Source organism: Pseudohaliea rubra DSM 19751 (assembly GCF_000764025.1).
Lineage (GTDB): Bacteria > Pseudomonadota > Gammaproteobacteria > Pseudomonadales > Halieaceae > Pseudohaliea > Pseudohaliea rubra.
Genome location: NZ_KN234764.1, coordinates 1 through 56542, shown reverse-complemented (window position 1 = coordinate 56542; position 56542 = coordinate 1). Strand labels below are relative to the sequence as shown.

Annotated in this window: 52 protein-coding genes and 2 tRNA genes (1 of these 54 cut by a window edge); 26 read left to right on the top strand and 28 right to left on the bottom strand. The window is 63.8% G+C overall.

The annotated features are described in order from the left end of the window. From HRUBRA_RS08770 to HRUBRA_RS08760, 3 genes are all read right to left on the bottom strand, one after another. Positions 1–644 carry the 5' portion of an SDR family oxidoreductase gene (locus HRUBRA_RS08770; RefSeq protein WP_201771571.1) on the bottom strand. Its footprint begins 64 nt before the window's first position, so the window shows 644 of its 708 coding nt (coding positions 1–644); its start codon is at positions 642–644; its stop codon lies beyond the left edge, outside the window. 103 nt (positions 645–747) lie between these two features. Beyond that, positions 748–1776: a TauD/TfdA dioxygenase family protein gene (locus HRUBRA_RS08765; RefSeq protein WP_035516365.1), complete on the bottom strand. Its 1029-nt coding sequence runs from the start codon at positions 1774–1776 to the stop codon at positions 748–750. 170 nt (positions 1777–1946) lie between these two features. Beyond that, positions 1947–2693 (bottom strand): hypothetical protein, encoded by a 747-nt coding sequence (locus HRUBRA_RS08760; RefSeq protein ID WP_035516363.1) that lies wholly within the window; start codon positions 2691–2693, stop codon positions 1947–1949. A gap of 337 nt (positions 2694–3030) precedes the next feature. Here HRUBRA_RS08760 and HRUBRA_RS08755 point away from each other — a divergent pair, with 337 nt between their 5' ends. Both HRUBRA_RS08755 and HRUBRA_RS08750 read left to right on the top strand, forming a co-directional pair. Beyond that, positions 3031–3975 carry a glutathione S-transferase family protein gene (locus HRUBRA_RS08755; protein WP_035516362.1) on the top strand — a complete coding sequence of 315 codons (945 nt, stop codon included), beginning with the start codon at positions 3031–3033 and terminating at the stop codon, positions 3973–3975. Between the two features lie 32 nt (positions 3976–4007). Beyond that, entirely contained in the window at positions 4008–4790 is a 783-nt protein-coding gene (locus HRUBRA_RS08750; RefSeq protein WP_035516360.1) for a transglutaminase-like domain-containing protein, read from the top strand. Positions 4791–4835: 45 nt separating this feature from the next. Here the strand turns inward: HRUBRA_RS08750 and HRUBRA_RS08745 are convergent, their stop codons facing one another. Both HRUBRA_RS08745 and HRUBRA_RS08740 read right to left on the bottom strand, forming a co-directional pair. Next, positions 4836–5015 (bottom strand): DUF6435 family protein, encoded by a 180-nt coding sequence (locus tag HRUBRA_RS08745; RefSeq protein ID WP_035516358.1) that lies wholly within the window; start codon positions 5013–5015, stop codon positions 4836–4838. Positions 5016–5139: 124 nt separating this feature from the next. Next, the gene (locus tag HRUBRA_RS08740; RefSeq protein ID WP_035516357.1) at positions 5140–5688 is read right to left on the bottom strand and encodes a DUF2058 domain-containing protein; all 549 of its coding nucleotides are present in this window, start codon (positions 5686–5688) and stop codon (positions 5140–5142) included. Between HRUBRA_RS08740 and HRUBRA_RS14975 the strand changes: the two genes are divergently transcribed. The 3 genes from HRUBRA_RS14975 (at position 5687) to HRUBRA_RS08730 (ending at position 9215) form a co-directional block, all read left to right on the top strand. Continuing rightward, on the top strand, positions 5687–6745 hold the full coding sequence (locus HRUBRA_RS14975) for an HAD-IA family hydrolase (RefSeq protein WP_084592559.1): 1059 nt from the start codon (positions 5687–5689) through the stop codon (positions 6743–6745). The two genes, HRUBRA_RS08740 and HRUBRA_RS14975, sit on opposite strands and share 2 nt — an antisense overlap. A 70-nt stretch (positions 6746–6815) precedes the next feature. Then, positions 6816–6962, top strand: a complete 147-nt coding sequence (locus HRUBRA_RS15295; protein WP_154664299.1) for a hypothetical protein — start codon at positions 6816–6818, stop codon at positions 6960–6962. A gap of 171 nt (positions 6963–7133) precedes the next feature. Continuing rightward, on the top strand, positions 7134–9215 hold the full coding sequence (locus tag HRUBRA_RS08730) for a CehA/McbA family metallohydrolase (protein ID WP_035516355.1): 2082 nt from the start codon (positions 7134–7136) through the stop codon (positions 9213–9215). Positions 9216–9299: 84 nt separating this feature from the next. Here HRUBRA_RS08730 and HRUBRA_RS08725 read toward each other — a convergent pair whose 3' ends face one another. Continuing rightward, positions 9300–9782, bottom strand: a complete 483-nt coding sequence (locus HRUBRA_RS08725; RefSeq protein WP_035516353.1) for an FKBP-type peptidyl-prolyl cis-trans isomerase — start codon at positions 9780–9782, stop codon at positions 9300–9302. 356 nt (positions 9783–10138) lie between these two features. On the opposite strand from HRUBRA_RS08725, the gene HRUBRA_RS08720 reads away from it, so the two are divergent. After that, the gene (locus HRUBRA_RS08720) at positions 10139–10471 is read left to right on the top strand and encodes a PGPGW domain-containing protein (protein ID WP_201771570.1); all 333 of its coding nucleotides are present in this window, start codon (positions 10139–10141) and stop codon (positions 10469–10471) included. Between the two features lie 116 nt (positions 10472–10587). On the opposite strand, the gene HRUBRA_RS08715 is transcribed toward HRUBRA_RS08720, so the two are convergent. Beyond that, a complete protein-coding gene (locus tag HRUBRA_RS08715) occupies positions 10588–10935 on the bottom strand; it encodes a DUF3127 domain-containing protein (protein WP_035516351.1) in 348 nt (115 codons plus the stop codon). A 274-nt stretch (positions 10936–11209) separates the two neighbouring features. Between HRUBRA_RS08715 and HRUBRA_RS08710 the strand changes: the two genes are divergently transcribed. After that, positions 11210–11497 (top strand): hypothetical protein, encoded by a 288-nt coding sequence (locus tag HRUBRA_RS08710; protein ID WP_035516350.1) that lies wholly within the window; start codon positions 11210–11212, stop codon positions 11495–11497. 11 nt (positions 11498–11508) lie between these two features. Here the strand turns inward: HRUBRA_RS08710 and HRUBRA_RS08705 are convergent, their stop codons facing one another. Continuing rightward, positions 11509–12051 (bottom strand): hypothetical protein, encoded by a 543-nt coding sequence (locus tag HRUBRA_RS08705; protein WP_035516349.1) that lies wholly within the window; start codon positions 12049–12051, stop codon positions 11509–11511. 424 nt (positions 12052–12475) lie between these two features. Further along, the gene (locus tag HRUBRA_RS08700; protein WP_052094563.1) at positions 12476–13468 is read right to left on the bottom strand and encodes an HD-GYP domain-containing protein; all 993 of its coding nucleotides are present in this window, start codon (positions 13466–13468) and stop codon (positions 12476–12478) included. Between the two features lie 282 nt (positions 13469–13750). Between HRUBRA_RS08700 and HRUBRA_RS08695 the strand changes: the two genes are divergently transcribed. Next, positions 13751–14587, top strand: a complete 837-nt coding sequence (locus HRUBRA_RS08695) for an SMP-30/gluconolactonase/LRE family protein (RefSeq protein ID WP_052094562.1) — start codon at positions 13751–13753, stop codon at positions 14585–14587. 295 nt (positions 14588–14882) lie between these two features. Here the strand turns inward: HRUBRA_RS08695 and HRUBRA_RS08690 are convergent, their stop codons facing one another. Both HRUBRA_RS08690 and HRUBRA_RS08685 read right to left on the bottom strand, forming a co-directional pair. Beyond that, complete coding sequence (locus HRUBRA_RS08690) at positions 14883–16412, bottom strand: AMP-binding protein (protein ID WP_035516346.1); 1530 nt, start codon at positions 16410–16412, stop codon at positions 14883–14885. A gap of 31 nt (positions 16413–16443) precedes the next feature. Beyond that, a complete protein-coding gene (locus tag HRUBRA_RS08685) occupies positions 16444–17223 on the bottom strand; it encodes a crotonase/enoyl-CoA hydratase family protein (protein ID WP_035516344.1) in 780 nt (259 codons plus the stop codon). Positions 17224–17368: 145 nt separating this feature from the next. Between HRUBRA_RS08685 and HRUBRA_RS08680 the strand changes: the two genes are divergently transcribed. Both HRUBRA_RS08680 and HRUBRA_RS15820 read left to right on the top strand, forming a co-directional pair. Next, positions 17369–18004: an NAD-dependent epimerase/dehydratase family protein gene (locus HRUBRA_RS08680; RefSeq protein ID WP_052094561.1), complete on the top strand. Its 636-nt coding sequence runs from the start codon at positions 17369–17371 to the stop codon at positions 18002–18004. A 1-nt stretch (position 18005) separates the two neighbouring features. After that, a complete protein-coding gene (locus HRUBRA_RS15820; RefSeq protein WP_456107047.1) occupies positions 18006–18122 on the top strand; it encodes a sll1863 family stress response protein in 117 nt (38 codons plus the stop codon). A gap of 58 nt (positions 18123–18180) precedes the next feature. On the opposite strand, the gene HRUBRA_RS08675 is transcribed toward HRUBRA_RS15820, so the two are convergent. The 4 genes from HRUBRA_RS08675 to HRUBRA_RS08660 all read right to left on the bottom strand — a co-directional run bounded on the left by HRUBRA_RS08675 (position 18181) and on the right by HRUBRA_RS08660 (position 20053). Then, on the bottom strand, positions 18181–18441 hold the full coding sequence (locus tag HRUBRA_RS08675) for a hypothetical protein (RefSeq protein ID WP_035516341.1): 261 nt from the start codon (positions 18439–18441) through the stop codon (positions 18181–18183). A gap of 43 nt (positions 18442–18484) precedes the next feature. Continuing rightward, on the bottom strand, positions 18485–19045 hold the full coding sequence (locus HRUBRA_RS08670; RefSeq protein WP_035516339.1) for a hypothetical protein: 561 nt from the start codon (positions 19043–19045) through the stop codon (positions 18485–18487). 60 nt (positions 19046–19105) lie between these two features. Beyond that, the gene (locus tag HRUBRA_RS15570) at positions 19106–19882 is read right to left on the bottom strand and encodes a ubiquitin family protein (protein WP_201771569.1); all 777 of its coding nucleotides are present in this window, start codon (positions 19880–19882) and stop codon (positions 19106–19108) included. 95 nt (positions 19883–19977) lie between these two features. Further along, positions 19978–20053 (bottom strand) — tRNA-Asn (locus HRUBRA_RS08660). Positions 20054–20286: 233 nt separating this feature from the next. Here HRUBRA_RS08660 and uvrB point away from each other — a divergent pair. Then, entirely contained in the window at positions 20287–22311 is a 2025-nt protein-coding gene (gene uvrB, locus HRUBRA_RS08655) for an excinuclease ABC subunit UvrB (RefSeq protein ID WP_035516338.1), read from the top strand. Here uvrB and HRUBRA_RS08650 read toward each other — a convergent pair. Together HRUBRA_RS08650 and pdsR are read right to left on the bottom strand one after the other, a co-directional pair. Further along, the gene (locus tag HRUBRA_RS08650) at positions 22286–24334 is read right to left on the bottom strand and encodes an ATP-binding protein (RefSeq protein WP_035516336.1); all 2049 of its coding nucleotides are present in this window, start codon (positions 24332–24334) and stop codon (positions 22286–22288) included. The genes uvrB and HRUBRA_RS08650 overlap by 26 nt on opposite strands. After that, complete coding sequence (pdsR, locus tag HRUBRA_RS08645) at positions 24331–25023, bottom strand: proteobacterial dedicated sortase system response regulator (RefSeq protein ID WP_035516335.1); 693 nt, start codon at positions 25021–25023, stop codon at positions 24331–24333. Before pdsR ends, HRUBRA_RS08650 begins: the two co-directional genes overlap by 4 nt. 253 nt (positions 25024–25276) lie before the next feature. Between pdsR and HRUBRA_RS08640 the strand changes: the two genes are divergently transcribed. Continuing rightward, the gene (locus tag HRUBRA_RS08640) at positions 25277–27343 is read left to right on the top strand and encodes a marine proteobacterial sortase target protein (RefSeq protein ID WP_052094560.1); all 2067 of its coding nucleotides are present in this window, start codon (positions 25277–25279) and stop codon (positions 27341–27343) included. Next, complete coding sequence (locus HRUBRA_RS08635; RefSeq protein WP_201771568.1) at positions 27340–27969, top strand: class GN sortase; 630 nt, start codon at positions 27340–27342, stop codon at positions 27967–27969. Before HRUBRA_RS08640 ends, HRUBRA_RS08635 begins: the two co-directional genes overlap by 4 nt. Here the strand turns inward: HRUBRA_RS08635 and HRUBRA_RS08630 are convergent. After that, a complete protein-coding gene (locus HRUBRA_RS08630) occupies positions 27934–28980 on the bottom strand; it encodes a cytochrome-c peroxidase (protein WP_268870537.1) in 1047 nt (348 codons plus the stop codon). The two genes, HRUBRA_RS08635 and HRUBRA_RS08630, sit on opposite strands and share 36 nt — an antisense overlap. Before the next feature lie 188 nt (positions 28981–29168). Here HRUBRA_RS08630 and HRUBRA_RS08625 point away from each other — a divergent pair, with 188 nt between their 5' ends. From HRUBRA_RS08625 to HRUBRA_RS08580, 10 genes are all read left to right on the top strand, one after another. Continuing rightward, a complete protein-coding gene (locus HRUBRA_RS08625; RefSeq protein WP_084592556.1) occupies positions 29169–29546 on the top strand; it encodes a GGDEF domain-containing protein in 378 nt (125 codons plus the stop codon). Between the two features lie 127 nt (positions 29547–29673). Then, positions 29674–31605 carry a threonine--tRNA ligase gene (gene thrS / locus HRUBRA_RS08620; RefSeq protein WP_035516333.1) on the top strand — a complete coding sequence of 644 codons (1932 nt, stop codon included), beginning with the start codon at positions 29674–29676 and terminating at the stop codon, positions 31603–31605. Then, positions 31583–32137: a translation initiation factor IF-3 gene (infC, locus tag HRUBRA_RS08615; RefSeq protein ID WP_268870536.1), complete on the top strand. Its 555-nt coding sequence runs from the start codon at positions 31583–31585 to the stop codon at positions 32135–32137. The genes thrS and infC overlap by 23 nt, the downstream gene beginning before the upstream one ends. Before the next feature lie 57 nt (positions 32138–32194). Continuing rightward, positions 32195–32389 (top strand): 50S ribosomal protein L35, encoded by a 195-nt coding sequence (gene rpmI, locus HRUBRA_RS08610; RefSeq protein ID WP_035516331.1) that lies wholly within the window; start codon positions 32195–32197, stop codon positions 32387–32389. A gap of 26 nt (positions 32390–32415) precedes the next feature. Continuing rightward, positions 32416–32775 (top strand): 50S ribosomal protein L20, encoded by a 360-nt coding sequence (gene rplT / locus HRUBRA_RS08605; RefSeq protein ID WP_035516328.1) that lies wholly within the window; start codon positions 32416–32418, stop codon positions 32773–32775. A gap of 273 nt (positions 32776–33048) precedes the next feature. Continuing rightward, positions 33049–34062: a phenylalanine--tRNA ligase subunit alpha gene (gene pheS / locus HRUBRA_RS08600; RefSeq protein WP_035516327.1), complete on the top strand. Its 1014-nt coding sequence runs from the start codon at positions 33049–33051 to the stop codon at positions 34060–34062. Between the two features lie 21 nt (positions 34063–34083). Next, entirely contained in the window at positions 34084–36465 is a 2382-nt protein-coding gene (gene pheT, locus HRUBRA_RS08595; RefSeq protein ID WP_035516325.1) for a phenylalanine--tRNA ligase subunit beta, read from the top strand. Positions 36466–36477: 12 nt separating this feature from the next. Next, a complete protein-coding gene (gene ihfA / locus HRUBRA_RS08590; protein ID WP_035516323.1) occupies positions 36478–36783 on the top strand; it encodes an integration host factor subunit alpha in 306 nt (101 codons plus the stop codon). Continuing rightward, positions 36761–37129 carry a MerR family transcriptional regulator gene (locus tag HRUBRA_RS08585; protein WP_035516322.1) on the top strand — a complete coding sequence of 123 codons (369 nt, stop codon included), beginning with the start codon at positions 36761–36763 and terminating at the stop codon, positions 37127–37129. The genes ihfA and HRUBRA_RS08585 overlap by 23 nt, the downstream gene beginning before the upstream one ends. A gap of 74 nt (positions 37130–37203) precedes the next feature. Next, positions 37204–37280: transfer RNA gene (locus HRUBRA_RS08580), tRNA-Pro, on the top strand. Between the two features lie 55 nt (positions 37281–37335). Here the strand turns inward: HRUBRA_RS08580 and HRUBRA_RS08575 are convergent. The 6 genes from HRUBRA_RS08575 to HRUBRA_RS08555 form a co-directional block, all read right to left on the bottom strand. Then, entirely contained in the window at positions 37336–38481 is a 1146-nt protein-coding gene (locus tag HRUBRA_RS08575; protein ID WP_236629824.1) for an IS481 family transposase, read from the bottom strand. 291 nt (positions 38482–38772) lie between these two features. Continuing rightward, positions 38773–40416 (bottom strand): AMP-binding protein, encoded by a 1644-nt coding sequence (locus tag HRUBRA_RS08570; protein ID WP_084592554.1) that lies wholly within the window; start codon positions 40414–40416, stop codon positions 38773–38775. 214 nt (positions 40417–40630) lie between these two features. Continuing rightward, positions 40631–41764 carry an acyl-CoA dehydrogenase family protein gene (locus HRUBRA_RS08565; protein ID WP_035516319.1) on the bottom strand — a complete coding sequence of 378 codons (1134 nt, stop codon included), beginning with the start codon at positions 41762–41764 and terminating at the stop codon, positions 40631–40633. Positions 41765–41961: 197 nt separating this feature from the next. Beyond that, positions 41962–43266 carry a TAXI family TRAP transporter solute-binding subunit gene (locus HRUBRA_RS08560; protein WP_035516318.1) on the bottom strand — a complete coding sequence of 435 codons (1305 nt, stop codon included), beginning with the start codon at positions 43264–43266 and terminating at the stop codon, positions 41962–41964. Next, the gene (locus HRUBRA_RS15290) at positions 43263–43412 is read right to left on the bottom strand and encodes a hypothetical protein (protein ID WP_154664298.1); all 150 of its coding nucleotides are present in this window, start codon (positions 43410–43412) and stop codon (positions 43263–43265) included. The genes HRUBRA_RS08560 and HRUBRA_RS15290 overlap by 4 nt, the downstream gene beginning before the upstream one ends. Positions 43413–43589: 177 nt before the next feature. Then, complete coding sequence (locus HRUBRA_RS08555) at positions 43590–45578, bottom strand: S8 family serine peptidase (protein WP_052094557.1); 1989 nt, start codon at positions 45576–45578, stop codon at positions 43590–43592. 325 nt (positions 45579–45903) lie between these two features. Between HRUBRA_RS08555 and HRUBRA_RS08550 the strand changes: the two genes are divergently transcribed. Continuing rightward, positions 45904–47568 (top strand): BCCT family transporter, encoded by a 1665-nt coding sequence (locus HRUBRA_RS08550; protein WP_084592553.1) that lies wholly within the window; start codon positions 45904–45906, stop codon positions 47566–47568. Positions 47569–47571: 3 nt separating this feature from the next. Beyond that, positions 47572–47985, top strand: coding sequence for a universal stress protein (locus HRUBRA_RS08545; RefSeq protein WP_035516316.1), 414 nt, complete (start codon positions 47572–47574; stop codon positions 47983–47985). A gap of 26 nt (positions 47986–48011) precedes the next feature. On the opposite strand, the gene HRUBRA_RS08540 is transcribed toward HRUBRA_RS08545, so the two are convergent. The 4 genes from HRUBRA_RS08540 to HRUBRA_RS08525 all read right to left on the bottom strand — a co-directional run bounded on the left by HRUBRA_RS08540 (position 48012) and on the right by HRUBRA_RS08525 (position 54511). After that, positions 48012–49709 (bottom strand): putative bifunctional diguanylate cyclase/phosphodiesterase, encoded by a 1698-nt coding sequence (locus HRUBRA_RS08540; RefSeq protein ID WP_035516314.1) that lies wholly within the window; start codon positions 49707–49709, stop codon positions 48012–48014. Positions 49710–49980: 271 nt separating this feature from the next. Continuing rightward, positions 49981–51957: a putative bifunctional diguanylate cyclase/phosphodiesterase gene (locus tag HRUBRA_RS08535; protein WP_035516312.1), complete on the bottom strand. Its 1977-nt coding sequence runs from the start codon at positions 51955–51957 to the stop codon at positions 49981–49983. After that, positions 51954–53981, bottom strand: coding sequence for a putative bifunctional diguanylate cyclase/phosphodiesterase (locus HRUBRA_RS08530; RefSeq protein ID WP_035516311.1), 2028 nt, complete (start codon positions 53979–53981; stop codon positions 51954–51956). Before HRUBRA_RS08530 ends, HRUBRA_RS08535 begins: the two co-directional genes overlap by 4 nt. A 95-nt stretch (positions 53982–54076) precedes the next feature. Then, complete coding sequence (locus tag HRUBRA_RS08525; RefSeq protein ID WP_456107048.1) at positions 54077–54511, bottom strand: Lrp/AsnC ligand binding domain-containing protein; 435 nt, start codon at positions 54509–54511, stop codon at positions 54077–54079. A gap of 198 nt (positions 54512–54709) precedes the next feature. Here HRUBRA_RS08525 and putA point away from each other — a divergent pair. Continuing rightward, a partial coding sequence (gene putA, locus HRUBRA_RS08520) for a bifunctional proline dehydrogenase/L-glutamate gamma-semialdehyde dehydrogenase PutA (RefSeq protein ID WP_035516391.1) occupies positions 54710–56542 on the top strand: 1833 nt, incomplete at its 3' end.

The following is a 56542-nucleotide window of genomic DNA, read 5'->3' as shown; positions in this document are numbered from 1 at the left end:
TCGATCACGCGAAGGATCCCAGCGACTGACGCCTCCGTGCTGAGGGATGCGTCGGGCCCGCCCATGTCGGTCTGCACCCATCCTGGATGCATGGCGATGGCGGTGACGCCCTCGTCGCGCAGGTCGACGCTGAGGCTGCGCATGATCGCGTGCAGGCCCGCCTTGGCGCTGCGATAGCTGTACAGCCCGCCCTCGTTGTTGCTGGCGATGCTGCCAAGATAGCTGCCCATACCGACGATGATCCGGCGCTCGCTCGTCGCCACGTGCCGGCGGAAGGCCTGGGCGCAGATCGCCGGCGCGACCACGTTGACCTCAAGGACGTGCAGGAAAGCCGAGGCGTCGAGCTCGCCGAGGGTGTTGGCCCCAGGGCTCATGACGCCCGCATTCAGGACGAGTACGTCGATACGGCTGCTGTCTAGGGACACCGCCAGGGCCGCTACCGCGGCCGCATCCGTCACGTCCAGCGCGTGCAGAGAGACGCTGTCGTGGGCGTCCGCCAGGGCCTGGGCGGCGCTTGCTGTTTCCGGGTTGCGGCAGGTGCCCAGGACCCGCCAGCCCTGCTGCGCGTACTGCCGCAGCAGTTCGAGGCCGATGCCCCGGTTGGCCCCGGTGATCATTGCCGTTGGCATGACTGAACGCTCCATGATGCTGTGTCTTGTGGTGAAAGATGCAGGGCCGGACAGTGGCCCCGCTACCCGCGCCGAGGTGTCATTGTAACGCAGGCGCTGGCGGGCCTCCTGGCGCGACTCAGTTCTGCATCGGGGCCGAAGCGTCCCAGCGGAAGCCGATGCCGCCCGGCTGCCAGACGCCCGGGCCGAGAGGGCTCGGTCGGTGGATGGGCAGGTGCTGCGGCAGGCCGAAGTGTGGCTCGAAGGCTTCGAAGGGTGCCGCGACAGTGGCGCGATGCATGATGCGCAGGCCCTGTTCTGCAGCGGGCCGGTGAGCCTCGGCGGTCGCGCGGTGAGCGACCGCGTAGTTGTCGATAAAGATGCAGTCGCCCGGTTCGTACTCGTAGGCGAGGGTGTAGCCATTGCTAAAGCCCGCCTCCAGCAGTTCGTTGTAGTCCCTGCAGAGCTGCCGAAGCTCCTCTGCCTCCAGCAGCCTGTGGCGGTCTCCCGCCGGAGAAGTCTCGATCACAGCGCCGGTCATGCCCAGGTGCAGCCAGACGCTGCGACGACCGGAGAGCGGATGATCATGCACCAGCGGATGGGCCACTCCCGTGGTTGAGTTCACGGAGGTCAGCCTGGCCCAGTAGGCCTGCTTTGCGGGCGGCAGCGCCGCAAAGGCCGCGCCAAGGTGGGCAAAGACCGTCCCGCCGCCGTGCTCCGGCACACGCACGATGTGGTAAGCCACGTGGGAGAAAGGCGCGTCGCAGAAGGCGCCGTCATTGTGGAACTGCGGGCCAACACCGGGTATGCCGTGGCTGTGCTCGTTAGACAGCCGGAAGATGTGTCGGTTGCCGTCCGGCGTCGCCGGGTGCACGCCATGCGTCGAGTGCATTGCCCGGCCGCCCCACCAGACGCTGGCGTTTACCAGCTCGTCGGTCGAAAGCGTCTGCTGGTCCTTGAAGACGAGGAAGCCCCGGGCGGCCATGACGGACTCCAGCGCTGCGATCACCGCGGCGTCGGGGCGCGGGGCGCGCAGATCAATTCCCCGCAGTGACGCGCCGATGGGTGACAGCGCCGCGAGGCGGCCTCCGGCCTGCTCGACGATAGCAACGTGTTCCGGTGCCGGTGCGGGCACGGCTGGCGCCAGCTGTTCTGTGTGGCTGTTCATACGGACCTCTCCACAGGCTGTGAGTGGGAGCGGGCCGGCGGTGGCTGGCGAGGACTTAGCCGCAGCGGGTACCGCCGCTGCTCTCGGGAGAGGCTAACAGCTGTGGCGGGTCCGACGCGAGCGGGGCTGCATCGTTGCAGCCCCGCGCCGGAGCGTACGCGCGGTCGGCGCTACGGCGCTGCAGCCTTGACCACGAGGCGGGCGTCGTAGATGCGCGGCGGGTCGCAGTCGACCACGCCGGCCGTTGCTTCCTGCATGATGGCCATGCCGCCGCCGTTGAAGTAGCTGTCATAGCCTCTGCCGAAGTCGGCGTACTTCTCCCAGGCGGCAACGTGGTAGTAATCGAAGTCGGGTTCGCCGCCGCCGAGCGTCGGCACGAAGGCCCAGCTTTGCGTTGCATCGGCGCCCTTCTCGCGCATTCCTGTCGCATAGGCAGCATGCGCCTTCATGGCGTCAGCTATCGTCGCGTCTCCCTCAAGGCTGCAGCTTGAGAACCAGACCGCGCCGTTATCCGGCGGGCCTTTCGGGGCATGGATCTCCATGGAGCTGGCCAGTCCGTGTCCCGAGCAGGTGATGACCTCGTCGAAAGCGGCGGCCAGCTCTCCGCCCTCGGCCTGGTAGGCGTCGAGACCTGACCCCATGGCGGCGCCGGAGGTCCAGCTTCCGAGCCAGCCGACCTGCCACGTGGCTTCCGTGGTGCGGAATTGGGGGGTAAGGATCCAGGCCGAGTAATCGCCACGTTTTTCTGCCCATTTGGCAAAATCGGCGGCTACTCTGGTGAGGTCCTTCATGGCTGCATCGTCACGAAAATCGCAGTAGAACATCTCTACGGGTTGGATGGGCGCCGCGTCCTGCGCTGCTGCGGGGAGGGCAAGGAGTGAGGCCAGCGCTGCAAGCGCATAAGTTTTTTTCTGCATCGTCGTCACCTTGTTCTTATAAGAGTCGGTTTGTCGTGCTGCGGCTGCACACGTCGGCCGGGCAGATCGCTGAAGCCGGGCTGATGGAAGTGGGACCGTACATTGAAGCTAGTAGGAATTACATCTATTGCAAGAAGAGAATCGTTACGCTGCGCATAATGCGTAAGTGCCGATGCCGCTGATGTCTCGACAGGGCTTTCTGCAAGGCCTATCGTGTTCGTCTTATGCAGGGCGGGTAGGATAGAAAGCGCCAGCGCAGGGGTGTAGCGAAGCGCTCGAGGCCCGCGGCCCGCAGCTTGCCCGTGCCATGCCGGCGAGGGCTCAGAGGAGTTGACCAATGAGTAATAGCATGCTGTTCCTGCACCATTATGAGGCTTCCCCCTATGCGGAAAAGCTTCGAGCCATGTTCGGCCTTGCGGGCTGTCGCTGGGGTTCGGTACTGACACCGCCCTACCCGCCACGGCCCGATGTAGATCCGCTGGCCGGTGGTTATCGCCGCATCCCCATCGCGCATGCCGGTGCAGACGTCTTCTGCGATACCGCACTCATTGCGGCGGAGGTTGCCGCGCTGACCGGCCACGCGGAGCTGGCGCCGACCTTTAGCGACCCTCGGGCGCAGGCGCTGGCGGAGCAGGCGGAGGGGCCTGTTTTCTTTACGGCCATTACATCGGCGCCACCCCTCAAGTTGCTCGGAAAGCTTCTGGCGACCAGCGGACCTGTCGGCACCTTCAAGTTCATCCGCGATCGCACCGGCATGATGAAAGGGGCCACCGTCAAGCCGCCGCAGGGAGCGGAAGCGGCGCGGATTCTGGAGGCCTTCCTCGCGGAGCTAGAAGCGCACCTGGCCGGCCGCGACAGCGTTGAGGCCGGCGGCATCGCCTATGCAGACTTCTGCGTCTACCACCCGATCTGGCTGGCCCTGAGCGTGGGCAGCGCGCGCACCCTCGAGCGTCACGAGCACGTCCGCCGCTGGCTCAAGCGCATGGAGGCGCTGGGGCAGGGGGAGCGGCAGGAAATGACCGCCGAAGAGGCCTTCCAGGCGGCCGAAGGTGTTGAGCCGAGAGCGCTTCCGTCGGCCTGCGGCAGCCACGAGGCTCTGGGCGAGCTGGTGACCATCGCCCCGGACGACTACGGCAGGGCCGGCGTCACCGGCACGCTCCTCGCTGCGACGGATGAGCGCTACATTCTCTCGCGCAGCACGGAGCGCTTTGGCAGTCTGCATGTCCATTTTCCACGCGCGGGCTATGAAGTGACCCGGCCCGGCACCGAGGCGGGACACTGATGCCCGCACCACGCTGAAGCGGGCATTTTATTATGTGGCTGCAGACAGGATGCCGGCTTCGCTTTTCCATTGAGCATCCGACGCCCTTCGTATTGATGCTGCGCCCCCGCAGTGGAGCGCAGCAATGGGTCGCCAGCGAGGAGTATCTTCTCGAGCCCGCAGTGCCCGTCATTGAGTTTACCGACGACTACGGCAACCTCTGCCAGCGCCTGGTTGCACCCCCGGGGGAGTTCAGCCTGTCCACCGCGTCGAAGATCATGACCGCGGACCAGGTCGATGAGGAGCCCGGAGGCTACTTTGTGGAGATTCAGTTTCTGCCGGACGCCGTGCTCAAGTTCCTCCTGCCGAGCCGCTACTGTGAGGCCGAGCGTTTCAGTGCCATGGCGCAGGAAATCACCGCCGGCTGCGAGCCCGGTTACGACCAGGTGGCGGCGATCGAGCGCTGGCTCCGCGTGAACTTCCGCTTTGAGCCCGGCAGCAGCTTTTCGTCGCTGTCGGCGGTAGAAGTGAACCAGCAGAGCACGGCCGTCTGTCGCGACTTCTCCCACCTGGGTATCGCACTCTGCCGCGCCCTCGGTATCCCCGCGCGCATGGTTGTGGGCTGCCTGCACGGCCTTGAGCCCATGGAGTTCCACGCCTGGTTCGAGGCCTATGTGGCCCATCGTTGGTATACCTTCGATGCCACCCAGGCGGAAAAGCGGGGCGGCTATGTGGCCATCGGCTACGGGCGGGACGCCGCCGATGTTGCGATCTACAACCAGTTCGGCCCGCCGGTTTACCCGCTGGAGCAGCGGGTCACGGTCACACTCGCCTGAGCCCGGCGTGCGACTGCCCCTCGGCCCCTGGCGGCCGGTCGGGGCTCAGTCTTCGCTCTCGTTTTTCAGCGTTTCGATCTTCGTGCGCAGCGCCTCTGCCTCTGCGGTAAGCGTGGAATAGAGGCGGATATCGCCATTGCGCTGGGCCTGAAAAGCTTTTGTCAGCAGTGCTTCATGCTCCTGCTGCAGCTTCTTGACCGGGTTTTTCCTGAAAAGCCCCAACATTGTCATATGCCTCAAGACGATTTGTGTTGTCTTGTGCTACGTAGCAAGGGTGCGATGGGATTGCCGTGGCGTGGTGTGGTTTTTTCGCCACGCCGTTGAGCTTGGAGAGGCGGCCCGGGCCCGATTACCACATCAGATCGTCGGGAATCTCAAAATCCTTATACCAGTCCTGCTCTTCTGCATCCAGCGGCTCGGCGTCAGCCCGGGTACAGAAAATCACCCGGTCCGCATCGCGCTCGGCGATCTTGCTCGCGACCTGCTCGGGAACCAGTTCGAAACGTTCACCGATGCGGGCCAGGGCGATGCTGCCGGCTGCCAGCAGGCGCTGCTGCAGGGCCGTGACGTAGAGCTTTTTGATTTTTCGCTCGACGGTAAAGTTGAAGCCGACCTCGCCCCCGCGACGGTCGAGCTTGTGCTTGTCTACCAGGTCGGCGATCTGCGCATCAATGGCTTTGCGTCGGGCGGCTTCATTCCGCGCCTCGTTAAGCACCCGGTCGCGGGCTGCTTTTTCCTCCCGCGCTCGCTGCGCAGCCTCCTTGATCTCGTCAACGGGCTCGTTCCGGGCCTTTTTTGCCGCGCGCTGCTGCTTACGCTTCTCTTTCTCAAGCTTCCTGGCTTTTTTCGGGTCGCTGAGCCCGGCGTTAAGAAGTTGATCCTGTAGAGAGCCTGCCATGATTGTCGTGTCCCTGAGCCTGTTTCGCTGGGCGTCGGTGACGGTCGGTCAGTCCACCGAGCCGCCCGTCTTACCGGTGGTGTCGATTGTAGCAGCGACCCGAGTGGTGTTTGCACCGCCAAACGGCCCGGCGCTCCGGCGGCGATTCCCACGACTGCCTGCGGAACGCGTGTTTTTCCGCGCTTGCAGCCTCTATGAGCGGGACAACTTCGCGACAGGGGTGACCGTTGTGCCAAGGCAGGCCGTATTACCTGTGTTCACGGTAAAAAAGCAAAAGCAGCGGCGCTCGCTGTCAACGCTCTGCCGGTTGGCTGCTTTCATCATCCGCCGGAGCAAAGCGTTGACGAAAGCGCTGTGGAAGCAAACAGCTAGCGGGAGTGCTTACATGAAAGCCTGTTTTCTGGGTTCTACAGGCGTGGTGGCCGAAACGGCCAGGCTCCAGCGCCTCGCCTACAACGCCGCCTTCAAGGAGATGGGGCTTCAGCTCTATTGGAACGTCGCAACTTTCTGCAAGTTGCTCGAGGTTCCCGGCGGCCATCGCTGGTTGGAACACGTCCTCGGCGATGAATGGCCCGAGGGTCTTGCCGACGAGGTGCAGGCGCTTCAGCACCGCCATTTTCTCGGACTGGTAGAGGGCGGCTTGTCACTGCGGCCAGGGATCAGCGAAGCCATTGATTTTTGCCGACAGGCCGGGATCGTGCTGGCGTGGGTCACCACGGCGAAGGCGGAGATGGTGGAGGCGCTCCTTGCCCACACCGCGGGGCTCGACGCCAGCGCCTTCGATCTGATCACGACCGAGGACGATGTGGCAGCGCTCAAGCCCTCGCCGGAGATCTATCATTTCGCGCTGCAGCGTTTGGGCCTCGGCCCGCAGGATGTCGTTGCCCTGGAAGACCGCATCGTGAACCAGACATCGGCCCTTCAGGCGGATATTCATTGTTATCTTTTTCCGGGTGAATATGCGGCTTTAGAGCAGAATGTGCTGGTGACCTGGGATGCCCGCGAGACGGTTGTGCGTGCTCACTCCCTATGGGCGGACGACAAGGCGGCTGTTTGAGGCGGTCCGCCGGCGCTGCGGCCCGGCTGCATGGCAACGTGTAACTGCAATCCGCCCCTGGCGTCGGGGCGTGAGCCTGGCCGGCTACGTCAGCATTTCCATTGCCCGCAAAGTCCCCGACGGCGCCGTGCTGGCCGTCGATATCCAGCAGGAGCAGCACTTTATGGTGTCAGTGAAGCCGGGTGATGGCGGCGTACGGTCCCGTGAGAGCAATTGACTGTATCGGCCCGCTTGTTGTCATGTAGGCTGGTCGGCATGCTGGCGATGAGATAGCCCTCAGATGCGAACCCTGGCAATGGTCCGTTCAACCTGCGCTCGTTCTATCCTTGAGTCGCGGAAAAGCAGTATCAGTCCTTGTGCTTTTATCGCGAGGGCTGCCTGTCTGGTGATGGTCGGCATCCTGTCCCTTGGCAAAACTGATGTTGCAGAGGCCCACGCCGGACACCCTCTGGGCGTCAAAGCCATTGCCTGGCATCCGGACCCGGTGATCGGACGAACCCTCGCTCTGAACTACGACGCTCACGCCGGCCGCTTCATCATTGCCCGGCGTAATGTCGGCTCTCTGGTAAAGGTTGAGGGGCGTGACTGCCTGACCGGTCCCTATTTTCTCTTTGACATTCGGGACGAATTTGCCTTCGACGAGGATGCTACCGCTAAGCTTGAATTGCTGTTTCGTAACACCGGAGCGACGGGCGCCTACGTTACCTATGATCACGTTATAGAGCCTGACGGTCGGGAGGTTCGCTTCGATCAGGCAAGCAGGGAACCCTGGCATCGCGTCACCGTCGAGCTGGACAGAGCGAGGTTCGCCAATCGGAAATATGGAGGCACTGATTTCGGGATTGCCGCGGCGGGGGCGGCCGGCGCGGGTACGCCTGGCCGTGACCACCAAGTCACGCTCTGTGATCTGAAGCTGACGCTTGACCGGTCCGCGCGCTCACCTGAATCCGGTGAGCTGGTGCTCTCGCTAGCTGATGACGCCGGAAAAGCCGTGACCGCCCGGGTCGGGATTTACGACGAAGAGGGCAGGGCGCCTTTGCCCGGGAAGTCCGCGATGATCATTGATCGCTACAGTGACCGTGTGCGGCACCTGTCCTTGTTGGGTTCGAAAGGAACGTGGCCCGGCAAAGGCAGCTATGTCTTTTATGTAGATGGCCATCACCGCCAGAAACTGCCGGCGGGACGCTATCAACTCGTTGTTGGAAAGGGCCCGGAGTTTCATTACGTCAACAGAGAAATCACTATTGCTGAGGGCGAAACTCTTGCGGTCACCCTCAGGCCACAGCGATGGTCCGATCTTCCCGCTGCCGGCTGGTACTCCGGGGATGGACATATCCATATTGCGAGAGAGAGTCGGGAAAAAAATCAGGGTATCGCCGCCCTCATGGCGGCCGAAGATATTCATGTGGCAAATCTGTTGCAAATGGGCAACCTGAGGCGGTGGTATTACCCCCAGTACGCCTTTGGCGAGGCAGGAGTTTTCCAGAGCGGCAGCTACCTGCTCGCCTCCGGGCAGGAAGCCCCGCGTTCGGCCCATCTGGGACATACGATAGGTCTCAACGCCAGCTCCTTTCACTGGGATGAGAACAGGCAATTCATTTACTCGGATGTTGCCGAAGCTTTGCGGAGAGAGGGCGGTGTCTTCGGTTATGCGCATGTAGCACTGGCGGATTCCTTTGAGCTGCAACGAGGTCTGCCTTTGGGCGTCGCCCTGGGGTATGTCGACTTCCTCGAGATTTTGCAGATGGGTGTTCTGAACACCCGGCTCTACTATGACTTTCTCAATCTTGGTTTTCGCCTGCTCCCATCAGCCGGCTCTGATTACCCATATATTGACGTGGCTGGCAGCGACCGGCTGTATGTAAAGCTGACAAAGCCCTTTTCCAGAGAGAACTGGTTCTCCGCATGGACCTCGGGGCGGTCCTTTGTAAGTAATGCTCCGGTTATCGAATTTTCGGTGAACGGTGACGAAGCCGGCTCCGAATTGTCGCTGGAGCGAGGTGCTACGATTGCTATCTCCGCCACGGCGCGTGTCAATCCCGCCAGGGACAGCTTGACTGAACTGGAATTAGTGGTGCACGGCGATGTTGTTGCGAGTGAGCGGTCAGCGGAGGGAAAGGAGGCTCTTCATCTGCAGCATAGTTTGAAGCTTGATCGTTCGCTGTGGTTTGCAATCCGCACTGTGGGCAAGCACGGCACGATCGCCCATACATCTGCGTACTATGTAACGGTCGATGGCACTCAGCGCACCTGGAAGCAAGAGAGTGTCGAGGACATTGCAGCCCGCTTTATCCAGGAACTCAAGGCTCTGGGGGAATCTTCTCCTGATGTGCACGCTGACTTTGAATCTTTCGATACGGCCGACGTGATGGCCAGGCAGTGGGATAACGCAAAGCCCATCCTGAAAGAGCAGACTGAGCGGGCGATACAAACCTTCCAGGCGCTCGCGAGGGAGTCGAGGGCCCGATGAACAGGCGTTGTATAGGCAAGGAATAGAGTGTGGAGGCAGGCTAAGGCAGCAGCCGGTGGGCCTGCCCCCTGGAAAAATCATCCCCTAGTGCTGATGCCCGCCCGGCCCGTGGGCGTGGCCATGGGCGATCTCCTCCTCTGTGGCTTCCCGGACGCCCACGATCTCGATATCGAACACAAGGTCCCGGCCTGCCAAAGGATGATTGGTATCGAGGTCGGCACTGAACTTGCCGACCTTGAGCACTGTGGCGGGTCGCTGCCCCTCGGCGGTATTGACCTGCACCAGCATGCCCGGCCGGAGACGCCCCTGGTAAAGCAGGTGTTTGACAGGTACGCGCTGCTGTTTCTGCGGGTCGCGAGGGCCGTAGGCGTCAGCGGCATCAAGGCTTACGGTGAGAACGTCGCCTTCCGTCCTGCCGTTCAAGGCGCGCTCCAGGCCTGGCAGGATGTTGGCCGCGCCGTGCAGATACACGGTGGGGTTGCCGCCCCGCGAGGTTTCGAGTTCCTCATCCTTGCTGTCGCGCAGGGTGTAGTGGAAAGAAACGACAGTACGTCTTTGGATATCCATGGCTTTGCCTCTCCTTGCGGCCCCGGGGCACCCATGCCCCGGAGCGAGCGCTCCTGAAACTGCTGCGTCATCTCGTTTGCTACTGAGATCAAAGTCCCTGCATGCCCCTGGGCGGGCGCCGGGATTGTGCCAGACGCAGGCCATGCCAGCCTAGCTGCTGCTCATCATGCTGCGATCAGCGGGCTCCATGCGATGCGCAGGCGGGGCCGCGCCCGGCAGGTATAATCGGGGGCTTCGCGGATGCCTGCTTTATGGCAGTTGCGTGACATCAGCCGGCCAGGAGGTCGCCCATTGACGCTATAGAAAATTACCTCTGGTGGATTGCCGCCGTCTCCCTGCTCTTTGCCGTGGCCACGGTGCTGACCATTCCGTGGCTGGTGACCCGGCTGCCTGCCGATTATTTCGATCACCGTCGCCGGGAGGGCTGGCGCGAGGCCACGGGCAAACCGTTCGCAAGTTTCCTGCTCGCCATGCTGAAGAATCTTCTCGGTGCTGTGCTGCTGGGGCTGGGTGTCGTGATGCTGTTTACCCCGGGCCAGGGTATCCTGACGGTGCTCGTGGGGCTTCTGTTGATGAACTTCCCGGGGAAATACCGCCTGGAGCGCTGGCTGGTGACACGCCCCGGGGTGCTCAAACAGCTGAATGCGCTGCGAAAACGTCGTGGCAAGCCGCCCTTTCATGTGCCGTGACGATGCGTCCTGCCTAACAGCATCGCGGCGATTCACCACGCCCCAAGCGCAGCAGCATGGTTCACTGCTGCCTCTGCATTTGCCTTTTCCGCGGTCCGCGGAGGCCCCGGGCGACCTCAGAACGGGATATCCCCGTCGTCGAAATCCGAGGGCTCCGGGTAGTGGGTTTCGCCTGAGTTCCCTCCGTCGCCATCCCCGCTGAGTACATCGACCCGCCACCCCTGCAGGTTGTTGAAGTAGCGGCCTTTGTACTCGCGCCCGCGAAGGTCGAAGCTCACTTTGACTTCCTGGCCCGGCTGCAGGGCGTCGAGGAGGGCGATCTTGTCCTGCACAAACTCCAGGGCGATCTCCTGCGGGTACTTGCCGTCCTCGACGGTCACGACCATCTCCCGCTTGGTGAAGCCGCTCTCGAAGGTCTGCGGATCCTGGATCAGCTTGATCTTGCCGCTCAGTTCATAGGCCATGGGTGGCTTCCTCCGGAATGATCAGAATTCAAAAGGGGAGGGTACTGGCGGTTCCGCCCGGGGGCCAGCCCTTAGGCAGCCACGGGCCCATGGCTCAGGAGGAGGCTGCAGGTGCTTCGCTACCCGGTCGGCGCAAGCGGTCATCCTGCGGCTGATCGGTGTAGTCACGCTGCTGGCCGGTGTCGGTCGGCTGCGACTCTTCGCCGTCGCGCCCGGTGACTTCGTGGAAGGCTGGCTGTAGCCTTGGTGGGCATCCAGCAGAGGCCCGTTTCTTATGAGCGATGATCACAGCAACCCTGACCCCGAGCTGATCTCTCCGGAAGAGCAGGAGCAGGACAGCCGCATCGGCGCCAAGATGCACCTGTTTCTTGAGCGGATGATTCGCGCTGCCATGGAAGAAGAGGGCATTGAGGCCGAGCGGGCGCAGGACCTGATGCTCTGCACTGCCGTGCAGCTGTACACGGAGCGCTCCTCGGTGAGTGCCCGGGAGCTTGGTGTATTCTGCAAGGCTATTGCGGAGGAGGTGCTGGAAAATGGCAGCGCAGAGGGTACGGTCCACTAGCTGCCTCGCGTTTACTGCTCCGGTGAGCCCTGCTCCTGCCCTTCAGCGCTCTCGGTGCCGGCGCCTTCCCCCTGCGCCTCCAGCTCTTTGACCCGCCGCTCCAGCGTCGCTTGCTCCTTCCGGCTCTCGGTCAGCGCTTTCTGCAGGCTCTCGTTATCCCGCTGCTTCTCGGCCAGCTTTTTCTTGCTCGCGTCGAGGTTTTTCTTCATCCGCGCCGGATCGAACTGGTTGAGGGTCTTGTTCTCCTCACGGACGGCGTTGAGGTCCTTCTGAAGCGTCTTCATCCGCTGCTTCAGCTCGGCGATCTCGGCCTGGAGGTTGTCGGCGCGGTTGTGGAGCTCGCGATTGCGCTGCTCCACCTTCTGGGTGTCGCTGGCTTTGGCGGTCAGTTCCTGGATGGTCTCCAGCTGCTTGTCGATGGTGGCCTGAAGGTCGACCTTCCCGGCGAGGGCGGCGTCAATGGCCGCTTGCTGATTGTCCAGCTGCTGCTGGTATTCGGCGCGGAGCTCCTGTTCGAGTTCCATGATTTTTTCGAGGCGGTTGGCTGTGAGCATAGTGTCCTTGTTTCTCAGGTGATGTGATGAGCTGGTAGGTTGAAGGGCGCTCTGTGTTGCGTCTGGCGAAACAAGCCCGCCGCACGCCGACAAGCGCGATGAGGTCGGTCAACAGGGCGAGCTCGGAGGCCGGCCGGGAGCTTGCCTAAGACCTGTATCGCCAGAACCGGTGCCACATTGGTGGTCAGTCTAACCCGCCCATACGGCGCACAGGAGGATGCCAATAGCATCAACGCGTTGCAATGAGTATTGCTGTGTTTATTTTCCTGCCTGTCGATGCCGAACAGGCGCCTCCCGCGCCCTTGCAGCATCAAAGTCTCGAAGCGCCCGCGTCATCGCTCCTCCGGTGCTGCGGGTCATGCTGGGGCACTATCGCGCTTTGTTTGCACTTCAGCTACCGGAGCGGTGGCCGGGCGCGCGCTCATCAAAAGGTGAAGTTTTTTTCCCTGAACAAAGTGAGGCAGGCATCAACGGCGTCGCTATCGTAGGTCACCCCTCGGCCAAGTTCCAGTTCAGCCATGACGTTTTCTATACCGATGGCCGGCCGATAGGGACGATGGGAAGTCATGGCCTCAACGACATCGGCAACGCCAATAATTTTCGCCTCGGGAATGATTTCCCCGCCTTTCAGACCCAGGGGATAGCCGCTGCCATCGAGGCGTTCATGGTGCTGGTATGCAACAGTAGCCAGGGGCCAGGGCCAGTTCATGCGGCTGAGAATGTTGTAGCCCTCCACCGGGTGTGTTTTAACCAGCTCGAATTCGCTCGGCGATATCTTCCCCGGCTTCGAGAGAATTTCGATGGGTACCGCAATTTTTCCGATATCATGAAGCAGGCCGGAAAACTTCAGGCTGTCCAGCATGTGCTCGCTCAAGCCAAGCTCCTTTCCGATCGCCACCGCGATCAAAGCAACGTTTTTCTCGTGACCGACGGTGTAGGGGTCACGTAATTCGCCGATCTCCATCGCCAGCTCAACGGCACTGAGCAACGCCGCTTTCATTTCCTTCAGGTGTCTCGCCTTTATTCTCTCAGCTTCCGCGCGATAGCGAATATCCCGAATGTTGCACTGGATTACCTGTACGCCCTCACAGTCATAGGAGTTGCTGATGAACTCGACATCTATGAGGCTCCCGTTGCTGGCCTTCAGGGGTAGGTGTTCGTACCGTACGTAGCCTCGCTCCTGGAGTCTGGAGAACATGTTCTTGGCTTCCGGCAGATCTGCAAAAGCGCCTACTTCCCAAAGCCGCTTGCCCAGGAATTCCTCATGGGAGAACCCCAGCAGGTTGATCAGGAAAGGATTCGCATCCTCGATCTGCCCTGTCTCGAAGTTGAGAATCAGAATCCCATCGAGCGCAGCCTCAAAGAGCCGGCGATAGCGGGCCTCGGAGGTGAGGAGTTTTTCCTCGATAGTTTCCAACCGCTAGGCAGCTTCTGCTTCCGTTCCTCTTTCATTGCTCGCGGTGTCATCGGATGTCATGTGAAAGCCTCCCTTTGAACTGCCGGTACCACTATACACACTCGAGGGCGCAAGCCGCGGTTGGCGCCTGCCGGGTATAAGGAAGCCAGCGATCGACAAGATCTGCGAGAATGGCAAAAATTTACCGGAGGATTACTTATGGTCGCTAAAAAGCTTTCATTGCTGGCCAGCTGCGCGCTGCCCCTTGTGTTCACCCCTTCTGCTAGCGCTCAGGCGTTTCAGGTGGGCCAGCCCCTGGGGAATATCAACGAATCCGGCGAGCGCGTTGTGATGTCTGACAACGTCAAGGTGTTTGGCGGTTTTCATTTTGCCGAAAGCTGTACCTTCGACCCGGAGCGCAATCTCCTTATCGTCATGAACGCCGGTGAGTTTTCCGACGACGCCGAGGCTGATGGGTACGCCTCGCTGGTGCACCCCGACGGTTCCCTGCACACGGCGCAATGGCTTGGCGCCCCCGGTAACGGGCCGGAGTTGATCACCCCGATCGGCAGTGCAATCCGCGATGGTGTTCTGTACACGGTGGATTCGGGCTTTGTGCACGCTTTCAACCTGCAGACCGGTGAGCCCGTCAGCTCAATCAGAGTCCCTGGCGCCGGCTTCCTGAACGGCATCGCCGTCGCCGCGGACGGCACGGCTTACGTTTCTGAGACACAGCCGGGCGAGCTTATTTATAAGGTGACAGCCGAGGGCGACAGCTCCGTGTTTGCCGCGGGTGGTCCCCTGAGCCGGCCGAACGGTGTGGCCATCGATAACGACGGCCGCATTGTTGTCGTTAATCTCGACTCTAAGGCGGTAGTGACCTACGAACGCTCCGGGGAGCTTGTGCGCGTGGAAGAAGCCGCGGAGGCGGGGAGCGACGGCGTCGTCGTCCTGCCTGACGGCACGAAGTATGTCAGCAGCGTCCGCTTTGGCAGCATTTCGAAGCTCGTACCCGGCGAAGAAGCCCGGGTGATTGCCGCGGGAATTCCCGATGCGGCGTCCCTGTGCTACGACTCCGTGCAGCATCAGTTGGTCATTCCCATGAACCCGAACAACGCCCTGGCGTTCATCAAGCTATAACCGGCCTGGACCACCGGGGTTTTTCGTTTCTGGTAAGTCTCATGAATGACTCCGGCCGTCGGTTGCGCGATGTTATTGCGCTGGATGTAGTGCCCGGCGCAGCCATGAGCACGTGCCCCCCTGGGGGGGGGCTGCGCAGGCGTTCCAGTTCTGTCTTTTTGAAAGGCTGAAGCGCCGGCTGATGTCTCGCGGACTGCATCAGGGGGCCCGCTACAGCGACAGCGGCGGACGGGGTGGATTCAACCGGCGGTTCCGGTTTGTATGGCAGCGGCCGCGGCGCGTTTGCCGGAAATTGTCAGGCCGTATCGTTGTAGCGATCCCGCAAGGCCTTACGGTTGATTTTGCCAACAGCTGTTTTGGGAATGGTCTCTGTGAAAAGCACTGCGCGGGGCTTCTTGTAGGACGCCAGCCGCCGGGCAACGAATTCCACCAGAGTGTCCGCGGCTACCGTGTGGCCAGGTTTTAGCGCCACAACCGCAGTGACCGCTTCCACCCACTGCGGGTCTGCCAGCCCGATCACAGCACACTCCGCAACGTCAGGATGGGCGGTGAGCACGTCTTCCACCTCTCGGGGATACACGTTGTAGCCGCCGGTGATGATCATGTCTGAGGTGCGGTCCTTCATGTGCAGAAAGCCGCGCTCATCGAAGCGGGCGATATCACGCGTGCGCAGCCAGCCGCCGTCCATGAAAATCTCATCATTCAGCGCCGGGGCGTTGTGGTAGCCGGCCATCATGGCGGGGGCGCGCACGACGATTTCACCAGGCTCGCCTTGCGGCACCTCATCGCCGTGCTCATCGACCAGGCGGATTTCCACATCAATGCCGGGCCTGCCGCAGGCACCGAGCAGATCCGCTTCGTGATCCTCGGGTCTGAGCACCGTAAGGGCAAGTGGACACTCGGTCTGGCCGTAGTATTGCCAGAACTTCTGTCGACCCCAGAGGGCCATGGCCTCTTCGATCACCGGGCGAGGCATCGGGGACGCCCCATAGATCACCTGCCGTAGCTGGCTCACATCGACCTCGGCGAAGCGGGAGCTGGCCAGCAGCATCTGTAACATGGTGGGAACCATGTTGATGGTGGTAATGCGTTCCTGTTCAAGCAGGGTCAGGAATGCGTCCGGATCAAAGCCGGGCATGATCACAGTGCGCGCGCCGCGTAGCCAGAACGGGAGCACGAAAACACCACTGGCGTGGATCAGAGAGGCGGCGTGCAGCATGGCGTCGTTCTGCTCTACGGCCACCAGGTTGAGCAGTACATTCCTGCAAATGGCGGCGTAGGACGCCTGGGTGTGCTGAGCCGCTTTGAGCGTGCCGGTGGTGCCGGAGGTAAATAGTGTGAGAATCACATCGTCCGGTGCGCTACGCACGTCCGGATTTGCGGTGCTCTGCTTGCTGCTGTCGGCGAGCAGGTCGTCTCCCCCGCCGGCGGTGTTGCCGATGCCGTGGCAGCACAAAGCGGGCAGCAGCTTGCTGAGTTCCAGAGCCCGCTCGCTGAGGTCAGCGCCGTAGAGCAGCACTTCACAGCCGGTCTCTTCGAGCATTTTGCGGTGCTCTGTTAGCGAGAGCCGCGCGTTCAGCGGCACCCGGTTGATGCCGGCTTTTACGCAGGCAAAGTCCACAGGCACGCTGTAAAGACTGTTGTTGAGCAGCAGCGCAACGCGTTGGTGGCGCTTTATACCGCGCTGGATCAGCGTATGGGCCAGCTGATTGCTCAGCTCATGTGTCTCTTCGAAGCTGAGCTTTTCGCTGCCGAATTGAAGGGCGATGCGATCCGGGTAGTAGCGGGCGCCCCGATTGATCAGGTCGAGATAGGTCACACTCATGCACGTGGCTCTCCGGGCTTGTTCATTGCGGTTACTCAAAGGCACCGTGCCGACCGGCACCCTTCGTAAAGCGCTCGGCTCCGGCGATTGCCTCTTCAAAAACGACCGGGTATCCGCCGGCGCCTTCCTTGGCCAGCGCATCGGCCAGCGGTTGATCCCAGTGCTTGTAGGCACTCAGGCGGTCCGCGCGCAGACAGCGCTGGGGGAAGCCGGCGATCTGCTGGGCCAGCATCTGCGCTTGTTCCAGGGCCCTGCCATCAGCCACCATGCGGTTGGCGAGGCCAATGCGCAAGGCCTCATCGGCGTGCACCGGACGCCCGGTCAGTATCATGTCCATAGCATGGCCCTGACCGACGATGCGCGGCAGGCGCACGGTGCCGCCATCGATCAGTGGTACGCCCCAGCGTCGGCAGAACACACCGAACACGGCGGACTCTTCTGCCACACGCAGGTCACAGAACAACGCCAGCTCCAGGCCTCCGGCTACGGCATAGCCCGATACCGCTGCAATAACCGGTTTGCTGAGTAGCATGCGCGATGGCCCCATGGGCCCGGGGCCGGTGCCCTCCGGCTCAAGGGCATTGCGACGCTGCGGATCGCCCAGTGCGGCGAGGTCTGCACCTGCGCAGAAGTGTCCGCCGGCCCCGGCGAGTACCGCCACACTGAGGCTGTCATCATGTTCGAAGTCGTGAAAGGCCTGCCTGAGCGCATCAGCCGTCGGGCGGTCGACTGCATTGCGCTTATCCGGTCGGTTGATGATGATGGTGCGGACCGGGCCATCTGTTTCTACGAGGACTGGGGGAGGGGGCACGGGAATCTCCTGGCTTAAACCTGTGAGCGTTTTTGTAACGCGTTTCAGCACAAAAACAGCAAGTGGCTATAGTTCACTGCAGGGAGCAAAAAATCAAAGAACGTCACAAAAGGCATGATACCTACCCCTTGGAGAAACGCTGACCATGAACGCTTTGCTGGCAGGAGCGACAGGACTTGTGGGGCAGGAGCTGGTGCAGCTTGCGGCAGACGCCGGATACCCCCTCACCACAGTAGGTCGACGTGATGTTGAGGGTGTTGCCGCGACGATTCGCACGGATTTTTCCAGCGCGCTTGCTTTGCCGCCCGCCAGAGTGGCGCTCTGCGCGCTCGGCACTACCATGGCCGCAGCTGGTTCCCGGGCTGACTTCTACGCAGTCGATCATGATGCTGTGCTCTATTTCGCGCGCTCGGCCCATGCCGTGGGCATACAGCACTTTGTCGCGATCACCGCCGTTGGTGCCCACGTCCGGTCGCCCGTTTTCTACTCGAAGGTCAAAGGTGAAATCGAGCGCGATCTGGCGGCTCTGGGGTTTGCTCGCCTGGATATAGTGCGGCCCGGCCTGCTGCTTGGCCGCCGTAGAGAGCGCCGACCCGGTGAGGCACTGCTGCAACGGCTGGACCCGATGCTGCGCCGGCTGACGATAGGGCCTCTGGATCGCTACAGTGGCATTTCAGCCGTCACGGTAGCGTCCGCCATGCTGGCGCTTTGCAACCAGAGTAGCGAGGGGACGCACATCCATCACAACGCCGACCTTCGGCGACTGGCACACACCTGCTGAGATGGCTGAACTGCGCGAAGCCAGCGCGAGTGCATGGGAGGACGTCAAGCACCGGGCCGAAGATGCCTGGGGCGCAATGGAGGACGCCCTTTCATCGGCCCGCGATCGCTTCAAGTAAAAACGGGAAATGCCCTGTGGCTTCGGCTCGGGCAGCTTTGCCGTAACGCCCTCAGCGCTCAAGCAATCGCCCAGCCCATCAAGGTCACGCCGATGGCGCCGCCAATCATTGGCCCCACGATGCGCTTTCTGCGCAGCCCGCGCGCTGCGGATAGCAGCAGCCCCAGGCCAAAGATCATCGCCGCCCAGTCGAGCATGCCGTGCAGGCCGGCGCCGGCAGCGATACCACTGAAGAAATCGATCAGTGCCGGCGGAATGCCGGCGAGGAAGTTGCCTACGCCTTCACCGGCTGCGCGCACAATGCCAGAGGAGTCAGACATGGTCGGTGCCTGTATGAAAGGCCTGACAGCCCGCTGAAACCTGTCAGGCGGCCGATGCCTGGTCCTGTGATGGGGCGTCCGCCGGGGTCTCGCTGTCGTCGCCTGCGTCCGTCTCGGTCTGCTTGGCTTCGAGCTCGGCGACCTTGCGCTCCAGCACCGCCTGCTCCTTCCGGCTCTCGGTCAGCGCTTTCTGCAGACTTTCGTTATCCCGCTGCTTCTCGGCCAGCTTCTTCTTGCTCGCATCGAGGTTCTTCTTCATCCGCGCCGGGTCGTACTGGGTCAGAGTCTTGTTCTCTTCCCGCACCGCTGCCAGGTCTTTCTGCAGCGTCTTCAACCGCTGCTTCAGCTCGGCGATCTCGCCCTGGAGGTTGTCGGCGCGGTTGTGGAGCTCGCGGTTGCGCTGCTCGACCTTCTGGGTGTCGCTGGCCTTGCCGGTCAGCTCCTGGATGGTTTCGAGCTGCTTGTCGATGGTGGCCTGGAGGTCGGCCTTCTCGGCGAGGGCGGCATCGATGGCCGCTTGCTGATTGTCCAGCTGCTGCTGGTATTCGGCGCGGAGTTCCTGTTCGAGCTCCATGATTTTTTCGAGGCGGTTGGCTGTCAGCATAGGGTCTTGGGTTCTCTGATAAAGGGATAGCCCTCGCGGGCGGTCAATGTTCGTTCTGGGTTAGGCGGTCTTTGCGCTCCGCAGGCCCAGCAGGGTCAGCAGGCCGGCCAGCAGGGCGAGCCCGATAGCGGGCAGGGCGGGGACGTTCACGCCGCCGAGGCCAATACCCACCGGGTCCACGATGCTGCCGTTGGCGCTGCCATCGGCATCCAGCGGCCCGCCGTCGGTCACGGTGTAGCGGATCGTGCTGCCGCTCACGGTGACGCCTCCGATGCGGGCCCAGGGGTCGGTTTTCCACGCCGTCGCCCCGGCAGGCAGGGGCTCACCGACGTCGAGGGTGACGGTGATGGCGGCGCCGGCGGTGCAGTTCGCTGCCGTGAAGGCGACCACGCCGTAGGGGAAGGGGATGCCCTCCGGCGGGTCGGCCGCTGCGGAGAACACCGGGGCTTCCTGAAAGGTGCAGCCCGCGTCCTCGGTGGTGAAGCTGATGGTGCCGTCTTTGCCGCCGGGCAGTTGGCCGGTAAAGGTCCGCCGCGTGCGCAGGACGAGGTGCAGCGTGGCTTCCTTCTGGATGTTGTAGTCGCTGAGCGTCTTGCCATCCTCGAGCTGCTTGCCGGCGAAAATCAGGCGCTGCTGATCCGGGGGAATGCCTTCCTTGTCCTGGATCTTCTGCTTGACGTTCTCGATGGTGTCACTGGGCTCGACGTCCAGCGCGATGGTCTTGCCGGTGAGGGTCTTGACAAAAATCTGCATGGCGTGGGCGTTGACAGCGCCGAGGGCCAGCAGCAGGGCGAGCAGAAGGTGGGGCAGGGAAGGGGTCGTGTTCAGGCGCTTCAAGGCTCGGTGTCTGTGCGGTTTCGTTCGCCCTCGCGGGCAGCTGGCGGGTAAAAAAATGGGCTACATCGCTGTAACCCAAGTCTCCACTAGCAATTTGGCTCCGCCTGCTGGGCTCGAACCAGCGACCCACTGATTAACAGTCAGTTGCTCTACCAACTGAGCTAAGGCGGAGTAGTCCCGCCCCGGGGGCGAGAGGCGCGCATATTACTGGGGCGCGCAGCAGGGGTCAATACTGGCGGGCGATTTTGCTGCCGTGGTCAGTGCCGGGCGCTGTCGGTGCAGGGACGCGCCTCCGACAGGGGGGAATTCATCGAGGGCAGTAGATCGGTAAGGGCGTGCCTCTTACACGGAGCGGGGACAGTTGGTCATAATGGTCGGCTCGCGTCGATGAGTGGAGTCCGCCTGTGTCTACCGGCAAGCCCTTCCGGGTTGCATCCAAGTTCCAGCCCGCCGGCGACCAGCCGAAGGCCATCGATGCCCTGGTGAAGGGCATCGAGGCGGGGCTGGCGTCGCAGACACTGCTCGGTGTGACAGGCTCCGGCAAGACCTTCACCATGGCCCACGTGGTGGAGCGGGTGCAGCGGCCGACGATCATCATGGCCCACAACAAGACCCTGGCGGCGCAGCTCTACGGGGAATTCCGGGAGTTTCTGCCGGACAATGCCGTGGAGTACTTCGTCTCCTACTACGATTACTACCAGCCCGAGGCCTACGTGCCGTCGTCGGATACCTTCATCGAGAAGGATGCCTCCATCAACGACCACATCGAGCAGATGCGCCTCTCCGCCACCAAGGCCCTCCTCGAGCGGCGGGACTGCCTGGTGGTGGCGACGGTGTCCGCCATCTATGGTCTTGGTGATCCGCAGTCCTATTTCCGCATGGTCATGCATCTCTCCCGCGGCGAGATGGTCGATCAGCGCGAGGTCCTGCGGCAGCTGGCGGAGCTGCAGTACACGCGCAACGATGTGGATTTCTCCCGCGGCACCTACCGGGTGCGCGGCGATGTGATTGACATCTTTCCGGCGGACGCAGAGTCCGAGGCGGTGCGCCTGGAGCTCTTTGACGAGGAGATCGAGAACATCGTCACCTTCGACCCGCTCACCGGTGCCATCGGCGACCGGCTGCCGCGGGTCACGATTTTCCCCAAGACGCACTACGTGACCTCCCGGGACGTTATGCTGAACGCCATCGAGCACATCGAGCTGGAGCTGGAGGAGCGCGTCGCCCAGCTCAAGGGTGCCGAAAAGCTGGTGGAGGCGCAGCGGCTGCAGCAGCGTACCCGCTACGATATCGAGATGATCCGCGAGCTGGGCTACTGCCAGGGCGTGGAGAACTACTCGCGCTACCTCTCCGGCCGCGCCCCCGGCGAGCCGCCGCCGACGCTCTTCGAGTACCTGCCGGATGATGCGTTGTGCATCATCGATGAGTCCCACGCGACCATTCCGCAGATCGGCGCGATGTACAAGGGCGACCGCTCGCGCAAGGAGACACTGGTGGAGTACGGCTTCCGCCTGCCGTCAGCGCTGGACAACCGGCCCCTGCGCTTTGAGGAGTGGGAGCAGCTGCTGCCCCAGGCCGTGTTTGTGTCGGCAACGCCCGGGCCGTATGAAGAGAAACACGCCGGCCAGGTGGTGGAGCAGGTGGTGCGGCCCACGGGCCTGGTGGACCCGGCGGTAGAGGTGCGGCCGGCAACGACGCAGGTGGATGACCTGCTCAGCGAGATCCACATCGTTCTTGAGACAGGCCAGCGGATACTGGTGACCACGCTCACCAAGCGCATGGCGGAAGATCTTACGGAGTACCTGGCCGAGCACGATATCCGTGTGCGCTACCTGCACTCGGACATCGACACGGTGGAGCGGGTGGAGATCATCCGCGATCTGCGCCTTGGCAAGTTCGACGTGCTTGTGGGCATCAACCTGTTGCGCGAGGGCCTCGATATGCCCGAGGTGGCGCTGGTGGCGATTCTTGATGCGGATAAGGAGGGCTTCCTGCGGTCCGATCGCTCCCTCATCCAGACCATCGGCCGCGCAGCCCGGAACCTGGAGGGCCGGGCGATCCTCTACGCCGACAGGATCACCGGTTCCATGCAGCGGGCCATGGACGAGACGGCGCGCCGGCGCGAGAAGCAGGAGGCCTTCAACGCCGAGCACCACATCACGCCCCGGGGCGTGGAGAAGTCCGTGGCGGACATCATGGAAGGCGCCCGGCGCATGCCCACCAAGGCCCGGGCGAAGGGGCGCAAGGTGGCCGAGGACAGCCTCAGCTACAGCGCAGACCTGCAGAACCTCTCACCGACGGCCCTGGCCCGCAAGCTCGAGACCCTGGAAAAACAGATGCACGAGCACGCTAAAAACCTCGAGTTCGAGGAGGCTGCGGCCTTGCGTGACCAGGTAGCGGAGCTCAAGCAGCTGGCGTTCCTGCACTGACTGCCGCCCGTGGCAGCCACAGGCAGAACACGACGCCATCGTTGCCCGGGCGGTTTTCCGCTGAGGCCCTGCCGCCGAGGCGCCGGGTGATGAGCTGCACCACGTGCAGGCCCAGACCCAGGTGCGGCGAGGCGCCGCGCTCAGCCCTTAGCGACACCATGGGCTCGAAAAGTTGTCCGCGTAGTGTCTCCGGCAGGGTGGGGCCCGGGTTGTCCACGGCGACTTGCCAGCCGCCGGTCGCTGGCGCGAGCTTTACGGTAATGGTATTGCCCGCCGGCGCGAAGGACGCCGCGTTGTCCACCAGCTTGTCCAGGGCCTGCACCAGCAGTTCCGCGCTGCCTTCGATAGTGGCGCCCTCTGTGCCCGTCTCTGGCGTGAAGCGTACGCGGTGCGCCGGGTAGCTGTCGTCGTAGGCGCCCGCGACTTCCTTTAGCAGCGGCACCAGCTCGAGCGGCGCCAGCTCGGCGGCACGGATACTGTCCTCCAGCCGCGACGCCTCACTCATGGCGGCGAGGATACGGGTCAGGCGGCCGAGACCGTCCCGGGCCCGCTGCAGGTAGGTCGCGCGCTCTGCCGGCGCCAGGCGATTGTCCTCGAGGTTGTCGAGCGATGACTGAATGACGGCGATAGGTGTGCGAAGTTCGTGGCCTAGCTGCCGGGCCAGGTGCTTCAGATAATCGTTGTAGCCGCCGATGGCCCCCAGCAGGTCTGCGAAGCGGCGGGAGAGATCGCCGATCTCGTCGCCGGCGCGGCTGCGCGGGAACGCGCCCGCGACGGCGCCGTCCTTGTCCACCACGGCCGCCGTTGCCTGCCCCAGGCGGCGGATGCGCCAGCCGAGGAGGCTCGCGTAACCCAGCAGTACCAGCACCGCAAAGGCCATCACCGCCAGGCTCAGGGCCAGCACCCGGCCCGTGGCCGCATCGGCGAGGGCGAGGTACTGCTCGCTGTCCTGGCTGACACGCACCACGCCTAGCACCGCGTCGTCGGCAAAGACGGGGGCCGCGGCGGCCACCCGGGCGCTGCCGCTGTCGCCGAGGTACCAGGCCGCTGCGGCGCTGCCGGTCAGCGCGCTGTCCACTTCCGTGCTGGCAAGCTGCCCCGCAGCGGGTGCCGGCGCCGGTGGCAGGGGCCGGTCGCGGAGAATGCTGCGGTACAGGGCCCGCAGCGCCCAGAAGGTGTTGCCGGTGCCGTTCCCCCGGGCCGGCCCGCCGGCGGCCGCACCGGCCAGGTAGCCCTGGCCGTCGACGGCCTGGAGCCGGGTGCCCGGGTCAGCGAAGCGCGCGAGGTGCTCGTCGAGCGCGGCAGCGCGGCGCACCAGCACAGGTGCCGGTCCTTCGGGGGCACTGCCCACGGACGTCCGGTCACCCGAAGCATCCGCGTCGATAACGGTAAAGGCCAGGTGCCCTTCGATGAGCGCCAGCGGGAGGTCCAGTTCCAGCCGGTAGCCCGCTTCGCTGTCCTGCCAGCTGCCGCGAAGGCGCCGCGCGTCGAGCAGGGGGAGGCTGCTGTTGCGCGGCCGCGCACGCACCGGTCCGGGCGCCGAGGTGGCGATGAGTGCCTCGCGCATGCCGTCGCGCCCGAAGCGCAGCCGCACGCGATCGCCGTTTTCCCGGGGATGCAGCGGGTCACTGTAGCCTGGCGTGGCGTCATGCACCTCGAGAAGCAGGAACACCCGCTCGCCGTGCTCACGCAGCGCATAGTGCACGGTCAGGCTCTGGTCCCCCGTAAGCTGCTGGCGCGCCTCGTCCACCCAGTCGTCGGCATAGCCATCGATGATGACCGGCGGTCCCGGCCGGGCATAGAGGCTTTGCTCTGCGGCGGCCGGCCGTGCTTCGAGGGGGGTAGGGGCAAAGCGCTGCGGCTGGTCGTGCAGGGAGGCGGCGATGGCCCGGGCACTCGCGGCTACGGCCTGCGCCTGGCCGCTGCGCAGGGCGCCTTCCATTTCGCGCACAAACTGGCAGCCTGCCCAGGGCAGGGCGAGGAGCAGCAGGGAGACAGCCAGCAGCTGCCGGCGGAGGTTCACGCGTCCTGCCAGCGGTAGCCCATGCCGTAGGCAGTCTCGATGGCGGCGAAGGCGTCGTCGATGCCCTGGAACTTGCGGCGGATCCGCTTGATGTGCGAGGTCACCGTGTTGTCGTCGAGCACGACGCTGGCGGCGTCCATGAGTTGCTGCCGGTTTTTCACGTGGCCCGGGTGGCGGGCGAGGGCGTGGACGATCCAGAACTCGGTCACCGTAAGGTCCACCCGCGCCGCGCCCCAGTGTGCCGTCATGCGCTCCACGTTCAGCGACAGGGCGCCGCGCTCGAGCACGTCCTCATGCGCCACCGGCGTGCGCAGGGCCTGCACCCGGCGCAGCAGGGCGTGGATGCGCGCCAGCATATGGCCCTGGCTGATGTCCTTGGTGAGGTAGTCGTCGGCGCCGAGGCGCAGGCCGGAGACGATGTCCAGCTCCGAGTCCCGCGCCGTGAGGAAGACGATGGGCAGTTCCGGGCTGCGCGCGCGCAGCTCCCGGCAAAGCTCGAAGCCGCCTTCCACGTCGTCGCCGAGGCCCACGTCGATGATGGCCAGATCCGGCAGCTGCTCGGCGAGGGCGAGGCTGGCGCTGGGCCGGTCCCGGTAGGTGCTGACTCGGAAGCCCTGGCGAGCGAGGGCCTCGCTGTAGTTCGCCGCGATGGCGGCCTCATCTTCGACGATGGCGATGTGCTGGCGCATAGGCGGATGCCTTGCTTCGGTTGGGCGCAGCATTCCAGAAAGCCCCGCCGCCCTCAAGCGGCTGCCACGATTCGCCACAATTGATCGGCGCCGTGCCATGGCAGCGGCGGCGTGGTGCCACCGCGGGAAGGTGTACTGGTTCCATGCCCCTGTGGGAGCGGTGTCACAGCCGCGGTCGGGTTGGTGGCTACGCCACCGGCCCCGGCGCGAAGACGCGCCTGCCCCAGGGCCATTCGTCCTCAGGAGCATCGCCATGACAACAACCGCATCTGTTACGTTCCCCTTCACCACCCTGGTGCTGCGCTGGCTGGGCCGCGCGATGCTGGCGCTACTGTTTCTCATACTGCTCGACACGGCGCCGGCGCGCGCCGAGGGCCCGGCGCTGGCGCTGGTCGATGACGCCGGCAAGGCGACTCTCTCCCTACGCCAGGCGAGCGACCTCTCGCTGGAGATTCACGGTCTGGTGGCCGTGGCGGTGCTCGAGCAGTCCTTTGAGAATACGGCACCGGGCTGGCGCCACGGTGTGTACAGTTTCCCCCTGCCCGGGCAGGCGGCGGTGCGGCGCCTGGACTTCGTCGTCGGCGAGCGCGTGATCCGCGGCCGGGTCCGCGAGCGCGAGGAGGCGGCAAAGGTCTTTGAAGCGGCAAAGCGCGAGGGCAAGCAGGCTGCGCTCGTCGAGCAGCAGCGGCCGAACCTGTTCACCAGCCGCCTTGCCAACATTCCGCCGGGGGAGACAGTGCGGGTGCGTCTGGAGCTGGTGCTGCCCGTTGCCTACGAGGATGGCGTGTTCTCCCTGCGCTTTCCGAGTACCGTGACACCGCGCTACATCCCCGGCCAGCCGCTGGTGGGTGAGCCGGACACGGCGGGTGATAACTGGAGCCGGCCGACGGACCAGGTGCCGGACGCCCACCGCATCACGCCCCTCCAGCACGCTGCCGCGGGCAGCGATGCGGCGCCGCTCAATCCGATGCAGGTGGCGCTGTCGCTTGATGCCGGCGTGCCCCTGGCGTCGGTGGAGGCGCTCTACCACGACCTCGCCCTTGAGCGCGACGGTGCCCGTTACCGTGCCTCACTGCGTGCCGGCGTCGCCGAGATGGACCGGGACTTCGTCCTGCGCTGGGTTCCGGTGCGCGGCACAGCGCCGGCCGCGGCCCTTTACAGTGAGGTGGTCGACGGGCAGCACTACGCGTACCTGATGCTTCTGCCGCCGCGGCCCGGCGGCCAAGCGCCACCGCCCCGGGAGCTGGTGCTGGTGGTGGACCGCTCCGGCTCCATGGGTGGCACGCCCATCGAGCAGGCCCGGGCCAGTGTGCATGCCGCCCTGGCGGCACTGCGGCCGGAGGATCACTTCAACGTCATTGCCTTCGACGACAAGGTCGAGGCGCTCTACCCGTCGGCGCAGGCAGCGACGCCGGCAGCGCTGCAGGCGGCCCGCCGCTATGTCGATCGCCTCGATGCTCGCGGCGGCACGGAAATGCGGCCGGCTCTGGAGCTGGCGCTGCCGGCGGCAGAGCAGGGTGCCGGGCGACTGCGGCAGGTGGTGTTCATCACCGATGGCGCCGTTGGTAACGAGCGGGCGCTCTTTGCCCGCATCCGGGAGCGCCTTGGCCGGGCGCGGCTGTTTACCGTGGGCATCGGCTCGGCGCCGAACAGCTGGTTCATGCGCCGGGCCTCGGAGGTCGGCCGGGGCACCTTTACCCACATCGGCAAAGCGGAGGAGGCGGGCCCGGCCATGGATGCGCTGCTGGCTCGCCTGGCGAGCCCGGTGCTCACTGGCATCGACGTGCGCTGGCCCGCCGGCGCCGATGCGGTGCCGGCGATCGTCCCGGACCTCTATACCGGGCAGCCGGTGCTGCAGGCTGTGGCTCTACCCGGGGCGCTGGATGGATCGGTCAAGATAACCGGCCAGCGGGCCGGTGAGCTGTGGTCGCAGACGCTGGTGGTGAATGAGAGAAGCGGCGATGCGCCGGGGGTGGGCACACTTTGGGCCCGTGGCCGCGTGCAGGCCCTCCTCGATACGCTGGAAGTGGGTGCGGAGCGCCAGGCAGTGCGTGCCCAGGTGTTGCCGCTGGCGCTCACGCACCAGCTGCTGACGCCTTTCACCAGTTTCATCGCCGTCGAGGAGCGTCGCGCCCGGCCGGCGAAGGTCGATGCCCGCGATAGCGTGGCGCCCAATGCCCGGCCCGCCGGCCAGGCGCCGCAGCCCTTTGCGTTCCCGGCTACGGCGACGACGGCCCGGGCGAAGATCTGGGCAGGGCTGCTGCTGCTCTTTATGGCTACTGTGCTCTTCGCCCTGCGTGAGGAGGGACGGACACCGTGAGGGGGCCACGAGTGCTACTGGCCGTGGCGCTACTCGCCGGCGCTGCCTGGCTCCTGGGCGGGGCCGGCGTGATCCACGGCAAGGCGCTGCTCGCCCAGTGGCTTATCGCCCGCGCCTGGGCCCAGCAACCGGATGCTGCCAGGCCCCGTCCCTGGCCCTGGGCAGACACCTGGCCTGTGGCCCGCCTTTCGATACCGTCGCTGGGTGAGACCCAGTACGTGCTGTACGGCACCAACGGTCAGGCACTCGCCTTCGGCCCGGGCCTGGACCCGACGGGCGCGGCCCCCGGTGAACCGGGCGTCGTGCTTCTGGCCGGTCATCGTGACACCCATTTTGCCTGGCTTGCAGCAGTCACCCCGGGAGACCGGCTGCTGCTTACGGTCCGCGGTGGCAGCACGCGGACCTATGAAGTGGTGCGCCAGCGAGTCCTCGACAGCCGCGCCGGACCGCTTCGCGCAAGCCTCGAGGACGGGCTCGTGCTGGTGACCTGCTTTCCTTTCGACGCAGTGGCCGTGGGCGGGCCCCTGCGTTACGTGGTGGAGGCGGCGGCGCTTACCACGTCCGGGCAGGCGCCGCCGCGGGGGCCGGGCTTATTGGAGCTCGCCGCTGGGCCGGGGCGTCTGTGAGGTTTCGCGCGGCAGCACCGGATAGACCACCTCGGGTACCTTGCCGGTCAACGCCGTGAGGAAGGCCACGATCTGATCAGCTTGCTGATCGTTGATCTCGGTGCCCAGCTGCGAGGTGCCCATGATCTGCACGGCCACCTTCAGGTCCCAGACCTTGCCGGAGTGAAAATACGGCGCGGTCTGGTCGATGTTACGCAGCGGCGAGGCGCGGAAAACGTAGGAATCGTCTGCGGTTTTGGTCACTGCAAAGCGGCCTCGGTCGTCGGGCGGCAGCACGTCGGCACCGGGCTTCTCGATCAGGCCGAAAGGGAAGTAGCCATTGCCGCCCAGATTGACGCCGTTGTGGCACGCCGAACAACCCTTGTTCATGAACAGTTCCAGCCCGGCCAGCTGATCCCCGGTCAATGCGCCGTCGTCACCATTGAGCCACGCATCGAACGGTGCGGGGGTGATGAGCGTAGCCTCATAGGCTTCGATCGCTTTGGCGAAATTATCGAAGCTGACGGGGTTTTTCTCCTCGGGGAAAGCCTCCTCGAACCACGCCACATACTGGGGCATTGAGGTGAGTGTCGCCACCACGTTAGCGGGCGTGTTTGCCATCTCGACTCCCGCCTGCACCGGCCCCTTGGCCTGCTCCGCAAGGTCTGCTGCGCGCCCGTCCCAGAACTGCGCCTCGTTGAACACGGCATTGAGCACCGTGGGCGAGTTGCGCGGTCCTTTCTGCCAGGCGTGGCCGATTGAGGTTTCCATGTTGTCATCACCGCCGGTGGCGAGGTTGTGGCAGGAATTGCAGGAGAAGACGCCCGAGGCAGACATGCGTGGATCGAAGAACAGCGCTTTGCCGAGTTCGATCTTTTCTCCGGTGATGACGTTGTCTTTCAGGGCCGGGAAGGTCGACGGCAGGGGCGAGAACATCCCCAGGGCGCGTTCGCGCAGCTCTGCGGCTGCGGCCACCTGAGTCAGGGCCAGCGCGGCCACCACACCGCAGAGAAGTTTGAAGAGATGGTTCACGGGGCCTCTCCTTTGTTAGGGAATTTTCACATCAGCTGTCAGGCTAATGCTTTTCGACTCCTGCCCCCTTGATCTGCCTCAAAAACCGTCGCTGCCCGTCGCTGGCGCGCGCGGGACGGACAACGGCACACTTGTTCAGTAAGCTGCTGCGCTCCTTCGCACACGCTTACCCGCCAGATCGATATCGAATGTTTCAAGCAGTACAACGACCACACGGACATCCCGCCGGCGACGAATGCCTGCGCCGCGTGGCCGATCTCCTGCGGCAGCAGACCCAGCGCGGTTCGGACTTCCGGGCACGCATTGGCGGAGAGGAGTTTGCCGTGATCGAGACCACCGGTACGGCCCCGGCGGGCTTCCTGGCGGATAAGCTCCGTCGCGCCGTCGAGGAGGCACGCATCCCCCATGCGGCGTCACCCTTCGGGTACGTGACCATCAGCCTGGGGGTCGCGGAGTGCGGGGCAATCGACTGTGCGAGCGCTGCAGAGCTGGTGTCACGCGCGGATCAGGCGCTGTACCGCGCGAAGGAAGAGGGCCGCAACAGGGCGGAAGCGGTAGCCGCATAGGTCCCGCTTGTGGTTTCAATCCGGGGCGTTTTCGGGCATCATTTCGCGCCCTTGCAGCCGGTGCATCCTGCGCTGCACCGTTAGTCACGTGGCCTGGCGTAGGGGCCACCACTGGAGGAGGATCAATATGCCCGCGATTACTTTGCCTGACGGCAGCGTCCGTGAATTCGACCGGCCGGTAACTGTTCACGAGGTCGCTGCCGACATCGGCCCGGGCCTGGCCAAGGCCGCCCTGGCCGGCGTGGTCGACGGCCGTGAGGTCGACACCAGCCATTGCATCGAGGGCGACGCTGCCCTTGCTATTATTACCGGCCGCGACGATGCCGGCCTCGAGGTCATCCGCCACTCCACGGCCCACCTGCTGGCCATGGCGGTGCAGGACCTCTACCCGGGCACCCAGGTCACCATCGGCCCGGTGATCGAGGACGGCTTCTATTATGACTTTGCCGGCGAGCACCACTTCACCCCCGACGACCTGCCGAAGATCGAGCAGCGCATGGCGGAGCTCGCCGCCGAGGACCTCCCGGTCGAGCGCCTGGTCATGGACCGGGATGAAGCCGCCGCCTTGTTTGCGGAGCAGGGCGAACATTACAAGGTGGAGATCATCCGCGAGCTGCCCGAGGGCGAGGAGATTTCCCTTTACCGTCAGGGCGAATGGATGGACCTCTGCCGCGGTCCGCACGTGCCCAGCACGGGCAAGCTCGGCGCTTTCAAGCTCACCAAGCTGGCCGGCGCCTACTGGCGTGGCGATGCGAAGAACGACATGCTGCAGCGCATCTACGGCACGGCCTGGGGCGACAAGAAGCAGCTCAAGCAGTACCTCACGCGCCTCGAGGAGGCTGAGAAGCGTGATCACCGCAAGATCGCCAGAAAGCTCGACCTCTTCCACACCCAGGAAGAGGCCCCGGGCATGGTCTTCTGGCACCCGGCGGGCTGGACGCTCTATCAGGTCATCGAGCAATACATGCGCGCCCAGCAGCACGCCCACGGCTACCAGGAAATTCGCACGCCGCAGGTGGTGGACATGACCCTCTGGGAAAAGTCCGGCCACGCTGACAAGTTCGGCGACGACATGTTCATGCTCAAGGCGGAGGAGCGTGACTACGCGGTCAAGCCCATGAACTGCCCCTGCCACGTGCAGGTCTTCAACCAGGGCCTGCGCTCCTACCGGGACCTGCCCCTGCGCCTGGCGGAATTCGGCAGCTGCCACCGCAACGAGCCCTCGGGTTCCCTGCACGGCATCATGCGAGTGCGCGGCTTCACCCAGGACGACGCGCATATCTTCTGCACGGAAGAGCAGATCCAACCGGAGGTGTCGCGCTTTATCGACTTCCTGCATGAAGTCTATGCGGACTTCGGCTTCGAGGACGTCATCTACCGCCTGTCGACGCGCCCGGCGCAGCGGGTGGGGACCGATGAGGACTGGGACCGGGCCGAGAAAGCCCTTGCCGATGCCCTCGATGCCCAGGGCCTTGACTGGGAGGAACTGCCGGGGGAAGGCGCCTTCTACGGGCCGAAGATCGAGTTCTCCCTGAAGGACTGCATCGGTCGGATCTGGCAGCTGGGCACGATTCAGGTGGATTTCTCCATGCCGGGCCGCCTGGACGCGCAGTACGTGGCCGAGGACGGCTCGCGGAAAGTGCCGGTGATGCTGCACCGGGCCATCCTCGGTTCCTTCGAGCGTTTCATCGGGATTCTCATCGAGCATTTCGAAGGCGCCTTCCCGGCCTGGCTGGCGCCGACCCAGGCTGTGGTGCTCAATATCACCGATAAGCAGCACGATTATGTGAAAAGTGTGGAAGATTCCTTGCAAAACAAGGGCTTTCGTGTCATTTCGGACTTGAGAAACGAGAAGATCGGCTTTAAAATCCGCGAGCACACGATTCAGCGTGTTCCCTACCTCCTGGTAATCGGGGACAAGGAAGTCGAATCGCAGACCGTGGCCGTGCGCGCCCGCAGCGGTGAGGATCTGGGGTCTATGGACCTCGAGGCATTCAGCCGGATCCTTGCGGAGGATGTGGCGCGACGCGGTCGTATTGCATTGGAGAAGCAGCATTAAGAAAGACGCAGGCAAGGGCAAACGCGCCCTAACGAACGACGAAATCACGGCGACCACCTGTCGCCTCATCGGTTCTGACGGCGAGCAGATCGGCATCGTGCCGATGGCCGACGCCCGTGCCAGGGCCGAGGCCGAGAGCCTCGACCTGGTGCTTATTGCCGATCAGTCCGAGCCGGTAGTCTGCAAGATCATGGATTACGGCAAGCACGTCTTCGAGGCCAAGAAGCAGAAGAACCTGCAGAAGAAGAAGGCGAAGCGGACGCAGATCAAGGAAATGAAATTCCGTCCCGGGACGGAACAGGGCGATTACGAGGTGAAGCTGCGCAACCTGACGCGCTTCCTCGAAAACGGAGACAAGGCCAAGGTCACGCTGCGCTTTCGCGGCCGTGAGATGGCCCACCAGGAACTCGGCCTGGAGCTCCTCAAGCGGGTAGAGGCGGATCTTCAGGAACTCGGGTCCGTCGAGCAGTTCCCGAAGATGGAGGGGCGGCAGATGACCATGGTCATCGCCCCGAGAAAGAAGAGCGGTTAGCGGCCCGTGAATGCCCTGATGCGCTCGTAATTGAAACTTCGACAGCGGAGTACTGACATGCCAAAAGCAAAAATTCACAGCGGGGCGGCCAAGCGGTTCAAAAAGACTGCTGGCGGCTATAAGCGCAAGCACGCTTACAAGAGCCACATCCTGACCAAGATGACGACCAAGCGGAAGCGCCAGCTGCGCGGGACGGACATGATCCACCCGAGCGACAAGGTGCTCATCGACCGCATGCTGCGGGCCCGCTAAGCGACTGACGGACACAGGAGACTACTATGCCTCGCGTAAAACGTGGTGTCGTCGCCCATCGGCGGCACAAGAAGATTCTCAAGCAAGCCAAGGGTTACTACGGCGCACGCAGCCGCGTGTTCCGGGTTGCCAAGCAGGCGGTTACCAAGGCCGGGCAGTACGCCTACCGTGACCGTCGCCAGCGCAAGCGCCAGTTCCGGGCCCTCTGGATCACCCGGATCAACGCCCAGTCGCGTGCTAACGGTATGCCCTACAGCCAGTTCATCAACGGCCTGAAGAAGGCCGAGATCGGGCTGGACCGTCGGGTGCTCGCTGACCTGGCCGTACACGACAAGCCGGCCTTTGCCGAGGTGGTGGAGCAGGCGAAAGCGGCGCTGGCCGCTTAAGACCCATCCCACCGCTACGGCGGTTCGCTTGTTGCACTCTGGATGAAGGGAAAGGGCCTGGCTCTTTCCCTTTTTTTTGGTTCATCGTGGCTTTCCTGGGCGCACAGGATGCGCCTGAAGTGCGTAAGGCCGGAGGGGTGAGGGCGGGATACTTCTCTCACAAAGCGAATATCGTGGAGCGACTGAGAGAAGTATCCTGCCCTCGCCCCGCAACAGGCGATAAGCCTTTTCTATTGCCGGCGGCCTTTCCGCCGCGGATCGTAGGGGACTGACATGGACAACCTGGAAGAGCTGGCCGGCGAGGCCCGCGCCGCCATCGAGGCCGCCGGCGACGGCGCGGCCCTGGAACAGCTTCGGGTCGACTACCTCGGCAAGAAGGGGCGTGTGACCGCGCTCCTGAAAGGGCTCGGCAAGCTCTCGGCCGAGGAGCGCCCGGCCGCCGGCGCGCGAATCAACGAAGTGAAGGAGAGCCTCCAGGGTCTCATTGCCGGGCGCAAGGCTGCCCTCGATACCGCCGCCGTCGCCGAGCGGCTGGCCGGCGAAGCCATTGACGTGACGCTGCCGGGCCGGGGCGAGGGCACCGGGAGCCTGCACCCGGTCACCCGGACCATCGAGCGCATGGAGGACTTTTTCAGTGCCGTGGGCTTCGAGATCGCCGAGGGCCCGGAGATCGAGGACGACTACCACAATTTCGAGGCCTTGAACTTCCCGCCGAACCACCCGGCCCGGGCCGAGCACGACACCTTCTTTGTGGACGAGGGCACGGTGCTGCGCACGCACACCTCCCCGGTGCAGGTACGGGTTATGGAGAGTCGCGAGCCGCCCTTCCGCATCATCTGCCCGGGGCGCGTCTACCGCTGCGACTCGGACCTCACCCATACGCCCATGTTCCACCAGGTTGAGGGTCTGCTGGTGGACGAGCACTCCACCCTGGCGGATCTCAAGGGCCTCATCGAAGACTTCCTGCAGTCCTTCTTTGAACAGTCCCTCGCGGTGCGCTTCCGCCCGTCCTATTTCCCCTTCGTGGAGCCCGGCGCCGAGGTCGACATGCAGTGCGTGCACTGCGGGGGCGAGGGCTGCCGCGTGTGCAGCCACACCGGGTGGCTAGAGATCATGGGCTGCGGCATGGTGCACCCGCGGGTCTTCGAGCTGTCGGGCATCGACCCGGATCGCTACGCGGGCTTCGCCTTCGGCATGGGCGTGGAGCGCCTGGCCATGCTGCGCTACGGCGTGGGTGACCTGCGACTCTTCTTCGATAACGACCAGCGCTTCCTCGCGCAGTTCTAGGCCAGCCGGGAGACAGTAACCGTGAAGATCAGTGAACAATGGCTCCGCGAATGGGTTGACCCGGCGCTCGACAGCGCGGGCCTCGCCGAGCAGCTCACCATGGCGGGTCTTGAAGTGGACGCCATAAGCCCTGTGGCCGGCGCCTTCGAGGGCGTGGTGGTCGGCGAGATCGTCAGTGCCGAGCAGCACCCGGACGCCGACAAGCTACGCGTCTGCCAGGTGAAGGCCGGTGGCGAGGAATTACTGCAGATCGTCTGCGGCGCGCCCAATGCCCGCGTGGGCCTCAAGGCGCCGCTTGCCACCGTGGACGCCGAACTGCCCGGCGACTTCCGTATCAAGCGCGCGAAGCTGCGCGGCGTCGAGAGCCAGGGCATGCTCTGCGCCGAGGCCGAGCTCGGCCTCTCTGAAGCCAACGAAGGCCTCATGGAGTTGCCGCCGGAGGCGATCGTCGGCCAGGATCTGCGCGAGACCCTCGGCCTCGACGACGTGGTCATCGAGGTGGATCTCACGCCGAACCGCGCCGACTGCCTTGGCATGCGCGGCGTGGCCCGGGAAGTCGGGGCGCTCAACGGCATCGCTGTCTGCGAGCCGCTCCTTGAGCCGGTGGCCGCCACCATCGAAGACACCTTCCCGGTCTCCCTGGCGGCGCCGGCACGCTGCCCGCGCTATGTCGGCCGGGTCATCCGCGGCGTGGACCTGTCCCGCCCGAGCCCCCTCTGGCTGCAGGAGAGGTTGCGCCGCGGCGGTATCTGCAGCATCGATCCGGTCGTCGATATCACCAACTACCTCCTCCTGGAGCTGGGTCAGCCCATGCATGCCTTTGATCTCGGCGTACTGGCCGGCGGCATCGAGGTGCGCACGGCGAGGGCCGGCGAGACCCTGGAGCTCCTCAACGGCAACACGATCACCCTCGGCGACAGCAATCTGGTCATCGCCGATGAGCGTCGTGCGCTGGCGCTGGCCGGCATCATGGGCGGCGAGGGCAGCGGTGTGGGTCCTGAGACCACCGATATCTTCCTCGAGTCCGCCTTCTTCGCCCCGGAACACCTCGCCGGCCAGGCCCGCAGCTTCGGGCTGCATACGGATTCTTCGCACCGTTTCGAGCGCGGCGTGGACTTCACGCTGCAGCGCCCCGCGATAGAGCGGGCCACGGCGTTGCTCACGGCCATCGTCGGCGGAGCGCCCGGTCCGGTAGTCGAGGCGGTAGAAGAAAACGCTCTGCCGCAGCGTGAGCCCGTGCTGCTGCGCGCTGCCCGCATCGAGCGTGTGCTCGGCGTGGCCATCGACGACGGCGCGGTAGAGAGGATTCTGCGCGGCCTCGGCCTGAACGTCGAGGCCGTCGATAACGGCTGGCGCTGCGGTGTGCCGCCCTGGCGCTTCGATATCGCCATTGAGGCAGACCTCCTTGAAGAGCTCGGCCGGGTTCATGGCTATCATCGGCTACCGGCTACGCGCATCCGTGCGGAACTCGCCATGCCCCGGCGCCCGGAGACGCAGCTGTCGCAACGCCGCGTGCGTCGCCATCTCGCCGCCCGCGGCTACCGCGAGGCGATCACCTACAGCTTCGTGGACCGGACGCAGCAGGCGCTCTTCGACCCGGCGCTGGCGCCGGTGGCCCTGCGCAACCCTATCTCCAGCGACATGGCGGTGATGCGCACGAGTCTCATCCCCGGGCTGGTGGCTACGGCGCAGCGTAACCTGAACCGACAGCAACCGAGGCCGCGGCTCTTCGAGACGGGGCTGCGTTTCCTCCCCGGAGACGACGGCTCCCTGGACCAGCGGCCGACCCTGGCTGTGCTCCTCGGCGGCCGCCGGCAGCCCGAGGGCTGGGCCTGCAGCCGCGACGCGGCGGATTTCTACGACCTGAAAGGAGATCTCGAGAGCCTCTTCGCCGTGACCGGGTGCGAGGGCGAGTTCACCTTTGCTGCGGCCGAACGCGCGGGGCTGCACCCGGGACAGACGGCGGCCATTCACCGTGGCGCTGCGCTGGTCGGCTACCTCGGTGCGCTGCACCCGGAGACCCTCGCCGCCCTGGACCTTGACCGGCCGCTCTACGTGGCCGAGCTCGACCTTGCGGCGCTCCTCGACGCGCGCTTGCCGGCCTTTGCGCCTGTGTCTCGCTTCCCGGAGATCCGTCGCGACCTTGCTGTCATTGTGGATCGCGAGGTAACGGCCGCGGCCATCATGGCCGATGTTCGTGCTACAGCAGGCCCTTACTTCAAGGAGTTAACCCTGTTTGATGTGTATGCCGGGAAAGGCATTGATCCTAAAAGGAAAAGTCTTGCGCTGGGTTTGACTTTCCGGGATCAATCGCGCACTCTTGATGATGAGGAGGTGACCGAAGCTGTGAAGCAAGTCATTGATTCACTGGTAAAAAACCATAACGCGGCGTTGCGGGGCTGAGCGACAGGCATAATGACTGCGCTGACCAAATCGGAAATGGCCGAGCGCTTGTTCGAGGAACTGGGTCTGAACAAGCGCGAAGCAAAGGAAATCGTCGAGCTGTTTTTCGAGGAGATTCGCGCGTGCCTTGAGAACAATGAGCAGGTGAAGCTTTCCGGTTTCGGTAACTTCGACCTGCGCGACAAGAGCCAACGGCCCGGCCGCAACCCGAAGACCGGCGAGGAGATTCCCATCTCCGCCCGCCGGGTCGTAACCTTCAGGCCGGGGCAGAAGCTCAAGGCCAGGGTGGAAGCGTATGCTGGAACCGAGCCACAATAACGAACTGCCGGCGATCCCGGGGAAGCGCTACTTCACGATCGGTGAGGTCAGCGAACTCTGTGCCGTAAAGCCTCACGTGCTGCGCTACTGGGAGCAGGAGTTTCCCCAGCTCAAGCCCGTGAAGCGTCGCGGCAACCGCCGCTACTATCAGCGCGAAGACGTGCTGACGATCCGCCAGATCCGCTCGCTCCTCTACGAGGAAGGCTACACCATCGGTGGCGCCCGCCAGCGCATGGACGACGACGGTGACAAGGGCATCCGACCGGCGGAGCTCAAGGCCGTGGTCCAGGAATCGATCCGCGACCTCGAGGAAGTCCTCGAGCTGTTGAAGCCCGCCGGTCGCTAGCTTCCCGACCCGCGGGCCGTTGTGTCGCGGGCCCGGTCGCGTATAATGCGCGTCTCGCCGCAAAGGCGAGCCGTCGGGGCGTAGCGCAGTCTGGTAGCGCACCACACTGGGGGTGTGGTGGTCGCAGGTTCAAATCCTGCCGTCCCGACCATTTTTCGGCGGTCTGTACCGGAGACATCCTTTACAGATCAACCCGGAGACATCGTTTACAGTTCCGGGTTAAAAGGGTTGGGCCCTGGCTCAACCCGACCTTCCTTCTCGTCGAAGTATCCTAAGTCATAGTCGAGGAAGCTGACGAGCCAAATCTTGTCGTCGACTTCGCGTATGCCAACGGTTTGGCCGGCGAATACGGTACTCAGATTGATCTTGCGTTTGCCTATGCAGATTCTGCCGCACTGCGTGACTCTGACAGCCCTGTCGTGGAATGGGTAGTCGGGCTCCTCCGGCGGTGAGAAGGGCCTGGTCGAGGGTGTATAGAGCTCGCCGGGAAAGCGCATGCCGAGGGCCTGGTGAGGCCGCTGATTGTTGTAAACCTCGGCAAAGGCTTCAAAGCGTTCCTGCTGCTGAATCAGATTGAAGCTGGCGGGCTTCGTGGCCTCCTTCTTGAGCGTCAGGTGCATGCGTTCGTGGCGCCCGTTCTGCTGTGGACAGCCGGGCTTGATGCGCTCGATGCGGATGCCCAGGCGTAGCCAGTAGATGGCCAGTCGGCTGAGGCCAAAAAGCGCATTGGGCGAGGCGAAAGGTACGCCATTGTCGGTGCGTATCGCTGCTGGTAGTCCGAACTCCTTGAAGACGCGTTCGAACACCGGTAGCGCCAGTGGGGCCTTTGTGGAGTCGAGGCCCTCGCAGGCCAGGAGATAGCGAGAGTGGTAGTCCGTGATGGTCAGCGGATAACAGTAACGCTTGTTGCCGAGCATGAACTCGCCCTTGTAGTCGGCACACCACAGGTCATTTGGCTCGGTGACGTGGTTCAGCGGTGTGCCTGCGGCCTTGTGGCGTCGTCGCTTGCGGCGCGTGATGAGGCCGTTTCGATCGAGGACGGCGTGGATCGTGCTTGGAGCGGGCGGCTTGATGACGGGATATTCCCGAACCAGTATCTCGCGGACCTTTGTTGCCCCCCAGGTCGGATGCTTCTTGCGGATACCGACGATCGTACGTTCGACCTGGTAGGGGAGTTTATTGGCGTGCCGATAGGGCCGTCGAGATCGTTCTTCGAGGCCTTCGATGCCGACCTCGCGGTATCGATTGACCAGTTTGTAGCCTGTTGGGCGTGAGATGCCGAACTCTCGGCACAGCTTTGCCATGGGTTCGCCCTCAAGCGCTCGGGCGACGAATCTGATCTTCTCATCCATCGGTTTACACTCCTTCCATGGCATCGGGAGCCCTCCCCAAATGCCAAATGTGTAAACGATGTCTCCGAGTTTTTCTGTAAGCTATGTCTCAGGTACTACACCGGTCCTTTCCGGGCACATAGGTGACACTTTATTCCGAGCGCATTGGTGACACTTCCGGGCTCGGCTCTACCCCATTAGGCTCTACCCCATTAACGGGGGATGACCGGTTCTCACTAAACCCGATTGATAATGCCAGCGGAACGCCGCACCGCCCATCCACAGTGGGTTAAGACTCTCAGTCGGTAGTTCTCAAAGTTCCTGAAGCCCACTTTCCCGCAACACGCGAGGTGCATTCGTGGATACGCCCTCATCAGCCAGCACAGCTTCAGCCATGGCCCTGTAGCGACCTTCCAAAGCCGCGCGTTTTATCTTCAGTGTATGTGTGACCAGACCATTCTCGGGGCACCAATCTTCTTTGGAGATGATCAGTGCCGCAATGCGGGCATGTTTCTCCAGGGTGCGGTTCGTCTCGGTCGTCAACGCGGCGAGCTCAAGGTCCAGGCCCTCAGCTTCGGCCGCCTTCCCCTGCGCAGAGAGCTGAACCAGCAAGACGGTTTGAGACAGCCCTGATCCGATAAGACATAGTTGCTCAAGGTTGGGGTTTGCGGAGAAGCGGCTTTCTATCGGTAGTGGGGCAACATACTTGCCCTTGGTGGTCTTGAAAATCTCTTTGACTCTGCCGGTCAGCTTCAGGAAACCATCCCCATCCAACTCGCCCTTGTCGCCGGTATGCACCCAGCCGTCGACCACTGTCTCGACGGTTTTTTCGGGTTCGTGGAGATACCTCTCCATCGCCGCCCTGGCCTTGATCAGTATCTCGCCATCCTCTGCTATTCTGACTTCAGTATTGACCATCGGCTTCCCCTGCGTCCCCGGCTTGCGGTCCCAGGGCAAATTACAGGTCCCGGAGAGCACTTCTGTTTGCCCGTAGATCTCGCACAAGGGCATAGCCAGCGTCTCAAACCACACGTGCAGAGGAAGCGGTGTTGGCGCTGACCCCGTTAGCAGAACACGCGCCCGGTCCAGGCCAAGGCTTTGACGTATACGCTTCCTGGTTGCCTCTGCAGACTTTGCTTCCAAGAGCAGTGAATTCAGGGATTCCTGTCCTCCGACGCTTTTCAGGACGCTCTCCTGAAATTTGCTCCACAGCCGTGGAACACACTGGAAGAATGTCGGGCGCACTTCCAGCATATCGGCTCCGAAAGTGTCTTGATTCTCGTTAAAGCCTATGGATGAGCCCGTGGCCAGACTCATGAATCCCACGGCGCCGCGCTCAAAGCCATGCGCCAATGGCAGGTAGGAAATGAACTTATCGTCCTCATGCAGCCGGAAGGTCTGCCCAATGTTGCGGACGATGTGTCTTGCGCCGTCAAAACTGTAAACGACTCCTTTGGGCTTCCCCGTGGAACCCGAGGTAAAGATTGTTGTAATTTCATCATCGGGCGCGCGGTCTGGATTGCCTGCCAATGGTTCGTGTTCTTTAAGCAAGCTATCCCAGTTGTGGTGCGCATCCGGCACATCCGCATCCGGCAGGCTTATTATTTTAACCCCCGGCGGAAGGTCTTTTCTCACAAGCTTCCAGTTATCTGCCTGACCGACAAACATAGCTCTGACACCACTGTGATCCAGGCAATAGCGAACATCGTCGGGAGACATGGTGGTAAAAACAGGCGCACTGGAAAACCCACCCATCATGATGCCTATATCTGCGATCAGCCAGTGGGCACAATTCCTGGAGAGGATTGAGACTCTATCGCCGGGGCTCAACTGCATTGCCTGCAGCGCTGCGGCAATACGGCGAGCCTGGTCCCCGACCTGCCTCCAGGAATACTCGCGCCAGACCTGATTTACTGGTTGTCTCAGATAGGTTGCGTCGGGCTTTTTTCTTCCCACTCATAGAACATGCCAAGCAAGGTAGTGGCAGTTGAGGTTTCTGTCATTCGCTCGTCCTTTCAGTATTATTCTGTGACAAAGCAATCAAAAACGTTTTCGATGATACCTCGCAACCCACCGCTTCAATAGGTTTGATTGCTCATTAAAGCAGGAGCAGTGCCAAGCTCATTCCGATCTTGGAGGCTGCAAGTTCACAGGCAGCTATGGCAACGAGCTACGACAACAGGCTGCGGCTTATCAACTCCCGCATAATTTCACTGGTGCCGCCATAGATGCGCTGTACGCGAGCATCTACATAGGCCCTGGAAACACCATATTCACGCATATAGCCGTACCCTCCATGTAGTTGCAGGCAGGTGTCTGCCACGCGGCACTGCATTTCGGTGGTGGAGGCCTTTGCCATGCTGACCGTCGTGACATCCAATTCGCCTGCCATGAACAGGCGTTTGCATTCCTCCACAAAGGATCGATGCACCCGCGCATCGGTGGCGGCCTCTGCAAGCTTGAAGCGTGTGTTCTGCAATTCGGAAAGCGGCGCCCCGAAGGCCTTGCGTTCCTTCACGTAGGCTATTGTCTCGTCCAGTATTCCTTCCGCAGCCGCGACGGCGACTACCGCAAGCGCCAGACGCTCACGCTGAAGTTCGCCCATCAGAACCGCGAAACCCTGGTCCAGTTGTCCAAGAATACAACTGGCTGGCACTCTTACATCGTCGAAGAACAGCTCTGAGGTATCGCTGGCATGCAGTCCGATTTTTTCCAGATTCCGACCGCGCTGGAAGCCAGCCGTGGAACTGTCAACCATGAACAGCGTGGTGCCCCGGGAGCCCGGTACGTCCAGATCGGTCCGGGCTACTACGATTACCAGATCACTGTGCTGACCATTGGTGATGAAGGTCTTTGAACCATTGATCAGAAAGTCATCGCCGTCCCGCCTTGCAGTGGTGCGTATTCCCTGCAGATCGCTGCCACTGCCCGGTTCGGTCATGGCAACGGCACCGACGCATTCTCCAGTGATCATTCTGGGCAGGTATTCGCGTTTCTGCTCCTCGGTGCCGTAGTTTAAAATATAGTGAGCAACAATATCAGAGTGGACACTAACGGGGCCGCCTACGGATACAAAATTCGCACGAGCAAACTCTTCCTGAATTATCATGGAAAAGAGAAAGTCGGCGCCAGCTCCGCCATAAGTTTCCGGCATATCCACACACAGCAATCCCTGTCTGCCCAGGGCAAGCCAGAGCTCTCTTGGAAATATCTCTGCCCGTTCCCAATTCTCGTAGTCTGGAGCCACCTCGTCTGCGATGAAGCGCCGCACATTGTTTCTGAAAAGCTCCAACTCTTCCGTCATTTTTATCTCCTTTTTTAAAGGGTCTGCTCCGTACAGAAATTCATCACCTACACCATGGGGGCTTAAAAAGGTTTGCGGCTGTGGCTCGATCAAGGCCTCATCGATCAATGTTCTCCCCTGGTCCCTCGCCGCCTTGAGGTTACATGGCGCCAGCGCTTTCCCCCATCCTTTGCTGGCTCAACGATCTCACCGCTTAATCAGCCGTGGTTCGCCTGCAGCAAATCATCTCCCCGCCTGCGTACGTAATCCAGATGATGCAGCAGCGTATAGGCCTGTTTGCGATAGCTGTTGGGCAGGTTGGCGCGCAGCAGTTTCTTTTCGATCCCGTCCAGCTCGGCGCGGAGGGTCCGGAGCCTCGCCGCGTCGAGGGTCTCGCCGTGCTCCATCAGCTCGGCATCGATTTCATGGACCCGCGTGTAATGGCGGTAGACGCGGCGGTTCAGGATCGCGCCGTAGAGCGCCGGCAGTACCCGCAGCAACGGCAGGAGCAGCAGCAGTGCAGGCAGGACGACGAGGAGCACGCGGTTGAACTGCGCGACGATCCAGTAGGGCAGGTAGGCTTCCAGAGGACTGAAGCCGTCCGCGAGCAGCTTGGCGGCATAGCCGTCGGCCGCCACCGCGAGGTCCGTCGCGGCGGGATAGTCCCGGTCCGCCGGCAGGATGCCCTCGCTGCCGTGTACCTCGAGCACGGCGTGGATGAGGCGGTTCACCAGGGCAGGGTGCAGGTCTTCCCGGGCGATCAGGCGCGTAACCAGGGCCAGCAATTCGACGTCCTGTGGTGGTCGCGAGTGCCCGTAGTCCAGGATGCCCGAGGGCAGGGTCAGCAGGCGGGCGCCCGGAAGCTGCAGACTGAGGGCCTCGCTGTGCGCGAGGGTCATCAACTGTAGTTCCGCCGAGGCCAGCAGCGGCTTGAGGTAGCTGGCGTCGGCGGGCGCGACGAAGAGGCCGACGGCCACCTCACCTGCGAGGAGAGCGTCCGCCGCAGCGGCGCCGCCGAGGGGAAGGGTTGCATCGGATTCGAGGTTCGTCGCCCCCGCCAGCTCGGCGATGCGATCCGCGACCAGGCGGGTGCCGCTGTCTTCACTGCCCGCTGCTAGCTGTCGTGCGCCCCAGAGGTTGGGATCGTTCGGCACCGTACCCTGTGCAAAGATCCAGAGCGGCTCGACCTGCACGGCTGCCAGGCCTTTGCTGCCCGGTTCCAGGGGGATCCCCCCCTGAACCAGGGCGATGTCTGCACCGTCTTCGTCCTCGAGAAGGGCGGCGTTCTCCCCGGACCCATGAGTCTCGATGATCTCCAGGGTGATGTCATCACGGGCCAGCACCCGGCGGTAGGCCAGGGCGGTGTCATGGTAGGCGGAGCCCGGGGCCCCGGCCGCGATGCTCAGTGACGCCGGTGGCAGCAGGTCCAGCTGCCGCAGGACATAGCCGGTGGCGCTGGCTACGAGGCCGAGAAGCAACAGGCCGAGAAGGAGGAACGGGAGGCTTCTAAGGAGGGCTTTCACGTTTTGTGCCGCCGACCGGGGATGTCGGCACCCACGCTGGCCTGTTGGCACCGTGCTTTGAGCGAGAGCTGTTTGCCGGACGGATTGCGAAGGAGGTTTACGGCCTCCGTGATGCCGTAATTCTTCAGGTCGATTTCAACGGCCATAGCTTTCCACCCCCGGGTGTGGTCTTCATGCCTTTGCCTGCGCTGGCCTGGCGCCTGCCACTATACAAAGCAAGCGTGACGGTGCCCAGCGCTGCCAGTGCTGGCTCTTTCGTCTCGGGGGTGGAAAGAAAAACGCCGGCAGGGCCGGCGTTTTTCACAGGGGCGTGCGCACCGTGCCTACCAGATGACGGTGATCTGCTCGCCGCTGTCTGCGCTGAAGCGCACGGCCTTCACGTTCTTCCGGACCGTAGCGGCGCACGCGCTTGCCTCACGGCAGCTTTGACCGCTATCAAAGCTGCCGCTGAGCGGTGAGCCATCGCTCCAGCTGACGACAGCCTGCCAGCGCTTGCCGAGATTGGCGGTGCTGCTGACCAGCGTTGCATCGTTGCCTTCGTTCGGATCCGTCACGGTCACCGTCGTCCGGGTGGTGGCGCTTGCGCCGCCGTCATCGGTCACCGTCAAGGTGACGGAATAGCTGCCGCCCGCCGCGTAGTCATGGCTGGTGCTGGCGCCGGATGCGGTTGTTCCGTCACCGAAGTCCCAGCGGTAGCCAACCACAGTGCCGTCGCTGTCGCTGGAGTCGCTGCTGTCAAAGCTGCAGCCGAGCTCGGCGCAAGTGCTGCGGATGCGTGCTACGGGCGCCTCGTTTGGCGGCGGCGCGCTGCTGACGCTGATGTTTCTGCTGGCGCTGGCGCTCAGGCCGTCGTTGTCTGTGACCGTCAGCGTGACCGTATAGTCGCCTGCCGCCGCGAAGCTGTGGCCCGCTGTGAGGCCGCCCGCGGAAGTGCCGTCACCGAAGTCCCAGTCGTAACGCTCGATACTGCCGTCGCTGTCGCTGGAACTGCGGCCGTCAAAGGTACAGGTAAGGTCCGGGCAGTCACTGCTGAAACCGGCGACCGGCGGTTGCTTGGCCGGCGGCTCGCCGCCGACAAAGGTGGCTGTATAGCTGCTGACATCCAGCAGCGGCTCCTTGATGCCGTCGCCGGAATCATCGACGTAGTTGTAGTTCCCGGTAGCTTTCAGGTAGCTGTCGATCTCCGCGGCGTTCATACCGGTGGAGGCGAGCAGCGCGGCTGCGCCGGCCACATGGGGAGCCGCCATGGAGGTGCCGCTGATGGTCGCGTAGGCGCCGCGCTCCAGCGGGTACGTCGAGCGGATGCAGACGCCGGGTGCTGCGAGGTCAACCGGGGCGCCGTAATTACTGAAGTCAGCGAGCGTATCGTCGATGTCGTTCCGGCAGGTGGGGCTTCCAAGGCCGCCCTCGAGGCCGTCGTAATCGGCGAGGGCCGAGACGGTGATTGCGCTGGGCACGAAGGCCGGGGAGTAGTTGGCGCTGTCTGCACCGCTGTTGCCGGCGGCGACGACCACCACCACGTTGCTGGCAACGGCATTGTCGATGGCCGTCTGGTAAGCGGTGCTGACGCCGGAGCCGCCGAGGCTCAGGTTCATGACCTCGATATCGCCCTGGGCGACCACCCAGTCGATCCCCGCGATGATGCCCGAGGTATAGCCGCTGCCGTTGCTGTCCAGGACTTTGACGGCCCAGAGCCGCGTGCCGGGCGCGACGCCGACCACGCCGATGCCGTTGTCCAGCGCAGCAATGGTGCCGGCCACATGAGTACCGTGGGATTCGTCGTCGTCTCCGCTCATGGCGGCGTCGCAGAAGGTCTGTTGCTTCCAGGCGGGGCCTTTCCCGGTGGTTTGCAGGCAGTTGGCGCCGCCGACGACATTGAGGTCGGGATGGTCTACGTCGATCCCGGTGTCCAGCACGGCCACATCGACATCGACGCGTCGATCGTTGCCGCTTCCGATTGCCAGGTTGTCGTTGGTCTCTGCAAAGCTGCGGGTGATACCCGTGGGTACGCCCTGGGACACCACCTGTTGCTCAAGATCCGCTTCGATGCTGTCGACGAGCGGGTGCCGCCGGAGCGCTTTGATTGCCGCGGCCGGCATCTCGATGGAAAAACCGTTCAGCACGTTCTCGTAGACATAGCCGACCCGTCCGCCTCTTTCCTGCGCGATGCGCGCGGCAAACGGCCCCCCCTTGGTGCCCTCCTTGAGCGTCACAATATAGCGCTCCTGCTCTCCGGCGCTGCTTGGATCGGGGGCGGCCCCGAGCACCAGGGCAGCGGCAACCGCTGCGGTGTAATGATGGATTTTTTTCATTAGTGTTCCTTGGTGGTTTTGTGCTTTCCCTCCCAAAGCTTGCGGGCAGGCTGGCGACAGCGCCAGCGTCCCGGGAGTATTTTTGGTGAAGTGTGCGCCGGTTCTCATTCGTTACCCGGGTGGTGGCGTAATGCGGCGCAGGGCCCGCAGAAATGAAGTAGGCCTGAAGCGGGTGATGCCTTGCGGTCTTTACCTTCCGGCCGGGGCTGGTTAAGGTCGATTCGCGTCGGCATGGGCCCATGGTCCGGCGCCGCAGGGGGAACAGTCCGTGTCCCCGCGCCGCAGCCCGGCCGGCACAGCGCTCATAACAGAAAGGCCTTTACCCATGCCCAACAAGAAGCAGGCCGCGCACATTGATGAGCTCGCAGAGCTGGCCCGGGCCGAAGGGCTTGATGACTATACGTCTGAACATCGTGTTGGCGAGGACAACATCAAGACCCTCGGTCTTGATGTGCACAACCCGGTGTTTCTTATCTCGGGTAGCACCATCGTGCTCGTCGTGGTGTTTGCGCTTGCTCTTCCCGGCCTCGCCGCCGATGTCTTCGGTCAGTGGCGCGTCGCCCTTACCACGCAGCTCGACTGGTTCTTCATGGCCGTGGCCAACCTGGTGCTGCTGTTCTGTCTTTTTCTGGTCCTGTCGCCCCTCGGTGCAGTGCGCCTCGGCGGTCCTGATGCCCGCCCACGCTACGGTTATGCAAGCTGGATCGCCATGCTGTTTGCCGCGGGCATCGGCATCGGCATCATGTTCTACGGCGTGCTCGAGCCGATGACTCATGCGCTCACACCGCCGCTCTCTGCAACCGGGGTGACCGGCGCGGAGCGCCGGGGTCTGGCTATGGCCGCGACCATCTACCACTGGGCCTTTCATCCCTGGGCCGTTTACTCCCTCGTTGGCCTGTCCCTGGCGTTCTTCAGCTTCAACAAGGGGTTGCCGCTGGTCATGCGCTCGGCGCTCTATCCGGTCTTCGGTGAGCGCATCTGGGGTTGGCCGGGGCATGTGGTCGATGTGCTGGCGGTGTTCGCGACGCTCTTCGGCCTGGCCACGTCCCTGGGCTTCGGCGCCGAGCAGGCGGCCGGCGGCATTGCCTATCTCTTTGGCATACCCAATGCGAACTGGCTGCGGGTGGCCGTAATAAGCCTGATTACCTTCCTGGCCCTCGGCTCGGTGCTGCGGGGCCTGGATGGGGGGATCAAGCTGCTCAGTGAGCTGAATATGGGCGCCGCTGCGGTGCTGGGTGTCTTCGTGCTGGCGCTGGGGCCGACCTGGGACATCCTCTCCGGTCTTGTCCAATACAGCGGCGCCTACCTGCGCTACCTGCCCGAGCTGAGCAACTGGGTGGGGCGGGAAGACGACTACTACATGCACAACTGGACGACCTTTTACTGGGCCTGGTGGATCGCCTTCTCGCCTTTTGTCGGCATGTTCATCGCGCGTATCTCAAGCGGACGCACGGTGCGCGAATTCATCGTAGCGGCACTGCTCGCCCCATCGGCGATCTTCATCCTGTGGATGACGATTTTCGGGGAGACTGCCATGAACCAGTATTTCCTTGAAGGCTGGCAGGGCGTGGCAAAGACTGTGCGGGAGTTCGAGCCGGAGCTGTCGCTGTTCGTGTTCCTTGAACGGTTTCCGCTCACGCTGCTCACCTCTGCTCTGGGCGTGCTACTGGTGCTGGTGTTCTTCGTCACCTCCATGGACTCGGGCTCGCTCATCGTCGACACCATGACAGCCGGTGGCAAGATAGAGACGCCCGTCGGTCAGCGCATTTTCTGGTGTATCTTCCTCGGCCTGCTGGGCGTTGCGCTTATGCTCGGCGGCGGGCTGAATTCCCTGCAGGCGCTGGCCCTCGCCTCGGCCTTCCCCTTTTCTCTGGTGATGCTGCTCATGATGGTGAGCCTCTATCGGGGGCTGCGCGCAGAGCGGCTGCTTCTGGCAGTGGCAGAGGCGGAGTCGGAAGCAGAAGCAGAACTTGCCGTGGAGGGAGGCTGAACCATGTACTCACGCATCGGCGTGCCCGTGGACCTTGCCCATACGGACACGCTGGAAAAGGCCATCGAAAGTGCTGCGGTGCTGGCCCGAGCCTTTGCCGCACCGATAGAACTGGTGGCGGTCACCTCGCCATCACCGAGCGAAGTGGCCCGCGACCCCCATGCCTTCGGTGAAAAGCTCGCGGCCTATGCCGCAGAGCTGAGCAGGCGTCACGGTGTGCGCTTCACCGCGCATGCCCGTGTCTGTGATGATCCCACCGTAGCGCTCGACCGAACGCTCTTTGAGGCCTTTCATGAGCTCGGTGTTGACCTGCTGGTAGTCGCCTCCCATGTTCCCGGAGTGCGGGAATACGTGTTTTCTTCCAATGCGGGTTGGCTGGCGAGTCATACGGATCTCTCCGTATTAGTCGTTCGTTGACGGTCCCGCAGCGATGCGTGTCATGTTCAGCGCCCCGGGCTTCTTGACGGCCAGGGAACGGCCGCCATGGATCTGGGTGGCTGCCCGCCGAGCTGGGCCACCAGAGCCTCGAAGCTCGTGCTCGCCATCGCACCGTGGAAGTAGTTACCCTGGGCGTAGTCACAGCCCATATCGCGCAGAAGCGCGGCCTGAGCGGGGGTTTCCACATATTCGGCGATGACGCGGGCGTCCAGTTTGTGACTGATGTCGATTACCGCGTGGACCAGGCTGCGGTTTTTCGGGTTGTTTTCCAGGTTGGCGATAAAGCTGCCATCGAGCTTGACCAGGTCGACGTTGAGCTCGTGGAGGCGTGCCAGGCTCGACTGGCCGGTGCCGAAATCATCGATCGCCACGCGCATGCCGGCGCGCCGCAGGCCTGCGGTAACACTGGCCAGGGGCTCGAGACTGTCAATCACATCGCTCTCAATGATTTCAACCGTCAAGTGCCGTGCCGTTGCCGGTTGCGCTCGAGCGAAAGCAAGGAGCTGCTGGTACATGTCGCTTTCCAGCAGGTCCCGCGCGCTCAGGTTGAAGCTGAGGTATAGCGTACGAAAGACCGGGTCATTGGACCAGCCTTCGAGCTGCTCGATAACCTGGGTGAGATTACGTTGATTGAGGGCGTGGATCTGATCGGAATGAACAGCCAGGCCGAGGAAACGCGCCGGCGACCACAGCGTATCGCCGTCCACCTGCCAGCGGGCCAGGCCCTCAGCGCCGCTGATACGCATGGTCGCCAGCTCAACAATCGGCTGGTAATGGAGGCTTACGGAGCCGTCGGCAATCGCCCGGCGTAGCGTCTCGATGTTCTCCAGCCGGTGCTCGCCGACACCGTCGAGGCGGTCGTCAAAGAGCAGGGCGGCCTCGCCGCCCTTTTCACCGGCGCGCCGTGCGGCCCGGCGTGCAGCCTGGTAGAGCCCGTCCAGGTGACTGCCGTTATCCGGGAAGCGCGCTGCGCCAATGGCCGTGCGCAGCGTCAGTGCATAGCCCGCAAGGAAGACCTCCCCGTTGAGCGCGTGGCGGAATTGGCGCAGACGCTCGGCGATATCTGCTTCACTCAGGGCCCATTGCATAAGGACCACGAACTCGTCAGCGGCGAAGCGGGCCACGATGTCCCGCGGCGTGCAGCAGCCCAGGAGCAGGCCGGCAACCCGCTTCAGCAGCTGGTCGCCGGTAGCGAAGCCATAGCTGTCGTTCACGTCGGAAAAATCGCGGATATTGATGACGACAAGGCCGTGGGGCTGCTGGTGGTCATCGCTGCGCGCCAGCTCACGGTAGTGTTGCTCAATCCGCTGGCGACTGAACAGGCCGGTGAGCTCATCGCGGAAGGCCAGCTCGCTGAGCGTCCGCTCCCGCTCGGCCCCCTCGGCGAGGGCGCCCTCGAGGGCGGCCGTTCGCTCCGCAAGCGTCGTCTTCAGGGTGCTCTGGAGTGTCAGCAGCCGTGCGCGGGCATTCAACCAGGCGGCACCGAACAGGGCCGCCACCGACAACGTCAGGAGCAGCGCCGAAGCATTTGCCGGCAGCAACCATCCCGCGGTGTTCGCGCCGTCATGCTGCGATAGCCTGATGGCTGCGAGGCTGCCGAGGGCAGCGGCGAGCAGTGCAACGCCGGCGCCGGCGGCCAGGCGAGACAGCGTGAAGGCCGGCTCCCCTGCGGTCGTCGGTTCTTTCTGGTCAGCTTGCGGCATGAAGTTAATTCGGGAAGCCCCCCCCTGATAGGGGAGCATGCCACAGTTCGCCCATAAGTTGCAAAATGCAATCTATGCCTGCCTGGTGCTATCCGCTTGCCTGAAGCCGCGGCCTGGGTGCGCGAAAACCTGACGCGGGGCGCTTCGGTCCTGGTCTGCCAGCGCAGCCTCAAGCGAGCCCCTGCAACAAGCGATGGCTGCGCCGCACTTCCTGGTTCGAGCGCGGGGTGCTTCCGGGACCCCGGCGCCGGGTGGTCCGGCTGCGGAAGCGCTAGCAGTACTGGTATTTCAGTGTATCGGGCGCTCGGCCCTGGCGTACGAGGTGCTCGAAGCGCACCTGCGGGAGGGCCTGGGCAACGAAGCTTCCCTGGCCGAAATCACAGCCCATGTCGCGAAGGAGGGCGACCTGTCCGGCCGTCTGCACGTATTCGGCGGTAACCAGGGCCCCCAGCTTATGCGCGATGTCGATCACCGCCCGCACCAGATCCCGGCTCTCCTGCCGCTGTTCAATCTCGGCGATAAAGCTACCATCGAGCTTGACCACGTCGACCTCGAGCTGATGCAGCCTGGCAAGGCTCGAATAGCCGACGCCGAAATCGTCGATGGCAAAACGCAGTCCCCGGCGTCGCAGACGGCGGATGGTATCGCGCAGCGCATCCATATCGCTCACGACGTCGCTCTCGGTGATTTCGATCGTGAGCCCGAGCGGCGCGTTTGCCCGCCCGTGACCGAGAGCATCCAGCTGTTCGACGATTGCTTCGTCGAGCAGATCCCTGGCGCTTAGGTTAAAGCTCAGCCCTATGGCTGCAAGGTCCGGGTCGGCTCGCCAGCTGTCGAGGAGTCCCGTTACCTGGCGCAGGTTGCGCAGGTTGAGCTCCTGCATTTGTCCTGACTCGTCCACCAGGGGCAGGAACTCTGCGGGGCTGCGCAGGGCGCCGTCTTCGGGCTGCCAGCGCGCCAGCCCCTCGGCGGCCACTACGCGCATGTCGTCGAGGCGGACAATGGGCTGGAATTGCAGGTGGATGGCATTGGCTACGAGCGCGCCGCGCAGTTCCTCAATCATCGCCAGCCGGTGCTCGCCACGCCCATCTCGGGCCGGATCGAAGACAGCCAGTGCGTGGCTGCCCTGGCTGCGTGCCCGTGCCCAGGCTCGCCGGGCCGCACGGTACAGGCCCGACAGATCACGGCCGTCTTCCGGGTAGCTTGCGACGCCGATGGCGCAGCGCAGGCTGATGGCGTGGCCGGCAACGTAGATTTCCCGATCGAGCTGTTGCTGCAGATAAGCCAGTTTCTCGTCGAGGCTGCCCTGGGCCCGCGCCCAGCGCAGTACCACGAGGAATTCGTCGGCGGACAGGCGGGCGACGAGGTCCCGCCGGTCGCAGGCCTGGAGCAGGCGCTGGGCAAACTCCGTGAGCACGATATTGCCGATGGCGTAACCGTAGGTGTCGTTGATGTCGCTGAAGTCGCGCAGGTTCACCAGGGCGACGTTGTGGGGCAGGCCCGCGAGGGATTCATCCTCGGGGAGATCGTCGTAGAAGCGATCGATACGATGGCGGGAGAGAAGGCCGGTGAGCTCGTCGCGGTAGGCGATACGCTTCATCTCCTGCTCGCGCTCCAGCGCGACGTTGAGCGCCTGTTGCAGTTCCGATGTGCGCGCTGCCAGTGCATCTTCGAGGCTTGCCTCGCTGGCACCGAGGCGGCTCAGTGCCCTTCGATAGGCGCCCAGCAGGCTGCCGCCGATGACCGCCATATAGGCGACTCCGAGGCCGAGGGGAATCACCTTGTAAGTCCAGCTGCCTCTGATGGTGGCCGCATACTCGGGCTGGGCGAGGGGGCTTAGCGTCAGGCCTGTGCCCTGCACAAAGCCGGTCGTGCCCAGGAGAAAGGCAACGATAGCGAGAGTGATGCCCGGTCTGCAGAAAACGATCGAAAACAGCACCACGACGAGCCCCATGGTGCTCGGCGGCGCCTGGCGCCCGAAAAGCAGCTGAGTGCTGACAAAGAGCAGCAGCGCAAGCATTACAAAAGCGACCGCTTTCAGCGTCGTACTCAGCCGGTGGCGGAAAGCGCCCAGCAGGAGACAGACTGCGCCGCTCACGGCGAACAGGGTTGCCAGGGGACGCCCGGGCACCAGTACCGGTCCTGTCGCGATCAGCGACGCCACAATGAGCATGATCGGCCCGCTCATGAGGATAATGCGGTCGCAGATGCGTCCGCGCAGCTCTGCCTGGATGAGTCCGGTGTTCAACCCGGGGTCCTGCGGGCTGCCGTGGCGCCGCTGTTGTTGTAGCGGCGCACTTCCTCCTCGAGCGCATCCGTTGGCAGCGCCATGGCAACATATTCTCCCTGGGCGTAATCGCAGTGCATTTCTCGCAACAGCGTTGCCTGCGCTGCCGTGCGCACGAACTCGGCGGTGACACGCGCTCCGAGGCGATGGGCAATATCGATCACCGCGCGCACCAGGTCCTGCGTCTGCGGGTCAGTTTCCAGGTCGATTATGAAACTGCCGTCAAGCTTGACGATGTCCACAGACAGGCGGTGAAGGCGGGCGAGGCTCGAATAGCCCACGCCGAAGTCGTCAATGGCGATGCGCAGACCCAGCGCGCGCAGTTCGGCGATGACCGCCTGCAGCGCATCGAGGTCCGCCACCAGGTCGCTTTCCGTCAGCTCGATGATCAGGCGGCTGGCGACATCCGGTTGACGACGGACGCGCTCCATAAGCGCCTCCGTGCTGGCGGGTTCCAGGAGTTCGGCGGCGGAAAGATTGAAGCTGAGCGCGATGTCGCCAAGTGCAGGCTGATCGGACCAGCTTTCGAGCAGTTCGAGAACCTGCTGGAGGTTGCGGTCATTGAGTTCGGGCATGCGGCCGTCCTGCACGGCCAGGGGCAGGAACTGCCCCGGCGAGCGGCTGGTGCCGGTATCGGGCGCACTCCAGCGCAGCAGACCCTCTGCGCTGACGATGCGGTTGTGGCGCAGGTCGAGGATCGGCTGGAACTGCAGTGCTATGGCACCGCCGTCGATGGCATCGCGCAACGCATGAAGATCGGCCAGCCGCTGTTCGCCGACGCCGTCGAGGGTGGCATTGAAAAGTTCGGTGGTCGTGCCGCCGTGCGCTTTTGCGCGTGTCCAGGCGCGCTTCGCGGCCCGGTAGAGCCCGGTGAAATCCTCGCCGTCGTCCGGGCACCGGGCGGCGCCAATGGCGGCCTGCAGGCGCACCGGGTGGCCGGCCACATAGCTTTCGCCATCCAGGGCCCGGCCGAGTTGCTCAAGGCGCTGCTGCACATCCGCGGCGTCGTGGATCCACGGCATGATCACCAGGAACTCATCGGCCGCCAGCCGAGCGACAACTTCGCTTGGTCGCGCCGCCTCGAGCAGGCGGGCGCCTGCCTGGCGGAGCAGCAGATTGCCCTCGGCGAAGCCGAAGCTGTCGTTGAATGCGTTGAAGTTGCGCAGGTTGACCAGCGCGAGCGTGTGCGGGCCGCTCAGGGTGCTGTTCGGTTCCCGTCGCTGCGCGTACAGCTCCTCGATACGATGCCGGTTAGCGAGGCCCGTGAGGTCATCCTGATAGGCGAGCTGGCGCGCCCGCGCATCGCTTTCTCGGACCTGTTGCAGGGTTCTGGTGAGATCTTCCGTGCGCGCCTGCAGCCGCTGTTCCAGGACAACTTCTTCGGCCTCGAGGTCGCGCAGGGCGCGCGCATAGGCGCTGACCAGGCAGGTCACGATGATCACCAGGTTGCCCAGCAGAAAGATCATCGCCCCCGAGCGGTAGCCCCAGTAAGCGGAGGAGCTGAGCAGCATCGCCAGGTCCGACTGTTCGAGCACGGCGTTGTTCCAGCCGCCGAGACCGATGGCCAGGGACAGGGAGACGAGCCACGCGCCGGCGGCGACGGCGAGGCGAAGCTGACCGAAAACGACAAGAAGGATGATTGCAACGGGCCCCATGGAGCTGGCCTGGGACAGCGGCCCGGCGTGCAACTGCAGCGCTGAGGATACGGCGAGAAAAGTGACCGCCAGCACAAGCATCCTGCGGCGTGCGGTGATACGTCCTCTGAGGAGGACAAGCGTGCCGTAGACGCTGATGGTCAGCAGGTAGGTCGCCAGCCGAAACCAGTCTCGGGCCTCGACAAGTCCTGGTAAAAGCCAGACGAAGACGAGGAGCGACAGGGGGCCGGAAAAAAGCAGTACACCGCGTGCAATGGCACGGTCCAGCTCCTCGCGCTGGTCGCCGGGCAAGGCCTTCAAAGCGAAAAGCTGATGGAAGACACTTCCCATGATGCCAGTTTACTCCCTCACGCTGCCCGCAGTCCTGAAAGTAAGCAAAAATTATCCTCAAAAATCACGTTCCCTGTTAAGGAAACGGGCGCCTCTTAGCGAGGAACATTATCAAGGGGAATAGCCGTCTCCGATTTGACCTCTTCGATCACCACGTAAGTGTGCGTCTGCGCCACGAGCGGGATAGCGGCGAGCTTCTCGCCGAGGAAGCGCTGGTAGTGCTGCATGTCCGCGCAGCGGATCTTGATCAGGTAGTCGAAGCCCCCGGCGACCATGTGGCAGCTCTCCACTTCGGCCAGGGCCCGCATTTCCCGGTTGAAGGCGCGCAGATTCTCTGTGCTGGTGTTGGTCAGCAGCACCTGGATAAAGGCTACGGTGTTGGCGTTGAGCAGGGCGGCGTCCGCGAGCGCGACGTAGCCGGTGATGAAACCGTCCCGCTCCAGGCGGCGCACGCGCTCAAGGCAGGGTGTGGGACTCAGTCCCACGCGGCGGGCGAGGGCGACATTGCTGAGCCTGCCTTCGCGCTGCAGCTCGCACAGAAGGGCCCGGCGATGCGATCGAGGTGACGCGTCTTGCCCATGGTTGCTGTCCCTGGCTTCTGCCGTCCAGATAAAACTCCGTTATGCCTGTAAGAGTAGCATTCTATCCTGCTATTTTCGGAAATACGGCGTCACATATCGCGCTAACTGTGCAAAATGACGAAGATACTTATCGCACAGGACCGCACCATGAGTGATTCCCTCGACCCGCTGCGCAACGCCATCCGCGCCGCGACCCATGCGCCGGAAGAAGTCCTTCTCGAGGCTTTTGTCGCCGCGCCGGTCCTCGGCGGCGAGCCGCGCGAGGCGGCCCGGGAAGCGGCCGTAGACCTGGTGCGTCGCTGCCGCAGGCAGCGGCGAAAGGCCGGCACCCTTGACGCGTTCCTGCAGGAGTTCGGTCTTTCCAACAAGGAAGGGATTGCGCTCATGTGTCTGGCCGAGGCGCTCCTGCGCGTCCCCGACGAGGAAACGGCGGACCGGCTCATCGCCGAGAAGATCCAGTCCGGAGACTGGGGCTCGCACCGGGGCAAGTCGGCCTCACGCTTCGTCAACGCCTCGGTCTGGGGCCTCATGCTCACCGGCCGCATGGTGCGCCTTGAGGAAGAGGCGGTGAGCGATACGGGTTCCTGGATGCGACGGCTGGTCAACAACCTCGGTGAGCCCGTGGTCCGCCAGGCCGTGCTCCAGGCGATGCGCATCATGGGCGGTCAGTATGTGCTCGGGCGCACCATCAGCGAAGCGCTGCAGCGCGGCGTCACGGAGAATCGCCGCGGCACGCGTTTCTCCTTTGATATGCTCGGCGAGGGCGCCCGCACCGAGGCCGATGCCCGCCGCTACTTCAATGCCTATGCAGACGCGATCCGTGCCATCAGCACCGGCGCTCGCGGCCGCTCCGTGGTCGCCGCCAACGGCATCTCGGTGAAGCTCTCCGCGCTGCACCCACGCTATGTATTCCGCCAGGAAGGGCGGGTCAAGGAGGAGCTGCTGCCGCGGTTTCGCGAGCTCTGCCTCCTGGCCGCAGCCGGCGGCATCGGCCTGTCCATCGATGCGGAGGAATGCGACCGCCTGGAGCTGTCGCTCTCGCTCTTCGAGGCCCTGGCCCGGGACCCGGCGCTCGCGAGCTGGGACGGGCTCGGCTTTGTGCTCCAGGGCTACCAGAAGCGTGCGCTGGCGGTGGCCGACTGGCTCGTGGCCCTCGGCCGGGAAACGGGGCACCGGCTGCCCGTGCGTCTTGTAAAGGGCGCTTACTGGGACAGTGAGATCAAGCACGCCCAGGAACAGGGTCTGGCGGACTACCCGGTGTTTACCCGCAAGTGCCATTCGGACCTTGCTTATGAGCAGTGCGCGGCGCGCCTTCTCGACGCCCCCGATGCGATCTACCCGCAGTTTGCCACCCACAACGCGCATACGACGGCGGTGGTGCGCGCCCTGGCGGGTGACAAGGAATTCGAGTTCCAGCGCCTGCACGGTATGGGCCAGCTACTGTACGACGAGCTCCAGGATCAGGACCCGGAACTGCCTGTGCGCGTCTATGCGCCCGTGGGCAATCATCGGGACCTGCTGCCGTACCTGGTGCGGCGGCTGCTCGAGAACGGCGCGAACAGTTCCTTCGTGAACCGCTTCCTCGATGCGCGGGTGCCGCCGGAGGAACTGCTCCGGGACCCGCTCGTGGAGGCCGAACAGCTGCCCGGCTGGCGCCATACGCGCATTCCCGCTCCCCGGGACCTTTACCGTGCGGAGGCGCTGCCCTGGGCCAATGCACGGGGCATTGATCTGGCGGACCCCGGGGCGGTGGCGGCGCTTGTCGATGCCATGGCGGCGGGGGTGGCGCAGACCCACCGCTCCGCGCCCCTCGTCGGTGGCCAGGAGCTGCCCGGGGAGGGTCGTCCCGTGCGCAACCCGGCGGCACCGGAGACGGTTGTGGGTGAGGTTGTCGACGCGGACGCCGACGCCGTTGACGCGGCCCTTGCCGCGGCGAGCGGCGCCCAGCCGGCCTGGGACGCCGCCGGTGTCGAGGCACGG

Excerpts from the sequence above, each read along its gene's own strand:
- HRUBRA_RS15820 (WP_456107047.1), top strand. The coding sequence starts at position 18,006 with ATGGCTGAACTGCGCGAAGCCAGCGCGAGTGCATGGGAGGACGTCAAG.
- HRUBRA_RS08745 (WP_035516358.1), bottom strand. The coding sequence starts at position 5,015 with ATGTTGGGGCTTTTCAGGAAAAACCCGGTCAAGAAGCTGCAGCAGGAG.
- HRUBRA_RS08540 (WP_035516314.1), bottom strand. The coding sequence starts at position 49,709 with ATGCCGCAAGCTGACCAGAAAGAACCGACGACCGCAGGGGAGCCGGCC.
- HRUBRA_RS08545 (WP_035516316.1), top strand. The coding sequence starts at position 47,572 with ATGTACTCACGCATCGGCGTGCCCGTGGACCTTGCCCATACGGACACG.
- HRUBRA_RS08740 (WP_035516357.1), bottom strand. The coding sequence starts at position 5,688 with ATGGCAGGCTCTCTACAGGATCAACTTCTTAACGCCGGGCTCAGCGAC.
- HRUBRA_RS08550 (WP_084592553.1), top strand. The coding sequence starts at position 45,904 with ATGCCCAACAAGAAGCAGGCCGCGCACATTGATGAGCTCGCAGAGCTG.
- HRUBRA_RS14975 (WP_084592559.1), top strand. The coding sequence starts at position 5,687 with ATGATTGTCGTGTCCCTGAGCCTGTTTCGCTGGGCGTCGGTGACGGTC.
- thrS (WP_035516333.1), top strand. The coding sequence starts at position 29,674 with ATGCCCGCGATTACTTTGCCTGACGGCAGCGTCCGTGAATTCGACCGG.
- HRUBRA_RS08730 (WP_035516355.1), top strand. The coding sequence starts at position 7,134 with ATGGTCGGCATCCTGTCCCTTGGCAAAACTGATGTTGCAGAGGCCCAC.
- HRUBRA_RS08705 (WP_035516349.1), bottom strand. The coding sequence starts at position 12,051 with ATGCTCACAGCCAACCGCCTCGAAAAAATCATGGAACTCGAACAGGAG.
- HRUBRA_RS08555 (WP_052094557.1), bottom strand. The coding sequence starts at position 45,578 with ATGAAAAAAATCCATCATTACACCGCAGCGGTTGCCGCTGCCCTGGTG.
- pdsR (WP_035516335.1), bottom strand. The coding sequence starts at position 25,023 with ATGCGCCAGCACATCGCCATCGTCGAAGATGAGGCCGCCATCGCGGCG.
- HRUBRA_RS08565 (WP_035516319.1), bottom strand. The coding sequence starts at position 41,764 with ATGACGGAAGAGTTGGAGCTTTTCAGAAACAATGTGCGGCGCTTCATC.
- HRUBRA_RS08725 (WP_035516353.1), bottom strand. The coding sequence starts at position 9,782 with ATGGATATCCAAAGACGTACTGTCGTTTCTTTCCACTACACCCTGCGC.
- HRUBRA_RS08675 (WP_035516341.1), bottom strand. The coding sequence starts at position 18,441 with ATGTCTGACTCCTCTGGCATTGTGCGCGCAGCCGGTGAAGGCGTAGGC.
- HRUBRA_RS08760 (WP_035516363.1), bottom strand. The coding sequence starts at position 2,693 with ATGCAGAAAAAAACTTATGCGCTTGCAGCGCTGGCCTCACTCCTTGCC.
- HRUBRA_RS08715 (WP_035516351.1), bottom strand. The coding sequence starts at position 10,935 with ATGGCCTATGAACTGAGCGGCAAGATCAAGCTGATCCAGGATCCGCAG.
- HRUBRA_RS08680 (WP_052094561.1), top strand. The coding sequence starts at position 17,369 with ATGAACGCTTTGCTGGCAGGAGCGACAGGACTTGTGGGGCAGGAGCTG.
- HRUBRA_RS08625 (WP_084592556.1), top strand. The coding sequence starts at position 29,169 with ATGTTTCAAGCAGTACAACGACCACACGGACATCCCGCCGGCGACGAA.
- HRUBRA_RS08585 (WP_035516322.1), top strand. The coding sequence starts at position 36,761 with ATGCTGGAACCGAGCCACAATAACGAACTGCCGGCGATCCCGGGGAAG.
- rpmI (WP_035516331.1), top strand. The coding sequence starts at position 32,195 with ATGCCAAAAGCAAAAATTCACAGCGGGGCGGCCAAGCGGTTCAAAAAG.
- HRUBRA_RS08575 (WP_236629824.1), bottom strand. The coding sequence starts at position 38,481 with ATGGATGAGAAGATCAGATTCGTCGCCCGAGCGCTTGAGGGCGAACCC.
- ihfA (WP_035516323.1), top strand. The coding sequence starts at position 36,478 with ATGACTGCGCTGACCAAATCGGAAATGGCCGAGCGCTTGTTCGAGGAA.
- pheS (WP_035516327.1), top strand. The coding sequence starts at position 33,049 with ATGGACAACCTGGAAGAGCTGGCCGGCGAGGCCCGCGCCGCCATCGAG.
- HRUBRA_RS15290 (WP_154664298.1), bottom strand. The coding sequence starts at position 43,412 with ATGGCCGTTGAAATCGACCTGAAGAATTACGGCATCACGGAGGCCGTA.
- rplT (WP_035516328.1), top strand. The coding sequence starts at position 32,416 with ATGCCTCGCGTAAAACGTGGTGTCGTCGCCCATCGGCGGCACAAGAAG.
- HRUBRA_RS08710 (WP_035516350.1), top strand. The coding sequence starts at position 11,210 with ATGAGCGATGATCACAGCAACCCTGACCCCGAGCTGATCTCTCCGGAA.
- HRUBRA_RS08670 (WP_035516339.1), bottom strand. The coding sequence starts at position 19,045 with ATGCTGACAGCCAACCGCCTCGAAAAAATCATGGAGCTCGAACAGGAA.
- HRUBRA_RS08750 (WP_035516360.1), top strand. The coding sequence starts at position 4,008 with ATGTGGCTGCAGACAGGATGCCGGCTTCGCTTTTCCATTGAGCATCCG.
- HRUBRA_RS08640 (WP_052094560.1), top strand. The coding sequence starts at position 25,277 with ATGACAACAACCGCATCTGTTACGTTCCCCTTCACCACCCTGGTGCTG.
- HRUBRA_RS08530 (WP_035516311.1), bottom strand. The coding sequence starts at position 53,981 with ATGGGAAGTGTCTTCCATCAGCTTTTCGCTTTGAAGGCCTTGCCCGGC.
- HRUBRA_RS08765 (WP_035516365.1), bottom strand. The coding sequence starts at position 1,776 with ATGAACAGCCACACAGAACAGCTGGCGCCAGCCGTGCCCGCACCGGCA.
- HRUBRA_RS08690 (WP_035516346.1), bottom strand. The coding sequence starts at position 16,412 with ATGAGTGTGACCTATCTCGACCTGATCAATCGGGGCGCCCGCTACTAC.
- HRUBRA_RS08755 (WP_035516362.1), top strand. The coding sequence starts at position 3,031 with ATGAGTAATAGCATGCTGTTCCTGCACCATTATGAGGCTTCCCCCTAT.